General features: G+C 70.9%; 60 protein-coding genes (1 of these 60 running past the window's edge). 21 read left to right on the top strand and 39 right to left on the bottom strand.

Annotated features, from left to right (window positions below; translation table 11 throughout):
• Positions 1–13: 13 nt before the first annotated feature.
• Complete coding sequence (locus AB0J06_RS15090) at positions 14–388, bottom strand: hypothetical protein (RefSeq protein WP_357428667.1); 375 nt, start codon at positions 386–388, stop codon at positions 14–16.
• 259 nt (positions 389–647) lie between these two features.
• On the opposite strand from AB0J06_RS15090, the gene AB0J06_RS15085 reads away from it, so the two are divergent.
• Positions 648–1,058, top strand: a complete 411-nt coding sequence (locus AB0J06_RS15085; protein ID WP_357428665.1) for a cytidine deaminase — start codon at positions 648–650, stop codon at positions 1,056–1,058.
• Positions 1,059–1,180: 122 nt separating this feature from the next.
• On the opposite strand, the gene AB0J06_RS15080 is transcribed toward AB0J06_RS15085, so the two are convergent.
• Together AB0J06_RS15080 and AB0J06_RS15075 are read right to left on the bottom strand one after the other, a co-directional pair.
• Positions 1,181–1,888, bottom strand: a complete 708-nt coding sequence (locus AB0J06_RS15080; RefSeq protein WP_357428663.1) for a DUF2786 domain-containing protein — start codon at positions 1,886–1,888, stop codon at positions 1,181–1,183.
• An 87-nt stretch (positions 1,889–1,975) separates the two neighbouring features.
• Positions 1,976–2,365, bottom strand: coding sequence for a hypothetical protein (locus AB0J06_RS15075; protein ID WP_357428661.1), 390 nt, complete (start codon positions 2,363–2,365; stop codon positions 1,976–1,978).
• 199 nt (positions 2,366–2,564) lie between these two features.
• On the opposite strand from AB0J06_RS15075, the gene AB0J06_RS15070 reads away from it, so the two are divergent.
• The gene (locus AB0J06_RS15070) at positions 2,565–3,911 is read left to right on the top strand and encodes an ABC transporter substrate-binding protein (protein WP_357428659.1); all 1,347 of its coding nucleotides are present in this window, start codon (positions 2,565–2,567) and stop codon (positions 3,909–3,911) included.
• Between the two features lie 55 nt (positions 3,912–3,966).
• Here AB0J06_RS15070 and AB0J06_RS15065 read toward each other — a convergent pair whose 3' ends face one another.
• Together AB0J06_RS15065 and AB0J06_RS15060 are read right to left on the bottom strand one after the other, a co-directional pair.
• Positions 3,967–4,725 (bottom strand): enoyl-CoA hydratase/isomerase family protein, encoded by a 759-nt coding sequence (locus AB0J06_RS15065; protein WP_357428705.1) that lies wholly within the window; start codon positions 4,723–4,725, stop codon positions 3,967–3,969.
• Positions 4,701–5,558 (bottom strand): 3-hydroxyacyl-CoA dehydrogenase family protein, encoded by an 858-nt coding sequence (locus tag AB0J06_RS15060; RefSeq protein WP_357428657.1) that lies wholly within the window; start codon positions 5,556–5,558, stop codon positions 4,701–4,703. The genes AB0J06_RS15065 and AB0J06_RS15060 overlap by 25 nt, the downstream gene beginning before the upstream one ends.
• An 88-nt stretch (positions 5,559–5,646) precedes the next feature.
• Between AB0J06_RS15060 and AB0J06_RS15055 the strand changes: the two genes are divergently transcribed.
• Positions 5,647–5,892, top strand: a complete 246-nt coding sequence (locus AB0J06_RS15055) for a hypothetical protein (protein WP_357428656.1) — start codon at positions 5,647–5,649, stop codon at positions 5,890–5,892.
• 97 nt (positions 5,893–5,989) lie between these two features.
• Here the strand turns inward: AB0J06_RS15055 and AB0J06_RS15050 are convergent, their stop codons facing one another.
• Complete coding sequence (locus tag AB0J06_RS15050; protein WP_357428654.1) at positions 5,990–6,769, bottom strand: methyltransferase domain-containing protein; 780 nt, start codon at positions 6,767–6,769, stop codon at positions 5,990–5,992.
• Between the two features lie 63 nt (positions 6,770–6,832).
• On the opposite strand from AB0J06_RS15050, the gene AB0J06_RS15045 reads away from it, so the two are divergent.
• On the top strand, positions 6,833–7,213 hold the full coding sequence (locus tag AB0J06_RS15045) for a PPOX class F420-dependent oxidoreductase (RefSeq protein ID WP_357428652.1): 381 nt from the start codon (positions 6,833–6,835) through the stop codon (positions 7,211–7,213).
• A gap of 126 nt (positions 7,214–7,339) precedes the next feature.
• Here AB0J06_RS15045 and AB0J06_RS15040 read toward each other — a convergent pair whose 3' ends face one another.
• Both AB0J06_RS15040 and AB0J06_RS15035 read right to left on the bottom strand, forming a co-directional pair.
• Positions 7,340–7,549: a BldC family transcriptional regulator gene (locus AB0J06_RS15040; RefSeq protein ID WP_007073996.1), complete on the bottom strand. Its 210-nt coding sequence runs from the start codon at positions 7,547–7,549 to the stop codon at positions 7,340–7,342.
• A gap of 264 nt (positions 7,550–7,813) precedes the next feature.
• Positions 7,814–8,653 carry a hypothetical protein gene (locus AB0J06_RS15035; RefSeq protein ID WP_357428650.1) on the bottom strand — a complete coding sequence of 280 codons (840 nt, stop codon included), beginning with the start codon at positions 8,651–8,653 and terminating at the stop codon, positions 7,814–7,816.
• Between the two features lie 183 nt (positions 8,654–8,836).
• On the opposite strand from AB0J06_RS15035, the gene AB0J06_RS15030 reads away from it, so the two are divergent.
• Together AB0J06_RS15030 and AB0J06_RS15025 are read left to right on the top strand one after the other, a co-directional pair.
• Positions 8,837–9,919 (top strand): Glu/Leu/Phe/Val dehydrogenase dimerization domain-containing protein, encoded by a 1,083-nt coding sequence (locus AB0J06_RS15030; RefSeq protein WP_357428648.1) that lies wholly within the window; start codon positions 8,837–8,839, stop codon positions 9,917–9,919.
• A gap of 363 nt (positions 9,920–10,282) precedes the next feature.
• On the top strand, positions 10,283–10,498 hold the full coding sequence (locus tag AB0J06_RS15025) for a DUF3073 domain-containing protein (protein WP_357428646.1): 216 nt from the start codon (positions 10,283–10,285) through the stop codon (positions 10,496–10,498).
• A 166-nt stretch (positions 10,499–10,664) separates the two neighbouring features.
• Here the strand turns inward: AB0J06_RS15025 and amcA are convergent, their stop codons facing one another.
• From amcA to AB0J06_RS15000, 5 genes are all read right to left on the bottom strand, one after another.
• Positions 10,665–10,901, bottom strand: coding sequence for a multiple cyclophane-containing RiPP AmcA (gene amcA / locus AB0J06_RS15020; RefSeq protein ID WP_357428644.1), 237 nt, complete (start codon positions 10,899–10,901; stop codon positions 10,665–10,667).
• Positions 10,870–11,973, bottom strand: a complete 1,104-nt coding sequence (amcB, locus tag AB0J06_RS15015) for a cyclophane-forming radical SAM peptide maturase AmcB (RefSeq protein WP_357428642.1) — start codon at positions 11,971–11,973, stop codon at positions 10,870–10,872. The genes amcA and amcB overlap by 32 nt, the downstream gene beginning before the upstream one ends.
• Before the next feature lie 141 nt (positions 11,974–12,114).
• Positions 12,115–13,287, bottom strand: coding sequence for a phosphoribosylformylglycinamidine cyclo-ligase (purM, locus tag AB0J06_RS15010; protein WP_357428640.1), 1,173 nt, complete (start codon positions 13,285–13,287; stop codon positions 12,115–12,117).
• Positions 13,288–13,393: 106 nt separating this feature from the next.
• Positions 13,394–14,980, bottom strand: coding sequence for an amidophosphoribosyltransferase (gene purF, locus AB0J06_RS15005; protein WP_357428638.1), 1,587 nt, complete (start codon positions 14,978–14,980; stop codon positions 13,394–13,396).
• Positions 14,981–15,125: 145 nt separating this feature from the next.
• Entirely contained in the window at positions 15,126–15,479 is a 354-nt protein-coding gene (locus AB0J06_RS15000) for a sterol carrier family protein (RefSeq protein ID WP_357428636.1), read from the bottom strand.
• 181 nt (positions 15,480–15,660) lie between these two features.
• Here AB0J06_RS15000 and AB0J06_RS14995 point away from each other — a divergent pair, with 181 nt between their 5' ends.
• The gene (locus AB0J06_RS14995; RefSeq protein ID WP_357428634.1) at positions 15,661–17,796 is read left to right on the top strand and encodes a carboxypeptidase regulatory-like domain-containing protein; all 2,136 of its coding nucleotides are present in this window, start codon (positions 15,661–15,663) and stop codon (positions 17,794–17,796) included.
• A 59-nt stretch (positions 17,797–17,855) separates the two neighbouring features.
• Here AB0J06_RS14995 and AB0J06_RS14990 read toward each other — a convergent pair whose 3' ends face one another.
• The 4 genes from AB0J06_RS14990 to purS all read right to left on the bottom strand — a co-directional run bounded on the left by AB0J06_RS14990 (position 17,856) and on the right by purS (position 22,168).
• Positions 17,856–18,611, bottom strand: a complete 756-nt coding sequence (locus AB0J06_RS14990) for a 2-phosphosulfolactate phosphatase (RefSeq protein ID WP_357428632.1) — start codon at positions 18,609–18,611, stop codon at positions 17,856–17,858.
• Between the two features lie 4 nt (positions 18,612–18,615).
• On the bottom strand, positions 18,616–21,120 hold the full coding sequence (gene purL / locus AB0J06_RS14985; protein ID WP_357428703.1) for a phosphoribosylformylglycinamidine synthase subunit PurL: 2,505 nt from the start codon (positions 21,118–21,120) through the stop codon (positions 18,616–18,618).
• A gap of 101 nt (positions 21,121–21,221) precedes the next feature.
• On the bottom strand, positions 21,222–21,905 hold the full coding sequence (purQ, locus tag AB0J06_RS14980; RefSeq protein WP_357428630.1) for a phosphoribosylformylglycinamidine synthase subunit PurQ: 684 nt from the start codon (positions 21,903–21,905) through the stop codon (positions 21,222–21,224).
• Positions 21,902–22,168: a phosphoribosylformylglycinamidine synthase subunit PurS gene (gene purS / locus AB0J06_RS14975; protein WP_357428628.1), complete on the bottom strand. Its 267-nt coding sequence runs from the start codon at positions 22,166–22,168 to the stop codon at positions 21,902–21,904. Before purS ends, purQ begins: the two co-directional genes overlap by 4 nt.
• A gap of 431 nt (positions 22,169–22,599) precedes the next feature.
• On the opposite strand from purS, the gene AB0J06_RS14970 reads away from it, so the two are divergent.
• A complete protein-coding gene (locus AB0J06_RS14970; protein ID WP_357428626.1) occupies positions 22,600–23,274 on the top strand; it encodes a trypsin-like serine protease in 675 nt (224 codons plus the stop codon).
• 140 nt (positions 23,275–23,414) lie between these two features.
• The gene (locus AB0J06_RS14965; protein WP_357428624.1) at positions 23,415–23,831 is read left to right on the top strand and encodes a heavy metal-binding domain-containing protein; all 417 of its coding nucleotides are present in this window, start codon (positions 23,415–23,417) and stop codon (positions 23,829–23,831) included.
• A 4-nt stretch (positions 23,832–23,835) separates the two neighbouring features.
• Here AB0J06_RS14965 and purB read toward each other — a convergent pair whose 3' ends face one another.
• The 3 genes from purB to AB0J06_RS14950 form a co-directional block, all read right to left on the bottom strand.
• Positions 23,836–25,275: an adenylosuccinate lyase gene (purB, locus tag AB0J06_RS14960; protein ID WP_357428622.1), complete on the bottom strand. Its 1,440-nt coding sequence runs from the start codon at positions 25,273–25,275 to the stop codon at positions 23,836–23,838.
• Between the two features lie 51 nt (positions 25,276–25,326).
• Positions 25,327–25,440, bottom strand: a complete 114-nt coding sequence (locus tag AB0J06_RS14955) for a DUF397 domain-containing protein (protein ID WP_357428701.1) — start codon at positions 25,438–25,440, stop codon at positions 25,327–25,329.
• A 96-nt stretch (positions 25,441–25,536) separates the two neighbouring features.
• Entirely contained in the window at positions 25,537–26,829 is a 1,293-nt protein-coding gene (locus AB0J06_RS14950; protein ID WP_357428620.1) for an acetyl-CoA C-acetyltransferase, read from the bottom strand.
• 52 nt (positions 26,830–26,881) lie between these two features.
• Between AB0J06_RS14950 and AB0J06_RS14945 the strand changes: the two genes are divergently transcribed.
• The 3 genes from AB0J06_RS14945 to AB0J06_RS14935 all read left to right on the top strand — a co-directional run bounded on the left by AB0J06_RS14945 (position 26,882) and on the right by AB0J06_RS14935 (position 30,394).
• Positions 26,882–28,237 carry a 3-oxoacyl-ACP reductase gene (locus tag AB0J06_RS14945; protein ID WP_357428618.1) on the top strand — a complete coding sequence of 452 codons (1,356 nt, stop codon included), beginning with the start codon at positions 26,882–26,884 and terminating at the stop codon, positions 28,235–28,237.
• Positions 28,238–28,303: 66 nt separating this feature from the next.
• Positions 28,304–29,200 carry a MaoC/PaaZ C-terminal domain-containing protein gene (locus tag AB0J06_RS14940; protein WP_357428699.1) on the top strand — a complete coding sequence of 299 codons (897 nt, stop codon included), beginning with the start codon at positions 28,304–28,306 and terminating at the stop codon, positions 29,198–29,200.
• A 216-nt stretch (positions 29,201–29,416) separates the two neighbouring features.
• A complete protein-coding gene (locus tag AB0J06_RS14935; RefSeq protein WP_357428616.1) occupies positions 29,417–30,394 on the top strand; it encodes a right-handed parallel beta-helix repeat-containing protein in 978 nt (325 codons plus the stop codon).
• A 45-nt stretch (positions 30,395–30,439) separates the two neighbouring features.
• On the opposite strand, the gene AB0J06_RS14930 is transcribed toward AB0J06_RS14935, so the two are convergent.
• Positions 30,440–31,096: a TetR/AcrR family transcriptional regulator gene (locus AB0J06_RS14930; protein WP_357428614.1), complete on the bottom strand. Its 657-nt coding sequence runs from the start codon at positions 31,094–31,096 to the stop codon at positions 30,440–30,442.
• Between the two features lie 72 nt (positions 31,097–31,168).
• Here AB0J06_RS14930 and AB0J06_RS14925 point away from each other — a divergent pair, with 72 nt between their 5' ends.
• The 3 genes from AB0J06_RS14925 to AB0J06_RS14915 all read left to right on the top strand — a co-directional run bounded on the left by AB0J06_RS14925 (position 31,169) and on the right by AB0J06_RS14915 (position 34,502).
• Positions 31,169–31,621 (top strand): SCP2 sterol-binding domain-containing protein, encoded by a 453-nt coding sequence (locus tag AB0J06_RS14925; RefSeq protein WP_357428612.1) that lies wholly within the window; start codon positions 31,169–31,171, stop codon positions 31,619–31,621.
• Position 31,622: 1 nt separating this feature from the next.
• Complete coding sequence (locus AB0J06_RS14920) at positions 31,623–32,837, top strand: acyl-CoA dehydrogenase family protein (protein WP_357428610.1); 1,215 nt, start codon at positions 31,623–31,625, stop codon at positions 32,835–32,837.
• Between the two features lie 99 nt (positions 32,838–32,936).
• Positions 32,937–34,502: an AMP-binding protein gene (locus AB0J06_RS14915; RefSeq protein WP_357428608.1), complete on the top strand. Its 1,566-nt coding sequence runs from the start codon at positions 32,937–32,939 to the stop codon at positions 34,500–34,502.
• 21 nt (positions 34,503–34,523) lie between these two features.
• Here the strand turns inward: AB0J06_RS14915 and AB0J06_RS14910 are convergent, their stop codons facing one another.
• The gene (locus AB0J06_RS14910) at positions 34,524–34,802 is read right to left on the bottom strand and encodes a DUF2795 domain-containing protein (RefSeq protein ID WP_357428606.1); all 279 of its coding nucleotides are present in this window, start codon (positions 34,800–34,802) and stop codon (positions 34,524–34,526) included.
• A 219-nt stretch (positions 34,803–35,021) separates the two neighbouring features.
• Here AB0J06_RS14910 and AB0J06_RS14905 point away from each other — a divergent pair, with 219 nt between their 5' ends.
• A complete protein-coding gene (locus tag AB0J06_RS14905; protein WP_357428604.1) occupies positions 35,022–35,402 on the top strand; it encodes a DUF2267 domain-containing protein in 381 nt (126 codons plus the stop codon).
• 88 nt (positions 35,403–35,490) lie between these two features.
• On the opposite strand, the gene purD is transcribed toward AB0J06_RS14905, so the two are convergent.
• Together purD and AB0J06_RS14895 are read right to left on the bottom strand one after the other, a co-directional pair.
• Positions 35,491–36,738: a phosphoribosylamine--glycine ligase gene (gene purD / locus AB0J06_RS14900; protein ID WP_357428602.1), complete on the bottom strand. Its 1,248-nt coding sequence runs from the start codon at positions 36,736–36,738 to the stop codon at positions 35,491–35,493.
• A 132-nt stretch (positions 36,739–36,870) separates the two neighbouring features.
• Entirely contained in the window at positions 36,871–38,163 is a 1,293-nt protein-coding gene (locus AB0J06_RS14895; RefSeq protein ID WP_357428600.1) for an adenylosuccinate synthase, read from the bottom strand.
• A 125-nt stretch (positions 38,164–38,288) separates the two neighbouring features.
• Here AB0J06_RS14895 and AB0J06_RS14890 point away from each other — a divergent pair, with 125 nt between their 5' ends.
• Positions 38,289–39,266, top strand: a complete 978-nt coding sequence (locus tag AB0J06_RS14890; protein ID WP_357428598.1) for a hypothetical protein — start codon at positions 38,289–38,291, stop codon at positions 39,264–39,266.
• Positions 39,267–39,329: 63 nt separating this feature from the next.
• Entirely contained in the window at positions 39,330–41,432 is a 2,103-nt protein-coding gene (locus AB0J06_RS14885) for a chromosome partitioning protein (RefSeq protein ID WP_357428596.1), read from the top strand.
• A 57-nt stretch (positions 41,433–41,489) separates the two neighbouring features.
• On the opposite strand, the gene AB0J06_RS14880 is transcribed toward AB0J06_RS14885, so the two are convergent.
• The gene (locus AB0J06_RS14880; protein ID WP_357428594.1) at positions 41,490–41,918 is read right to left on the bottom strand and encodes a DUF3151 domain-containing protein; all 429 of its coding nucleotides are present in this window, start codon (positions 41,916–41,918) and stop codon (positions 41,490–41,492) included.
• A 227-nt stretch (positions 41,919–42,145) separates the two neighbouring features.
• Between AB0J06_RS14880 and AB0J06_RS14875 the strand changes: the two genes are divergently transcribed.
• Positions 42,146–43,432, top strand: coding sequence for a hypothetical protein (locus AB0J06_RS14875; RefSeq protein WP_357428592.1), 1,287 nt, complete (start codon positions 42,146–42,148; stop codon positions 43,430–43,432).
• A gap of 45 nt (positions 43,433–43,477) precedes the next feature.
• On the opposite strand, the gene fbaA is transcribed toward AB0J06_RS14875, so the two are convergent.
• Together fbaA and AB0J06_RS14865 are read right to left on the bottom strand one after the other, a co-directional pair.
• Positions 43,478–44,503: a class II fructose-bisphosphate aldolase gene (gene fbaA, locus AB0J06_RS14870; protein WP_357428590.1), complete on the bottom strand. Its 1,026-nt coding sequence runs from the start codon at positions 44,501–44,503 to the stop codon at positions 43,478–43,480.
• 134 nt (positions 44,504–44,637) lie between these two features.
• A complete protein-coding gene (locus AB0J06_RS14865) occupies positions 44,638–45,021 on the bottom strand; it encodes a phage holin family protein (protein WP_357428588.1) in 384 nt (127 codons plus the stop codon).
• A gap of 128 nt (positions 45,022–45,149) precedes the next feature.
• Between AB0J06_RS14865 and AB0J06_RS14860 the strand changes: the two genes are divergently transcribed.
• Positions 45,150–45,362 (top strand): hypothetical protein, encoded by a 213-nt coding sequence (locus tag AB0J06_RS14860; RefSeq protein ID WP_357428586.1) that lies wholly within the window; start codon positions 45,150–45,152, stop codon positions 45,360–45,362.
• Between the two features lie 309 nt (positions 45,363–45,671).
• The gene (locus tag AB0J06_RS14855; protein ID WP_357428584.1) at positions 45,672–47,219 is read left to right on the top strand and encodes an LPXTG cell wall anchor domain-containing protein; all 1,548 of its coding nucleotides are present in this window, start codon (positions 45,672–45,674) and stop codon (positions 47,217–47,219) included.
• A 363-nt stretch (positions 47,220–47,582) separates the two neighbouring features.
• On the opposite strand, the gene AB0J06_RS14850 is transcribed toward AB0J06_RS14855, so the two are convergent.
• The 12 genes from AB0J06_RS14850 to AB0J06_RS14795 form a co-directional block, all read right to left on the bottom strand.
• Entirely contained in the window at positions 47,583–47,960 is a 378-nt protein-coding gene (locus AB0J06_RS14850) for a metalloregulator ArsR/SmtB family transcription factor (RefSeq protein ID WP_091552084.1), read from the bottom strand.
• A 57-nt stretch (positions 47,961–48,017) separates the two neighbouring features.
• Positions 48,018–48,557 (bottom strand): orotate phosphoribosyltransferase, encoded by a 540-nt coding sequence (pyrE, locus tag AB0J06_RS14845; RefSeq protein ID WP_357428582.1) that lies wholly within the window; start codon positions 48,555–48,557, stop codon positions 48,018–48,020.
• A gap of 17 nt (positions 48,558–48,574) precedes the next feature.
• A complete protein-coding gene (locus tag AB0J06_RS14840) occupies positions 48,575–49,324 on the bottom strand; it encodes a hypothetical protein (protein ID WP_357428580.1) in 750 nt (249 codons plus the stop codon).
• A gap of 2 nt (positions 49,325–49,326) precedes the next feature.
• On the bottom strand, positions 49,327–50,136 hold the full coding sequence (locus AB0J06_RS14835; protein ID WP_357428578.1) for an SDR family oxidoreductase: 810 nt from the start codon (positions 50,134–50,136) through the stop codon (positions 49,327–49,329).
• A 10-nt stretch (positions 50,137–50,146) separates the two neighbouring features.
• Positions 50,147–50,779, bottom strand: coding sequence for a hypothetical protein (locus AB0J06_RS14830; RefSeq protein WP_357428576.1), 633 nt, complete (start codon positions 50,777–50,779; stop codon positions 50,147–50,149).
• 74 nt (positions 50,780–50,853) lie between these two features.
• Positions 50,854–51,630 (bottom strand): hypothetical protein, encoded by a 777-nt coding sequence (locus AB0J06_RS14825; RefSeq protein WP_357428574.1) that lies wholly within the window; start codon positions 51,628–51,630, stop codon positions 50,854–50,856.
• Positions 51,631–51,699: 69 nt separating this feature from the next.
• Positions 51,700–53,274 (bottom strand): polyamine aminopropyltransferase, encoded by a 1,575-nt coding sequence (locus AB0J06_RS14820; RefSeq protein WP_357428572.1) that lies wholly within the window; start codon positions 53,272–53,274, stop codon positions 51,700–51,702.
• On the bottom strand, positions 53,271–54,053 hold the full coding sequence (locus AB0J06_RS14815; protein WP_357428570.1) for a hypothetical protein: 783 nt from the start codon (positions 54,051–54,053) through the stop codon (positions 53,271–53,273). The genes AB0J06_RS14820 and AB0J06_RS14815 overlap by 4 nt, the downstream gene beginning before the upstream one ends.
• The gene (locus AB0J06_RS14810; protein ID WP_357428568.1) at positions 54,053–54,478 is read right to left on the bottom strand and encodes a DUF350 domain-containing protein; all 426 of its coding nucleotides are present in this window, start codon (positions 54,476–54,478) and stop codon (positions 54,053–54,055) included. Before AB0J06_RS14810 ends, AB0J06_RS14815 begins: the two co-directional genes overlap by 1 nt.
• A 25-nt stretch (positions 54,479–54,503) precedes the next feature.
• Complete coding sequence (locus AB0J06_RS14805; RefSeq protein WP_357428566.1) at positions 54,504–54,929, bottom strand: DUF4247 domain-containing protein; 426 nt, start codon at positions 54,927–54,929, stop codon at positions 54,504–54,506.
• Positions 54,926–55,447 carry a DUF2617 family protein gene (locus AB0J06_RS14800; protein WP_357428697.1) on the bottom strand — a complete coding sequence of 174 codons (522 nt, stop codon included), beginning with the start codon at positions 55,445–55,447 and terminating at the stop codon, positions 54,926–54,928. The genes AB0J06_RS14805 and AB0J06_RS14800 overlap by 4 nt, the downstream gene beginning before the upstream one ends.
• A 4-nt stretch (positions 55,448–55,451) precedes the next feature.
• A protein-coding gene (locus AB0J06_RS14795) for a DUF4178 domain-containing protein (RefSeq protein WP_357428564.1) crosses the window boundary here: on the bottom strand, positions 55,452–55,513 show its end. The gene runs 595 nt beyond the window's last position; 62 of the gene's 657 nt are visible here — the last part of the coding sequence; its start codon lies off the right edge, out of view — the gene reads right to left on this strand; it ends in the stop codon at positions 55,452–55,454.

Here is a 55,513-nt window from a genome sequence, read left to right as displayed (position 1 = left end):
GTGACACGTCCGGCTAGCGGTACAGCAGTATGGGCAGACCGCAGGCCAGCAGTGCGCAGCCGAGCCAACCGCTGAACGCCGCCAGTGTGCCCGTGACCACCGCCGACTCGGACCGGTGGACGAGGAACCGTCGCACCAGCAGCGAGATCGCCAGGCTGACCAGAAGGAGCGGCACGCAGCCCTGAAGCAGGTCCCACACGTCCCGACCCGGTCTCAAGCACGCCTGCGTCTTCGCCGTACACAGCTTGTCGGGACCGGGCCTTTCCGGGCCCAGGCCCAGAAACTCAGGGCCAAGGGTGAAGGCCACCGCCGCGACCGGCGCGAGCACGACGAACGCGTACCAGCCCGCCAGCACGGCGAAACTCCGTCGCGCTACGGTCTCGTCCACGGGTGGGATCGTAGCAACGGTGATCAATTCCTCAAGGACTTGCAGGGTAAGGGGCAAGATTCGTAGCGCGCCAAGGGCTCGGCTTTCTCTAGCTCCGCGGGGTGTCGCCGATCATGTGAAGCCGCCTGTAACGCCTCACCGGAGTCGGACAGCCGACTGCGGCCGTGCCTTGACTCGGGACCTGGTTGACACTCGCGTCCCACCAGACGCTTGACATGATCAATACCTCGATCATGCTCGGCGTGGGTAGCCTAATCCGATGCGGATCTCCCCGCGCGACCTGACCGACGACGACCGTGAACTGATCGAATACGCCCGTCAGATCGTGGATGCAAACACCGACGGCGTGGACGGCATCCATACCGTCGGGGCAGCAGTGCGTGGAGTCGATGGGTCCATGTACGGCGGTATCAACCTTTACCACTTCACCGGTGGCCCCTGCGCCGAACTCGTCGCACTCGCTCACGCCCGTGCTTCTGGGGCTCGCGAGCTGACGACAATCGTGGCGGTGGGCAATTTCGGCCGCGGGCCGGTCAGTCCGTGCGGGCGCGACCGTCAGGTGCTGTTCGACTACCACCCAGATATCAGCGTCATCTTGCCGACCCTTGGTGGCGCGAAAAGCGTGGGGATCCGGGACCTCATGCCATTGGTCACCGTGTGGACGCCGTAGACGTCCAGGTCAACCGTCAAGCATGTGGTGGGACCAGACAGCGGGGCCGGTACAGAACTTGGGCTTGACCGGTGAGTGCAGCATGTCGGCCCACTTGCGTAGCACGTTGAGGCCAGGGAGAACTAGGCACCGAGCGGAGCCGTACGCCCGGGTCGCAGGCCGGTCCCCCCGAGGTCCGCGCGGCGGCCGGCGGCCGCGCCCTGGCTCATGCCGCTGCCGGCGAGCCGACGCGGTCCGGCGGTGCGCAGCCGGGGATAGACCTCCGCGATCCGCCGTTCGACGTGCCCCGACCGGTCGGCGAGCACCAGCGCCACGGAGTGTCCGGCGGCGGCCGATTCAGTGGCGGCGGCCGACTCGGCCTGGCGGAGCCGCACCGCCACCGCCGCGGCGAACCCCGCGAGCCAGGAGCGGCGGAACGCCGCCGGATGCTGGTGTGGTGGGACCGGCGTGGCGGCCAGCCCGTAGGCGGCCTGTACGAGCAGCGAGGTGAAGAGCAGCTCGACCCGCTCCAGGTCGCTCGCGAACCCGAAGAGGTGCATGGTGAAGCCCCGGGTGTCGCGACGCCGTACCGAACGGCAGCGCAGCGCATCCGCGACGGCGGCGAGCAGACCGGCCTTGTCGAGGGCGTACGGCGGCAGGAGCTCGATCACCCGGTCGCCGACCGGATCGGTGGCCGGATCCCGGGCCGCGAGCAGGGCGCGGTCCACGCCGTACTTGGCGATCAACTCGGCGGCCTTGGCGGTGAAGGCCTCCGCCTCGGCCACCGTGCAGGCCGGGTCTTCGGCCTTGGCCAGCAGCTTGCGCACCTTGGCCAGGATCACGTCGGACATTCCACCAGGGGTATCACACAGCGGGGCCCCGCTGCCCGCGACACGGATCGGCGCGTGACGGCCGGCGCGGACGGATCACGGGTGGGGTCAGGCGGCGCGGCGCCGCAGGGTAGCCACCGCCGACCCGGCCAGGGTGAGCAGGCAATCGGGAAGCTGGCCGTCGGCCAGGGCCGCGCCGAAGAGCGCTTCGCCGGTCGGAATGTCGCAGTTGGCGTACGCGCTGATGAAGCGCGCGACCCACCGGGCGTCGTAGCGGGCGTCGTCGATGCCGGGGAAGTCGAGTGTCCACGTCCCGCTGGGTACGCCGTCACCGACCATGGCGGCGGCCAGGCACCAGGCCACGTCGTAGGCTCCGGCTACCCCGGAACGGTCGACGACGGCGTCGAAGGTGCCGACCACGGCGTCACTGTCACCGGCGAGAGCGCAATGCAGCACCTGCGCGGCGTCGTCACGTGCCTCGGGCGGAACGTCGGTCACGTCGTCACCTCGCTACGGTCCGCTTCGGCTCGGTCATGAGCGGAAGGGTATGCCGGTCGGTCAAGGTAAGACCGGCGAACGGCGGAACCCTCTCGTCCCGTGACCGGTCAACTACCCACTGACAAGCTGTTGACCTGCGGTGTCCTTTGAGGGATACGCGCGCTAATGTGCGCCACGGAACCTTCGGGAGGACTACCTCATGTTCGTGTCACGCGGCTCGCGCGGCGGCGCTGCTCTGGCAGCCTGCGCAGCGCTTCTGTTCACCGTCGCGGGTTGCGGGACGGACGACGCGGAGCAGGCGGGAAAGCCTTCGCCCGTGCGCCTGTACGGCACCGACGGCAACATGGGCAACTCGTTCGGCGGGGAGTTCAAGGACCAGAGCGGGGTGCTCGCCGGCATGAAGGGGACGACGCCGCTGACGCCCCTCTCCGAGAGCTTCAAGACCCGGCTCCGCAGCGTCTACCCGAAGCTCGATGACGTCGTCTACGCGGGTGAGACGTACGACGCGGTGGTCATCAGCGCGCTGGCCGCGCAACTCGCCGGGGCCAGCACGCCCGCTCAGATCGCCGCGCAGATCAATGGCGTCACCACCATGGGCACCCCGTGCGATGTGGTCAGTGACTGCTTCAGGTTGGCCCGGGCCGGCACGGACATCGAATACCGGGGTGTGTCGCTGAAGCGGGGTGGCTTCACCGACGCGGGCGAGCCCTCCACGGCGACCTTCGCCACCCTGCATTTCGACGCGAACAACCAGATCAACGACGGCAAGACCGAATTCGTCGGCGCCGGGGACGAGACGGCCACTACGACGAAGCTGCCGCCGGCCGGCAGGAAGCAGCGCAGCGGCGCACGGAGCACGCGGCCGCTGAAGATCGGCGGGCTGCTGCCGATGAGCGGCGACCTGGCGCTGCTGTACCCGCCGATGGCGGCCGGTGCCCTACTGGGGATCCGGGAGGTCAACGCCGCGGGTGGTGTGCTGGGACAGCCGGTGCAGTGGATCGAGGGCGACGACGGGACCAACGCGGAGGTCGCGAAGGCGACCGTGCGCAAGCACATCGAGGCGGGCGTCCACGTCATGATCGGCGCCGGCGCCTCCGACATCTCGCGCGCCGTGCTTCCGGAGGTGGTGGAGGCCGGGGTGATCCTCTTCTCCCCGTGCAACACCGACGCCGGTCTGAGCACCATCCAGGACGACGGGCTGTTCTTCCGCACCGCCCCGTCCGACCTGCTGCAGGGACGGGCACTGGCCGACGTGATCCTCCGCGACGGGTCGCAGAAGATCGCCATCGTGGCGCGCAAGGACTCGTACGGCGAGGGCCTGCAGAGCAACGTCCGCGCCGAGCTGGAGAAGGCCGGGATCGGCGGTGACCAGCTCAAGCTGCTGAGCTACGAACCGCCGGCGGACGCCTCGACGCCGCTGGAGTTCTCCGCGGGGGCAGCCGAGATCAAGGCGTTCCGCGCCGACGCGGTCCTGCTCATCGGTTTCGGCGAGTCGGCACAGGTCATCAAGGCGCTGATCTCGGCCGGCGTCGCGCTGCGCCACTGACCGTGGCCCGGTCGCCCGCGGGCGACCGGCCCGACACCGGTGGCCCGGACCCGGCTCAGCGGCCCTTCCGGTCGAGGAAATCGGTCACCCGCCGGCGCTTCTCCTCATCCTCGAAGAGGACGGCCTGGCTGACCAGGTCGAGCTGCGGATGCGCGCCGGGCGGGGCGTCAACGGCCAGCTTGGTCAGCCGCAACGCCAGCCCGGACGCCTTGGCGATCTCGTCCAGCAGCCCGTGTGCCGTCCCGAGCAGGTCAGCGGGGTCCGCGACCGTCCGGTTGACCAGGCCGATCCGCAGCGCCTCCTCGGCGTTGACCCGTCGGCCCGTGAAGAGCAGTTCCTTGGCCCGCGCTTCCCCGACCAGCGCGGGCAGCCGGTGCGTCGCGCCGGCGCCGGCGAGGATGCCGAGCCGCACCTCGGGCTGGCCGAACACCGCACGCTCGGTGCAGACCCGCAGATCACAGGCGTAGGTGAGCTCGGCGCCGCCGCCCAGCGCGGGACCGTCGATCGCGGCGACGGTGGGCAGCGGAAGGGCCCGGATGCGGGCGAAGATCGCCGAGTTGATCGCGGCTAGCGCGTCCAGCCGCCCGCGCTCGCGCAGTTGGGCGATGTCCGCGCCGGCGGCGAAGATCCCCTCGCTGCCGCCGGTGAGCAGCAGCAGTCGCGGTTCGCGCTCCAGCCGCGCGCACACGTCGTGCAGCGCGGAGACCATCTCGGCGTCGATGGCGTTGCGCTTCTCGGGCCGATTCAGCGTGACGACGAGCCGGTCGCCGCGTTCCTCGATGTCAAGACTCACTGCTTGGCCCCACCCTCCCAGCGGTAGAAGCCCTGCCCGGACTTCTTGCCGAGCCGCCCCGCCGCGACCATCTCCTCGAGCAGCGGCGGCGGCGCGAAGCGGTCCCCGTAGGCCGCCTGCAACGTACGGGCGATGTCCAGCCGCACGTCCAGACCGACGATGTCGGTCAACTCCAGCGGACCGACCGGGTGCCGGTAGCCGAGCACCATCGCCTTGTCGATATCGGCCGGGCTGGCCACTCCGTCGGCGACCATGCGGATCGCTTCCAGGCCGAGCGTGACGCCGAGCCGGGAGGTGGCGAAGCCGGGCATGTCCCGTACGACGACGGGGTCCTTGCCCAGCCGGCCGGCGAGCGCGACGCCGGCCGCCGTGGTCTCGGCGGCGGTGGCCGCCCCGACCACCACCTCGAGCAGCGCCATCGCCCAGACCGGATTGAAGAAGTGGAGTCCGAGAAAGCGTTCCGGGTGGTCCAGCCCGCTGGCGAGTTCCGCGATCGGGATGCTCGAGGTGTTGGAGGCGAGCAGCGCCGGGCGCCGCTTCTCGGCCGCGGCGAGCACCGCGCGCTTGAGGTCGAGACGTTCGGGCACGGCCTCGACGATCACGGCGGGGCCGTCGACCACGTCGGCCAGATCGGTCTTCACGACCAGCCGGGCACGGCTCGCATCAGCGTCCTCTGTGGAGAGCTTGCCGCGGTCCACAGCCCGGTCCCAGAGCCCGTGCAGCGTGTCGAACGCGGCATTGGCGCGGTCCCGGTCGATCTCGACCAGCTCGACGGTGTAGCCGGCACCGGCGGCCACATAGGCGATCCCGAGGCCCATCGTGCCGGCCCCGACCACGACGAAACGATCGTTCATGGACCCGACCCTATGCAGCCCGGGTCGCGGCGGAACCGAGGGGGCCCTAGTGTCGACCTTCAAATCATCCGCGATGAAGGGACACCCCATGAGCGAGCCGCAGGAGATCGTGGAGACGCGCGGAGACGAGCGCGTCGACCTGTTGAAGATGGATACCAACAACGACGGCAGGACCGACGTCTGGGTGGTTGACACCGATGGCGACGGGAGGCCGGACGTCTTCCAGTTCGACACGACCGGCGACGGCACGGTCGACATCACGATGGTGGACCGCGACGAGGACGGGACTCCCGAAGAGGTCGTCGACGGCGACGGGGGTCTCCCACCCGCCTGACCCGTTCCCTCGACACCTTCGCCGCCCTCAGCGCCGGCATCCCGTCCACACCGGACCCGCGCGCGCCTGGCGGGCAGCGCCAAGCGCCGCTTGCGCGCTACCCGGCCAGGTGCAGCGTCGCGAGGTAGTAGGGCGCGTCGGTGAGGTCGACGTCGACGAGTCGCCACGGGCCGTCCTCGACCAACCCGGCCAGCTCCTGCGGCGTGCAGACCAGGTAGTCGAACCAGTCGGTGCCCAGCTCGCGGTAGCGCAGGCGCAGCCGCAACTGCCCACCCAACCGCCCCCGCTCGCGGTTGCGGCGGTGGTAGGAGGTGTGCACCGGATCGTTCGTGCCGTACGGGTCGGTGCCGTGCGCGATGATCTGGGCGCCGGGACGGGCCATCGCGGCCAACGCGGCGAGGAACGACGGCGCGCGTTCCCGCCCTTCGATCAGCCCGAGGTTGTTGCCGAGCAGCAGGAACGTGTCGTAGCGCCGCCCCTCGCGAGCGTGCTCATCGACCGTGGCGCAGACCAGATCGCGTACGCCGCGCTTACGCGCGACGGCGAGCGCCCCCGGGGAAACGTCCAGCCCGGTGACCGGGACGCCCCGCTCCTGCAGCAGCAGCGCGATCCGTCCCGCTCCGACGCCGATGTCGAGCACCTCGCCTCGCACCCGGCCGACGGCCCGATGGTCGTACGGCTGCCATTGCTCGGGTCCGTCCAGGTAGTGCGCGGCGGGCGCTCCGTTGATCAGTCCGTCGTCCCGTTCGATGATCTCGATGACCGGCCTCGGTAATCGGCCACCGACCAGGGGCCGCGGCCCGACACCGGTCGCCACCGCGAGCGCGTCGCGCAGCAGTTCGCCGAAGACATCACCAATGCGCGGTTCACCCAGCATTACGCCGACGCTACCGGGGCACACGGCCTTCGGCACCGCGGCCGAGCCCGTACCCTGACTGGTGTGACCGCCCTGGACCGACTCGGTGCCGAGAAATACGTCCTGCTGACGACGTTCCGCAAGGACGGCCGAGCGGTGGCCACCCCGGTCTGGGTGGTGCGCGACGGCGACGCGCTCGCCGTCTGGAGCGCCGCCGACGCCGGCAAGGTCAAACGGATCCGCAACATCGACGCCGTGACGCTCGCTCCCTGCGACTTCCGCGGCAACCAGCACGCCGATCCCGTGCCGGCGCACGCCTCGATCAGCGATGCGGCGGGGAGCGCGCACGTGCGGGATCTGCTGAAGCAGAAGTACGGCGTGGCCGGGCGGCTGACGCTGTTGGGCAGCCGGCTGCGTCGCGGCGACGACGGAACGGTCGGCATCCGCATCGTCCTCGACGACTAGCCGCCTGCCTCGGGATGGACAGGAGCGGGGTGGATGGCCGCAGAACGGAGCAGGGGCGAAGGTCGCGCGGTCACCCGCACGTCCCTCGCCCCTGCCCGACGCTCAGCCGGTTGGAACGGCTCCTCTTCAGTCGCCTTGGCGCTGCTGAGGAATCTGGCCCTGCAGCAGGGCCCGAACCTCCGACTCGCGGTAACGACGGTGTCCGCCCAAAGTGCGAATTGCGCTTAGCTTGCCCGCCTTAGCCCACCGTGTCACGGTCTTCGGGTCGACTCGGAACATCGACGCGACCTCGGCCGGCGTGAGTAGCGGCTCGGGTTCATGCGTTCGCGATGCCATCGGTACTCCTCCACAGGGTGTAAACATCGGCCGGGGTCCCGCCGGTCGACGCGTATCCCATGGTCCGGCTAGTCCCCGATGTCCGACATGGGCCGAACGGCCGGACGTCCCTGGATAGAAGGATGAGCAATGACTGATTTATGACGCTTTTATATGCCAGAAACCGCCTTATTTGGACTCTTGATCACGCTTCGTGACCCGGCGATTACGAATCATCCTCGCCTTAGCGCCGTTCCCGGCTCGTCCAGTTCGTACCGTTCGTCGTTAATTGCATCGTTCGAGCAACTGCACCGCGCGCCAGCGCGCCACCAGCTTCTCGTACGCCTCCGTCGCCGCGTCCGCGTCACCGCTGGAGAGCCCCGCGAGCCCGGCGGCCACGAGCGCCGGGGAGTCATCGGCCCCCAGCGCGTCATCGGGCAGCAGGTCGACCAGGCCGCCGTAGTCGAGTTCGACGACCGATCGGGGATGAAACTCCTCCAGCCACCGCGCCCCCTCCTCCACCGCCTGCGTGATCGGTGCGTCCCCGACCGACTTGCGCAGCACGGCGAGGCCACGGGACGCGCGCCGACGGGCCTTGGAGATTTCGGTGCGGTAGCGCAGCGCCCGGCTCCCGGTCCGCGTGACGAACTCGCGCTCGCCCTCCTCGATGAAGACGAACCAGCGCAGCGGAACGCCCCACGTGGCGATCTGCTCATGCACCCGCGGGACCCCCTGCTCCAGCACCCGGGCCCCGCTGCGCCAGTCCTCCACGACCGCCTTCGCCTGCCCGGCCAGCACCGGCGGGACGAACGCGTCGGCGAGCACCGAAGGGACCCCGTCGCGCGCGCTGAGCGCCGCTTCGGCCACCCGTACCCGCAGATTCCACGGGCAGATCAGCAGCGTGTCATCCGTCTCCAGGACGTACGCCTCGTCAGGCGGATCCGGCAGCCGCGTCCACCCCGCGCCGAGCGCCTCGATCACCGCGGTGCGCTGGCGGACCGGACCGTCGAGCGGCGCCACCGCCCGACCCTCCTTCACGTAGCGCCGCCAGTACACCTGACGGTCGCGGTCGAAGGCGGTCAACGGTTCGTACACGCGCAGGTATGAAGCGAAGAGCGACGGCACGGCGCGATCCTCCCATGAAAACGACCATCGCTGCCGTCACCTGCTGGGAGCGGGTCGAGCGGCGTGGGAACGCGAAGCGAGCACATGGACAGGGCGATATTAGGCTCGACATGACCGGCGCCACCCCGCCGGCCATCACAGGGACCGCACCCCACAAGGGCGCCACCGACATCAGGAGCAGTCATGGGCGTATTCGCCAGCACCGACGGCCAGGAATCGGCCGGGCACGAGCAGATCGTCTTCTGCCAGGACAAGCAGACCGGGCTGAAGGCGATCATCGGTATCTACTCGACCGCCCTCGGCCCCGCGTTGGGCGGCACGCGCTTCTACCCGTACGCCACCGAGGCGGACGCCCTGCACGACGTGCTCGAGCTCTCGCGCGGGATGGCGTACAAGAACGCGCTCGCCGGGCTCGATCTGGGCGGCGGCAAGGCCGTCATCTGGGGCGACCCGGAGCAGGTCAAGAGCGAGGCGCTGCTGCGGGCGTACGGCCGGTTCGTCGAGTCGCTGGCCGGCCGCTACTACACCGCCTGCGACGTCGGCACCTACGTTGCGGACATGGACATCATCGCCCGCGAGACCCGCTACGTGACGGGCCGCAGCGTCGAGCACGGCGGGGCGGGGGACTCGTCGATCCTCACCGCCTGGGGCGTCTTCCAGGGGATGCGCGCTGCGGCCGAGCACGTCTGGGGCTCACCCACCCTCGCCGGTCGTCGGGTCGGCGTCGCCGGCCTGGGCAAGGTCGGCAAGTACCTGGTGGGCCACCTGATCGACGACGGCGCGTCGGTCGTGGCGACCGACGTGAACGAGCGGGCCCTGGACTGGGCGCGTCAGACGTACCCGCAGGTCGACCTGGTCGCGGACGCCGGCGCGCTCATCTCCTCCGACATCGACGTGTACGCCCCCTGCGCGCTCGGCGGGGCGCTGAACGACGAGACGGTGCCCGCGCTTCGCGCCAAGATTGTTACGGGGGCGGCCAACAATCAGCTCGCACACCCGGGCATCGACAAGGTGCTGGCCGACCGGGGTGTGCTCTACACGCCGGACTACGTGGTCAACGCCGGCGGCGTGATCCAGGTGGCCGACGAGATCGAGGGGTTCAACTTCGAGCGGGCCAAGCTGCGGGCGACCCGGATCTTCGACACGACCCGCCAGATCCTGCGGCTCGCGGACGCGGAGGGCGTGCCGCCGGCGGCGGCGGCCGACCGGTTGGCCGAGCGTCGGATGGCGGAGGTCGGCCGGCTGCGCACGATCCACCTGGCCTGACCGTTCCCGGCCGCACCTCATGCTTTCCGCCGATCAAGGAATCCGGCGTCGGTCAGGGACTGGTTCACGCGGAGCGACACCAAATCGTGTGAAGAGTTCGTGACCGGTGGACAACTCCGTGATCGGCGGGAAGGATGAGGCCCAAAGGGCGTCGGTGGCCGTCATGACCGAATTCGGGATGCACTCCTTACGGTCCCGGAAAACGCAGTACGCCACGCCCGGCGGCGACGCGCCGGAGCGACGCGGGTAACCCGAGGTGCCGAACCGGGTCCTCCCCATGTACCGTAAGAGCCACGAGAGATGCCTGACGTCATCGGGGCCCGCCTTCGGGCTGCCCCGAATTCTGTGCGAGGGGGTCGAGCCATGGGGCGCGGCCGTGCTAAGGCCAAGCAGACAAAGGTGGCCCGGGAGTTGAAGTACCACTCCCCGAACACCGACCTCACTGCACTGCAGCGAGAACTGGCTGGCAGTGGGAAGTCTGACCGCAACTTCGACGACGACTACAAAGAGTTGGTCGACGACGATGACGAGGACGACGCGGACGACGACCCGGGTAACTGGGTGCCTCCGACCCGCTGACGTTCAGCCATATCAGAGCACGCGGTAACGCCCGCGTGCTCATGCGTGTCCGTCTGGTGCCGGTCACCGTCCACCAGGACTGTTTATGCGATCAAGGACTTGTCGGGGCCAATCGTCCGATTGACCCCGACAAGTCCTTCGTCGACGAGAACTCCGCTTGGTGCCGTCAGCGCGGCCGATTGTTCCAGTTGTAGAACGTCGGGATGTTCTCGAAGTGGTTCCAGGCGCAGACCGCGGATCCGCCATCTCCGGCAGCCACCTCGGCGCGCTGACGACGTGCCTCCTCCGCCTCCGAGAGCAGCGCGGTAAGCCCCGCCCGGGCCCCCCGCACTCGCGCGGCAACCGGGTCGAGGGAATCCTCCTCGACGTGGTCAGGATGCCGGCGGCTGGTGGTCTCGGGCATGGTTCAACACTCCCTCCAATAAGCGGATCTTGCTGTTCCGGCAGTGGTTGGTCTCCGTACCGTCGAAACGCCCGTGCTCGAAGTAACGGTTGGCGGCGTGCGCGCCTCCGCAGAACCCGAAGTACGGGCAACTCGACCGGCACGCCTCCACCCCGGTCAGGAACTCCGCGATCCAGGGCGTCCGTTCCGGCATCCCCAGGATCGTCGGCAGCGGCGTGGCGAGCACGTTTCCGCTGGTGAAATCCGCGTAGCGGGGGTCGGAGAAGCCCGCGAGCTCCGGTGAGAGCAGCACCACGGAGCCGTCGTACGCGATGGTGGGGATGGGATCGAGCTGCGCCGGCAGCACCCGGTCCGCGGTGCCGTCGAGCACCGCGGCCGCGTAGCGCAGCGACCACTCCACCTCACGCACATGGATCCGGGGATCGCGACGCCAGGCAGCGACCAACTCGCTCCAGAACCCCGACACCGCAGCGGCCGGATGGTCGTTGCCGCGCCGGTTGACCCCCTCCATCTCCTCGATGTTGATGCCCAGGACATCGCAGCCGAGCTCCAGGAAGTAGTCGTAGAGCTCGGTCGCGAGCCCCGGCGTCGGCTCGCTCACGACACAGAGCGCCGAGAAACCGATGCCATGCCGGCGCAGCGCTTCGACACCGCGCATGACGCGGTCGTACGACGGCTGTCCGCCCCGACCCACCCGCTCGCTGTTGCGCTCGCGTGGGCCGTCGACGCTGACGCTGACCCGCACCTGGTGCGCGGTCAGAAACTCGCACCACGCATCGTCAATCAGGGTCGCGTTGGTCTGCACGTGGTGCTCGACGCCGGGGTCGAAGGGAGCGAGCAGCTCCGCGAAGTACTCCCGCCCGGTGGCGAGCGGTTCGCTCCCGTGCCAGACCACCGAGAAGCGGCCGTCCCGGGCCCAGTCGTTGACCGCGGCGGCCACCGCCGCCGCGACCTCCGTCGGCATCTTGCGGTCCTGGGACCGGAACGGCAGATAGCAGTACGCGCAGTCGAGGTTGCACAACGTCGTGGGCTGCATGACGACATACGTCGGCACGGAAGCGATGCCACGCATGCCCGAAAACCTCACCCGCTCGCGCGTCACCGCCCCTCCTCTACCTGTGGATGCCGCTTCAGGCTAGGCGGAGGTGTCCACTCGGGTGAAGTGCCAATCACGTATGCGCATGATCAGCAAATAGTGATCACCGGTGGAAAGTCAGCCGCGGGTGTGCTGGCCGATCATCTGCACGGCGCCGGAACCCTCGATGATCTCGCCCGCCTGCCACGCGTCCAGTCCACGCCCGGCGAGGAAGGCGAGCGCCCGGTCGGCGTCCTCGGCCGACACGATCGCGAACATCCCGATCCCCATGTTGAAGGTCGACTCCATCTCCGGGTCCTCGATCCGCCCCTTCGCCTGAACCAGGTCGAAGATCGACTGCGGCTTCCAGGTGGACCGGTTGACCACGGCGTCGACGTGCTCGGGCAGGATCCGCACGAGGTTGCCGGGAATGCCGCCACCGGTCACGTGGGCCAGCGCGCGCACCTCGCACTCCTCGATCAGCTTCAGGCAGTCCTGCGCGTAGATCTTGGTGGGCGTCAGCAGCTCCTCGCCCAGCGTGCGCTGCCGGCCGAAGTCGTCGACCACCGTGTCCAGGCGCATCCGCCCCGCGCCGAGCAGCACGTGCCGTACGAGCGAATAACCGTTGGAGTGCAGACCCGAGGAGCGCATCGCGATGACCACGTCACCGACCTCGACCCGGTCACGGCCGAGGATCTCGCTCTCCTCCACCACGCCCACGCCGGTCGCCGAGACGTCGTACTCGTCCGGACGCAGCACACCCGGGTGCTCCGCGGTCTCGCCGCCGAGCAACGCGCAGCCCGCGTAACGGCAGCCGTCGGCGATGCCGGCGCCGATCTCGGCGATCTTGTCCGGCACCACCTCGCCGCAGGCGATGTAGTCGAGCAGGAAGAGCGGCTCCGCGCCGCAGGCCACCAGGTCGTCGACGACCATCGCCACCAGGTCGATGCCGACCGTGTCGTGGATGTCGAGCTGCTGGGCGATCACCAGCTTCGTGCCGACGCCGTCCGTCGAGGCGGAGAGGATCGGGTTGCGATACTTCTTCGTGTCCAGCCGGAAGAGGCCGGCGAACCCGCCGATGTCGCCCATCACCTCGGGCCGCGTCGTCAGCCTCACCTTCGACTTGAGCAGCTCGACCGCCCGATCGCCGGCATCGATCGACACGCCCGCGTCCGCGTACGTCGAAGCGCGCTTCCGGCCGGTGCGGCTCGCCCCCGCAACCCACGGCTGACGGTTACCGGGCTCCGCTCGGGAGGCCGCGCCTCCATCGGGTCCGACGTCCGCGTTGCCGCGTTCGGTCACGTGCGTCACGGTTCTCCCCTTTGTGTTTCCCGCGGTAAACCGCGTCGGGTAGCGGTCGAGGATCACTCGACGGGTGTGCTCACTGGCCGGACAGCGTGAGCCGGACCGGCCAGTGCTATGGGCGGTGCAGCGCCTCACCGCCGCCGGCTACGGCGACGAGTGGTGAGACGCCCGGCGCCGGAACATCCGTCCCGGCCTGGTCGTCCTGCTCCCCGGTGCGCGGGCCTTGGCCCACGACGCCGGAGGCCCGGCGACCCACACCTTCGAGCAGGTGCTTACCGATCAGGTTCCCGGCCGGCAACTCGATCGGGTATTCACCATCGAAACACGCGCGGCAGAGGCGCGTCTTCGGCTGCTCGGTCGCCGCGATCAGCCCGGCGAGGGAGACGTACCCCAGCGTGTCGGCGCCGATGGATCGCCGGATGCCGTCGGTGTCGAGACCGTTGGCGAGCAACTCGGCGCGGGTCGCGAAGTCGATGCCGTAGAAACACGGCCAATTGACCGGCGGTGACGAGATCCGGACATGCACCTCCAGCGCACCCGCCTCGCGCAGCATCCGCACGATCGCGCGCTGGGTGTTGCCCCGCACGATCGAGTCGTCGACCACCACGATCCGCTTGCCCCGCACGTTTTCCCGGAGCGGGTTGAGCTTCAGGCGGATGCCGAGCTGACGCAGCGTCTGCGAGGGCTGGATGAACGTCCGCCCCACGTACGGGTTCTTCATCAGGCCGGCGCCGTAGGTGATGCCGGACGCCTCCGCGTAGCCGATCGCGGCGGGGGTGCCCGACTCCGGCACGGGAATCACCAGATCGGCCTCGACCGGGTGTTCCGCCGCGAGCTTGCGGCCGATCTGCACCCGCGCGGCGTGCACGTTGCGCCCGGCGATCGTGGTGTCGGGGCGGGCGATGTAGACGTATTCGAAGAGACAGCCCTTCGGCTCCGGGGCGGCGAACCGCGCCGACCGGAGGCCGTGCTCGTCGATGGCGATCAACTCGCCGGGCTCGACCTCGCGCACCACGCTCGCCCCGACGATGTCGAGGGCGGCCGTCTCGCTCGCCACCACCCACCCCCGCTCCAGGCGTCCGAGCACCAGCGGCCGCACCCCGTGGGGGTCGCGCGCGGCGTAGAGCGTGGTCTCGTCCATGAACACGAAACTGAACGCGCCGCGCAGCGTCGGCAGCACCTCCAGCGCGGCCGCTTCGACCGAGAGGTCCGGGCGGCCCGCCAGCAGCGTGGTCACGAGCGCCGTGTCGGACGTCGAACCGTCGGCCGCCATGCCCCGCTCGCTCACCTCACGGGAAAGCTCCGCGGTGTTGACCAGGTTGCCGTTGTGCGCGAGCGCGATGGTGGTGCCGGCCGCCGTGGCGCGGATGGTCGGCTGGGCGTTTTCCCAGGTCGACCCGCCGGTGGTGGAGTAGCGCGTGTGCCCGATCGCCAGATGCCCTCGCAGGCTCGCCAACGTGGGCTCGTCGAAGACCTGGGCGACCAGCCCGAGGTCCTTGTAGACCACAACTCCGGAGCCGTCGCTGACCGCGATGCCCGCGGCCTCCTGGCCGCGGTGCTGTAGCGCGTAGAGACCGAAGTAGCTGAGCTTGGCAACTTCTTCCCCCGGCGCCCAGACTCCGAAGACGCCGCAGGCGTCCTGCGGACCGGGTCGTTGGGGGTCGAGGTCATGGCTTAACCGGCCGTCGCCTCGGGGCACCTGTCGCTCCCTCGTACTGCTGCTGTGACTCAGTGCTGCGCAGTCACCGGAATACCGTCGCGGAACAGTGTACGCGAGCTTCGGCCGATAACAGAGAGCGACTTTTTGAGCGCTTTCAGTGACCGTCGCCGATATCATCGCCGAGTTACAGCGGGATGTAAGCCGAAATGTCGGCACGGTGTCCGCTCGCCCGGACGCGCCCCTCAGCGACCGCGTCCGCCCACGCAAGCCGCCCTGTAGCGAGCCTCACCCACGTCTGCGGATCGGTCTCGACCACGTTCGGCGGGGTGCCCCGGGTGTGCCGCGGACCCTCTCCGCACTGAACTGCACCGTAAGGTGGGACCCGCACCTCCACCGATCGGCCGGGAGCTCGGCTGACCAGGTCGGACAGGAGGGCACGGACAGCGTCACGCAGCTCGTTGCGGTCCGGCACGAGGCCGGCATCGAGCGCCGCTTCGACGGCCGCGACCGCCGAGGACTTATTGTGCGGAGAGGACACGACGGGACGATACGACCCGCCGTCGCGCTAGTTGCTGTCGCCCCTGGGTCGCGCTGATCCGGTCAGACAAGGCATAGTGGCCGACGGTGTACTCGTCACGGGTGACCCCTGCCCGAAGACATCGGCCGGGGAAGATTCAGACCGGAAGGCGGTGGACGTGACAACACACCGACGAGCCTGGATGACGCGGGCCGGTGTGGTCGTGGCGCTGGCAGCCAGTGCCCTGGTCGCAGCCCCCGCCGCTCCCGCTCTCGCCGACGCGCCAGCGGTGCAGATAACCAGTCTCTCTACGACGTTATCGCCCGGCCAGACCGTCACGCTCAAGTTCCGGGTAACGAACAAGAACCAGAGCGGGCTCGGCCAACCTGCCGACGATTCGTTCACGATCAACGTGAGCTCGTCCTTCTCCGAACTCAGCTGCCAATCCGGCTGCTCCGGTACGGAGACAATCGAACGCGGCAAGGCCGGAGACTTCACGGCCACGCTGCGCGCGGGGAACGTCGCAGCCGGGCAGAGCAAGTCCGGCGAGGTACAGATCCGGGCGCAGGCGGGGAACGAGACCGGCACCGCCAGGCAAACCGTCACCGTCAAGTCGCAACAGGCCGCGACGGTCAAGTCGATCTCGGGCAAGGTCACCGACATCGACACCGGCAAGGGGCTCTCCGGCGCCCTCGTCGCGATGAGCGACTCGCAGGGCCACCGCTACACCGTCACCGCCAACGGCAGCGGCAACTACCGGTTCACCTCGACGGAGAGTGAGCCGATCGCCCCCGGTGAGATCCTCATCGGCGCGCAGGCGGAGAACTACAAGGCGCAGACCGACTTCAAGCGGATCAACGGCGTCGCCGGCCAGGCGATCGCCGGACCGACGCTGGCGCTGAAGTCGGCGACGGCTCCCACGCCGTCCGCGACGCCTTCGGCCAGCGAGGAGCCGGCCGAGGAGACCCCCGGCGCGGAGGAGACCACGGCCCCGGCCGCAGCGGCACCGGCGACCAAGAACGCCTCCAACAGCGGCGGCACGTCGTGGCTGCTCATCATCGTCGGCGGGCTCCTGGTCGCCCTCGGCGTCGGCGCCATCGTGCTTCTGCTCGTCCGCCGCAAGGAGAACGAGGCCGACGAGGACGAAGCGGACGAGGCGATCAGCGGTCGCGGCGCGGCGGGCGGCTACGGGGGCGGCAACGACGCGACCCGGATCACCAACCGGGCAGGCGTCGGCACGGACGCGACGATGGTCGCGGGCGGTTCGCTGGCCGACGCACCGACGATGCTCCACAACATCCCGCCGATCGACGACGAGTTCCCCGACCCGTACGGCGCCCCGTTGCCCCCCGTCCAGCAGGCCGGGCCGCAGCCTCCGTCGTACGGCGCCGGCTACGGCGGCGGCGCACCGACCCAGGCCGGATACGGCCCGGCCGACGCCACGGGTGGCTACGGTGGCGGGCCCGCCGCCGGTGGCTATCCGAACGCGCCGTCATCGGGTGGCGGTTACGGCGTACCGTCCGGTGCACCGTCCGGCGGTCCAGGCAACTACGGCCCGCCCGCCCCGGCGGGCGGGTACCCCAACGCTCCGTCGTCCGGTGGCGGCTACGGCGGTCCCAACGGTCCGGGCGGCCCCTACGGCAACGCGCCATCCACGGGCAACGCCTACGGCGCACCGGCCGGCCCCGCGGGTCGCGCGCCGGGCGGCGAGGGCTACGGCGGCGGTGACTACGCTCCGCCGGCCGGTCCGACCGGCCCCGGCTACGGCGCACCGCAGGGCGGCTACGGCGAACGCTACGACGAGCCGACCGGCCGCTACGACGGCGGCGCCAACGGATACGGCCGACCGGCCGCACCGTACGAGCCGGCTCCGTACGGCCAGAATGCCGAGCAGGGCCGTGGCGGCTACAACCAGGAGCAGGGCTACAACGCTCCCGGCGCCGGCTACGACGGGCCGGGCGACTACGCCCAGGGCGCCGGCGGTTACGAAGCCCCGACCGCGGGCAGCGGCTATGACGCCGGTGCCGGCTACGGCGCCGCGCCCGGCGGCTACGGCCAGGGTTACGGCGGCGGACCGGGTGGCTACGAGCAGGGCGGCGGGGGCTACGACCAACGCGGCGGCTATGAGGCGCCCGGCGGTCAGGACCGGGTGCCCGACCAGCGCGGCGGCTACGGCGAGCGCGGTTACGAGCAGGGCGGCTACTACGACGACCAGGCGCCCTCGGCCGGCCAGTCACGGCACGGCGGTCCCCAAGGTCCTCAAGGCCCGCAAGGTCCGCAAGGTCCGCAGCAGCCGGGTCGTTCGGAGCGGCGCTCGCTGGACTGGCTCGACGACTGACAACGACGGTCCTGTCAGGGGCCTCGGCCGCGGGAGTTCACCCGCGCCGAGGCCCCTGATCAGTTTTCGGAGAAGATCCCGTTGCGCAGGACCGGGACCACGTCCGACACCCCCGGTTCGGCGGCGATCACGACATCCTCGGCATAGCCACGCGTGATGAGTTCCCGGCCGGAGACACAGCCCCGGACCGCAGCGGGGACGTCGGGCAGGCTCGCCAGCGCCGCCAGCGCGACGGCCGCCTCCACGGAGAGCCCGCCGGAAACCATCGCGAGCCCATCGAGAACCGCGGCGGCGCCGAGCAGATCCTCGACGGAGGGGCGCAGCGTGCCGTCCGGCCACCGCTCCCCCGCCGCGATGACGCCCACGGGCGTGTCCGCGGAGCCGTACCCGTGAGCGACCAGCCAACGTGCGACGGCGGGTGCGTTACGCAGGCAACCGGCCACCACCGGCAGCCCGGTCGCGCTCGCCGCCGCGCAGATCGCCGACCCGTTCGGGGAGGGCAGCACCAGATCCGGCACCGCCGGAGCGGTCCGCAGCGCGGCGGGCGACAGCGACCACGGGCGGTGCGGGGTGACGTCGCTGCGTCCCACGGCGGCGACCGCGCCGACCCGGCGCGCGTACTCGGCGGCCTGATCACCCCATGGGAATGGGTGCACCCGCATCCCCCGGCTCACCGCCACCTCAACGGAGGTGGTGAATGAGAGCACGTCCACGACCACCAGGGCGGCGCAGACGCGGCCGAGTTCGGCCGCGCCCGCGAGACCCCACTCGAACCGCGCGCCTGCCCCGGGCTGGGCGTAGACGGGCTCGGGCAACGCCTCAGCCGTTGTCGTTCGCCACGGAGTCGGCACCGTCACTCGGCTCCGCCGCGCCGGCGGGCTCGGCCTGGCTGCTCACTGCGGCGGCCGCCGGAACGCCGGCCTGCGCCGGCGCGTGGGCATCGGCAGCGGGATCGGTCGCCGTACCACCGAAGAGCCGCGGCAAGGTCGAGGTGAACGCCGTCCGCAGTTCGTCGAGGCCGAGCGTGAACTGGTCGACCACCTCGAGCGTCGCGTTCGTCGCGTCCGTGACGCCGATCAGCGTGGCCGGCAGCTCGTACTGGCCGCAGAGCGCCGCGAACGCGTCCTCGTGGGCGCGCGGCACGACCACGATGGCCCGCCCCGCCGACTCGCTGAAGAGGTAGACGAACGGCATCGAGCCGTTGGTGAACTCCTCCGGCACCGTGATCTGCGCCCCGACGCCGCGGCGCAGGCACGACTCCACAAGGGTCTGGGCGAGCCCGCCGTCGGAGAGGTCGTGCGCGGCCGTGACGTGCCCGGCCCCGGCCGCGTCGGCGATCACCCGGGCCAGCACCTGCTCGCGGACGAGATCGACGCGGGGCGGCACGCCGCCGAGGTGATCGTGCGTCACTGACGCCCACTCCGAGCCCGACAGCTCCAGGCGGGTCTCCCCGAGCAGGAAGATCAGGTCACCGTCCGGGGTGGCGGGGGGCGCGAAGCCCATCGGCACCCGCTGCGCGACGTCGTCGAGGAGCCCGAGCACGCCGACCACCGGCGTCGGGTGGATCGCGGCGGCACCGGTCTGGTTGTAGAAGCTGACATTGCCACCGCTCACCGGGATGCCCAACTCGGCGCAGCCGTCGGCGAGACCGCGTACCGCCTCCGCGAACTGCCACATCACGGCCGGATCCTCGGGGGACCCGAAGTTGAGGCAGTTGGTCACGGCGACCGGCTGCGCACCCGTGACGGCGACGTTGCGGTAGGACTCGGCGAGCGCCAGCTTCGCCCCGTTGTACGGGTCGAGCCGCGCGTACCGGCCGTTGCCGTCGACGGAGAGCGCGACCCCGAGGCCGCTCTCCTCGTCGATCCGGATGATCCCGGCGTCTTCCGGCTGGGCCAGGACGGTGTTGCCGAGCACGTACCGGTCGTACTGCTCGGTCACCCACGTCTTGTCACACAGGTTCGGCGACGCGATCATGCGCAGCACGGTCTCCCGCAGCGCCTCGGGGGTGGACGGCCGTGGGAGCGTCTCGGCCCGGTCCGCCTGCAGCAGGATCAGGTCGGCGGGCTCCCGCATCGGGCGGGCGTAGACGGGACCGTCATCGGCGAGCGAGGCGGGAGGCACGTCCACCACGGTCTGGTCCCGCCACGTGATGAGCAGTCGCCCCGGCTCGCCGTCGGCCTGCGCGGCGGTCACCTCGCCGATCGCGGTGGCGATCACGCCCCACTTGTCCGCCGTCTTCAGCACCGCGTCGAGCTTGTCGGGCGCGACGATCAGCAGCATCCGCTCCTGGGACTCGCTCGCCAGGATCTCGTGCGGCTCCATCGACGGCTCGCGGAGTGGCACCCGCTCCAGCCAGACCCGCATGCCGGTGCCGGCCGCCGCGGCGGTCTCGGTCAGCGCACAGGTCAGCCCGGCGCCGCCGAGGTCCTGGATGCCGACGACAAGACCTGCGTCGTAGAGCTCCAGGCACGCCTCGATCAGCAGTTTCTCGGTGAACGGGTCACCGACCTGCACCGCCGGACGGCGCTGCTCGCTGGCGTCGTCGAACGTGGCGCTGGCGAGGACGGAGACTCCGCCGATGCCGTCCCGACCGGTCTTGGCGCCCATCAGCACCACGACGTTGCCGGCCCCGGCGGCGGCCTTGTTCTGCAGGCGGTCGACCGGCAGCACGCCGACGCAGAGCGCGTTGACCAACGGGTTTCCCTGGCAGCAGGGGTCGAAGACGAGCTCGCCACCGATGTTGGGCAGCCCCAGCGAATTGCCGTAACCGCCGACGCCGGCCACCACGCCGGGCAGTACCCGCGCGGTGTCCTCGTGATCGGCGGCGCCGAACCGCAGCGCGTCCATGACGGCGACCGGACGGGCGCCCATCGCGAGGATGTCCCGGACGATGCCGCCGACGCCGGTGGCCGCGCCCTGGTAGGGCTCGACGAAGCTCGGATGGTTGTGGGACTCGATCTTGAAGGTGACGGCGAGGGTGTCGGAAACCTGGATCACGCCGGCGTTCTCACCGATGCCCGCGAGCAGGCGGTCGCTGGCGGGCGCCTTTTCACCGAACTGGCGCAGGTGCACCTTGCTCGACTTGTAGGAGCAGTGCTCGCTCCACATGATCGAGTACATGGCGAGCTCGGACTGGGTGGGGCGGCGGCCGAGGAGCTGCCGGATCCGCTCGTATTCGTCGTCGCGCAGCCCCAGCTCCGGATAGGGCTGCAGCTCGCCGGGGGTGGCGGAGGCGCGCTCGACGGTGTCCGGGCCGGTGGCGTAGTCGTCGACGGCGAAGTCGTCGCGCGGGTCGGCCGCGGAGTCCGCGACGGCGGACATCCCGTCGACCGACGCGGGGCCGAGGCCGCCGTTGGCTGCCTCGCCGGCTTCCGGGTTGGTCATGTCGGTCGACTCGCTCGACGCGGTGTCGGGCTGAGTGGTCATGCCGGCGCTCCCGCCAGATGTTTGAGGATCGAGGTGAAGAAGCCGAGTCCGTCGAGGGAGGGGCCGGTGAGCGCCTCCACGGCGTGCTCGGGGTGCGGCATGATGCCGACGACGTTGCCGGCTTCGTTGGTGATCGCGGCGATGTCGCGCTGCGAGCCGTTGGGGTTGCCGCCGAGGTAGCGGGCGACGACCCGCCCGGTCGCTTCCAGTTCGTCGAGGGTGCGCTCGTCGGCGACGTAGCAGCCCTCACCGTTCTTGACCGGGATGAGTACCTCCTGCCCGGCGCTGAAGCTGTTGGTGAAGGCGGTGTCGATCGACTCCACCCGCAGCAGCTGGTCCCGGTTGCGGAAGTGCAGGTGCTGGTTGCGGGTCAGCGCGCCGGGCAGCAGGTGCGCCTCGCAGAGGATCTGGAAGCCGTTGCAGATGCCGAGCACCGGCAGCCCGTCCCGGGCCGCGGCGACGATCGACTCCATCATGGGGGCGAACCGGGCGATCGCGCCGCAGCGCAGGTAGTCGCCGTAGGAGAAGCCGCCGGGCAGCACCACGGCGTCCACACCCTGCAGGTCGGAGTCGTTGTGCCAGAGCCGGACCGCGTCGCCGCCGGCGAGGCGGACCGCCCGGGCGGCGTCCCCGTCGTCGAGGGACCCGGGGAAGGTCACCACACCTACCCGCGCGGTCACGGCCGGCTGTCCACGGCGTCGGACTCCGCGTCGACCACCCGGAGCGAGAACTCCTCGATCACCGGGTTGGCGAGCAGTTTGTCGGCGATCTCGCGGGCGCGGTCGAGGTCGGCCTCACCAACGAAGTCGATCTCTATCCGTCGGCCGATGCGCACCGACGAGACGTCGTCAACTCCGAGCCTCGGCAGCGCATTGGCCACCGCCTGGCCCTGAGGATCGAGGATCTCCGGCTTGAGCATGACGTCGACGACGACGCGAGCCACGGGGCACTCCTGACTGTGTACGCAGTTGGGTGCCGACCCAAAGGGGCGAGCGCAGTCAGCCTACCTGGTAGATACACCGGTCGCCGCAGGGGTCGCCTGCGGCGCAGGCATGTCGACGGCAGCGGAACGGGCACAGCCCCGACCCGGGAACCGCTCGTGGATCACGGACTTTTGCAAACGATTAGAGATCAATCTACGTGAGTGAGTCCTTGATCGACAGGAAGAGAGGGGGCGGCGGCGCCGCAAGTATCAGCCCATCGTATGACCTCGATTTGATCCTTGTAGATGACCGCCGAAAGGCCTAGCGTCTGTCGTCAAACAGCCGGCGTTCATCTCCGAACATCGGATGTAACACTCCGCGAACGAACCCCCCGTCCGCGGTGGCTCACCGGACCCGGACCCCCGGGCAACCCCCTCGGAAGGAGCCCAACATGCGTCTACGCCTGACCCTTGCGGTCGCCACCACGGCGCTCGTCGGCGCGCTCGTCGCACCGGGCGCGGCCGTCGCCGCGCCGCAGCCCATCATCGGCGGCGGCACCGTCTCCTCGGCGCCGTGGGCGGCAGCCATCCTCAGCAACGGCTCGTTCACCTGCTCCGGCACGATCATCGCGTCGCGCTGGGTGCTCACCGCCCGGCACTGCCTCGGCGGGACCATGTCGGTGCGGGTCGGCAGCGTCAACCGGACCTCCGGCGGCGTGACCAGCGGCGTCAGCGCCACCTACAGCCAGTACGACCTCGCGCTGCTCCAGCTCAGCACCGCGGTCAACACGTCGTACGTATCGCTGTCCAGCAGCTACCCGCCGGTCAACTCGAACAACACGATCTACGGCTGGGGCATGACCTGCTACAGCGGCTGCTCGGCGTCCACCGTGCTGAAGACGGCGACGGTGCAAGTGACCAGCACCAACGTCACGGACGCGTACGGCGGCCGGGCGATCCGCAGCACGCGGGTCAACGGCAACGCCTGGAAGGGCGACTCGGGCGGGCCGCAGTTCTACAACGGCGCCCAGGTCGGCGTCGCGTCGACCGCCGACGGTCAGAGCATCCAGAACTACGGCAGCGTTGCCTACAACCGCTCCTGGATCCGCTCCGTCTCGGGCGTCTGACGCCCAACGTCCCGACTCTGCGCAGGTGCGGCGCGGACTCCGCGATTGGCCAGGGAGTCCGCGCCGCGTCGTTTTGCATATCGCGGCCAGCCGGTAACTCTCCGCAACTGTGGTGATCAGCTCCCACCTAGCATCGGGCCGTGCTGGTTGTGACGACGAATGATCTACCTGGATTCGAGATACGCGCCGTCCTCGGCGAGGTGGTCGTGTCGGCCGCCCGCTCCATGAACCCCTTCAAGGAAGGCGTGAAGAGCCTGCGCGGCGGCAAGTCGGATCCCGAAGGCGCCGATCACCTCACGAAGTACCGGATGGACGCGATCTCCAAGCTGGGCCAGGCCGCCACCAAGAAGGGCGCGAACGCCGTCATCGGGATGCGGTTCGACTGTCGCCAGGTCGGACCCACGCACATCGAACTCTGCGCGTACGGGACCGCCGCCGTCGTGGTGCAGATACGGCCGGACGCGGACAAGCCGGAGAACCAGCAGCAACAGCCGAAGCAGGGGGACCAGAAGGCCGGCAGTGGCTCGAGCGGCCAATCCGGTTCGTCCTCGGGCTGATCGCTCAGAGGATGGGCGCTGGCGCGTACGCCGCGGCCCCGGGGTGCGCCGCGACCACCGCGGCGATCCGGTCCGCGACGGCCTGGACCTGGGCCGGAGCCGCGCCGACGAAGGCGGCGCGGTCCACGACCAGCGCGTCGATCTCCGCCCGGGTCAGGCCGAGCCGGCCGTCGGCAGCGAGCCGGTCGAAGAGATCGTTCTCCGCGGCGCCCTTCTCCCGCATCGCGAGTGCCACCGCCACCGCGTGCTCCTTAATCACCTCGTGGGCGACCTCCCGCCCGACCCCGCGCCGCACTGCCGCCACGAGAATCTTCGTGGTGGCCAGGAACGGCAGGTAGCGGTCGAGCTCGCGGGCGATCACCGCCGGGTAGGCGCCGAACTCGTCGAGCACCGTGAGGAAGGTCTGGAAGAGCCCGTCGGCGGCGAAGAAGGCATCCGGCAGGGCGACCCGACGCACGACCGAGCAGGAGACGTCCCCCTCGTTCCACTGGTCGCCGGCGAGCTCGCCCATCATCGACAGATACCCCCGGATGATGACCGCGAGCCCGTTGACGCGCTCGCTGGAGCGCGTGTTCATCTTGTGCGGCATCGCGCTCGACCCGACCTGGCCCGGCTTGAAGCCCTCGGTCGCCAACTCCTGGCCGACCATGAGCCGGATGGTGGTGGCCAGCGACGAGGGAGCCGCTGCCGTCTGGACGAGCGCGGCGACCACGTCGAAGTCGAGCGAGCGCGGGTAGACCTGGCCGACGCTGTCGAGCACGCGACGGAAGCCCAGGTGCTCGGCGACCCGCCGCTCCAGCTCCGCGGCCCGGTCGGCGTCGCCGTCGAAGAGGTCCAGCTGGTCGGCCGCGGTGCCGACCGGACCCTTGATGCCGCGCAACGGGTAGCGGCCGATCAGCTCGTCGAGCCGCTCATACGCGATCAGCAGCTCCTCGGCGGCGGACGCGAACCGCTTGCCCAGCGTGGTCGCCTGCGCGGGGACGTTGTGCGACCGCCCCGTCATGACCAGCTCGGCGTGCTCGACGGCGAGCCGACCCAGGCGGGCCAGCGTGGCCACCACGCGGTCGCGGATCAGCTCCAGCGATGCCCGGATCTGCAACTGCTCGACGTTTTCCGTAAGGTCGCGCGACGTCATGCCCTTGTGCACGTGCTCGTGCCCGGCGAGGGCGCTGAACTCCTCGATCCGCGCCTTCACGTCGTGGCGGGTGACCCGCTCGCGCGCCGCGATCGAGGCGAGGTCCACCCGGTCCAGTACCGCCTCGTACGCCTCGACGACCCCTTCGGGGAGCGGGACGCCGAGGTCGCGCTGCGCCCGCAGCACCGCCAGCCACAGCCGCCGCTCCATCCGGATCTTCTCCTCCGGCGACCAGAGGGCGACCAGCTCCGCGGAGGCGTAGCGGCCAGCGAGCACGTTCGGGACCTGCGGGCGTTGCGTCTGCGTCACAGCGTCATTCTTCCCGACCGGCCCGCACGTCCTCGCGGCAGCCCGCGCTCGTCAGCGCGGGCGGAACCCACCGTCCCTGGCGCCGTCGATGAACGCTCGCCACCCAGTCGAGGTGAACGTCAGGATCGCCCCGTCCGGCTGCGTCGAGTCGCGTACGGCGATCACGTCGTGGACCGACTCTGGGCTGAGGCCCGAATAGCCGACGCCCGCCACGCACAGCGTGGCGGGCGTCGGCGCGTCCAGGCCCGGCGAGCGCCGGAGTCAGCGTTCCAGGATCGCCACGACGCCCTGGCCGCCGGCGGCGCAGATCGAGATCAGGCCGCGGCCGGAGCCCTTCTCGGCGAGCAACTTGGCCAGGGTCGCCACGATCCGGCCGCCGGTCGCGGCGAACGGGTGCCCGGCCGCCAGGGACGAGCCGTTCACGTTGAGCTTGGCCCGGTCGATCGCGCCCAGCGGGGCGTCGAGTCCGAGCTTCTCCTTGCAGAACTCCGGCGACTCCCACGCGGCGAGCGTGGCGAGCACCTGCGAGGCGAACGCCTCGTGGATCTCGTAGTAGTCGAAGTCCTGCAACGTCAGGCCGGCGCGGGCCAGCATCCGGGGCACGGCGTACGCGGGGGCCATCAGCAGTCCCTCCTCGCCGTGCACGAAGTCGACGGCGGCGACCTCGGAGAACGACAGGTAGGCCTGCACCGGCAGCTTGTGGGCCGTCGCCCATTCCTCGGAGGCCAGCAGCACGGTCGACGCGCCGTCGGTGAGCGGCGAAGAGTTGCCCGCCGTCATGGTCGCCTTGTCGGCGTCGGGGCCGCGGGTGCCGAAAACCGGGCGCAGCTTGCCCAGCTTCTCCAGCGTGGTCTCCGCGCGCAGGTTCTGGTCCCGGCTGAGCCCAAGGTAGGGCGTGACCAGATCGTCGAAGAAACCGCGCTCGTACGCCGCGGCGAGCCGCTGGTGCGACGTCAGGGCGAGTTCGTCCTGCGACTCCCGGTCGACGCCCCACCGGGCTGCCGTGACGGCCGCGTGGTCCCCCATGGAGAGCCCGGTCCGCGGTTCGGCGTTGCGCGGGATCTCCGGCTTGAACGGCTGGAGCGGTCGGAGCGCCGTGGCGGCGCGCAGCCGCTCGCCGAGACTGCGGGCGGAGTTGATTTTCAGCAGCGTGCGCCGCATGTCCTCGTTGAGCGCCAGCGGCGCGTCGGAGGTGGTGTCGACGCCGCCGGCGATGCCCACGTCGATCTGACCGAGGGCGATCTTGTTGGCGACCAGGATCGCGGCCTCCAGGCCCGTGCCGCAGGCCTGCTGGATGTCGTACGCGGGGGTGCGCGGGTCCAGCTTGGAGCCGAGCACCACCTCGCGGGTCAGGTTGAAGTCACGGGCGTGCTTGAGCACCGCGCCGGCCACCACCTCACCGACCCGCTCGCCGGCGAGCCCGAACCGGGCGATCAGCCCGTCGAGCGCCGCGGTGAGCATGTCCTGGTTGGACGCGGCGGCGTAGCGGCTGTTCGACCGGGCGAACGGGATCCGGTTGCCTCCGAGGATCGCGACGCGACGTACGGTCTCCACGACTTCGCCTCCAATGGGTTGCCTCTAACCTACTCGCGAGTAGGCTACGCCCATGAGTGACAGGTACGCGAGCTTCGCGCACTCCGGACCCGGCAAGGCACTCGTCAAGCGGCTCGGTCTGCCCGATCCGCCACGGCTGCGCCGCCATCGACCGGGCGACCCGCTGGTGCCGGCCCCGGTGCTGCTCGGCGCCGCGCCCAACGGGCGTCTGCTCGAACCCGTGCGCAAGATGCTGACGTCGGCCGGCGTCGAGGTACGCGACCCGGTCCCCGCCGACGACAGCGCACGGCCCCCGCTCAACGCGGCCCTGGTCTTCGACGCGACCGGCATCACGGACTCGACCGGGCTGCGCGCCCTCTATGACTTCTTCCATCCGCTGGCCCGGGCGCTCCACCCGTCCGGCCGGGTGATCGTGCTGGGCACGCCGCCCGAGGCGTGCGCGTCCCCGCGGGAGGCGACGGCGCAGCGCGCGCTGGAGGGTCTGACCCGCAGCCTCGGCAAGGAGTTCGGCCGGGGCACCACCGCCCAGCTCGTCTACGTCGCCCCGGGCGCCGAGTCCGCTGTGGAGAGCACGCTGCGCTTCCTGCTCTCCGGGCGGTCGGCCTACGTGTCGGGCCAGGTCATCCGGGTCGCTCCGGCGACCGCGGTGAACCCGCCGCAGGACTGGGACCGCCCCCTGGACGGCAGGGTCGCGCTGGTCACCGGCGCGGCGCGTGGGATCGGTGCGGCGATCGCGCGGGTGCTGGCCCGCGACGGCGCGCACGTGATCGCACTCGACGTGCCCGCCGCCGGCGACGCGCTCGCCGCGGTCGCCAACGAGATCGGGGGTACGGCGGTGCAGCTCGACCTGACTGCCGCCGACGCCCCCGCCCGGCTCGCCGACCACCTCGCCGACCGACACGGGCGCGTCGACATCGTCGTGCACAACGCCGGCATCACCCGGGACAAGACGCTCGGGAAGATGGACAGCGGCCGGTGGGATTCGGTGCTCGACGTGAACCTGTCGAGCCAGGAGCGGATCAACGATGTGCTCCTGGAACGCGATCTGATCGCCGACGGCGGGAGGCTGGTGGGCGTCGCCTCCATCGCCGGTATCGCCGGCAACCGCGGTCAGACCAACTACGCGACCTCGAAGGCCGGCGTGATCGGCCTGGTGCAGTCGATGGCGCCGGTGCTCGCCGAACGGGGCGTGACGATCAACGCAGTCGCGCCCGGCTTCATCGAGACGAAGATGACCGCCAAGATCCCGATGATGATCCGCGAGGCCGGACGCCGGATGAACAGCATGTCCCAGGGGGGCCTGCCGGTCGACGTGGCCGAGACGATCGCCTGGTTCGCCTCCCCGGCCTCCGGTGGAATCACCGGCAACGTGGTGCGGGTCTGCGGCCAGAGTCTGCTGGGGGCCTAGATGGAGATCACCGGCGGAAGCGAGGAGAGAGCGCAGCGAGCCCCTCAGTCGCGAGCGAACGGGGTCATAGGCGAGTGCGAGGAGAGAGCGCAGCGAGCCCCGCAGTCGCGAGCGAACGGCGTCATCGAGCTGTCCGAGCCGCCGGCGACGGGGGCGCTCTACCGGCGGGCGGCGATGGGGATGCTGCCGCGCTTGCGCGGTCGGGGCGGCGACACGCTCCCGGAGGTGGAGCTGATGCTCCGCGGGGTCACCGTCGACCGGGCGCACCTGGCCGCCTACGACCGGGTCTGCGGTTTCCGGCTCGCCGACACGCTCCCGGCCACCTATCCCCACATTCTGGCCTTCCCGCTGTCGATGCGGCTGATGTCCGCGTCGGAGTTCCCGTTCCCGGTCGTGGGGATGGTGCACATCGCGAACCGGATCACCGTGGAGCGTCCGATCGACGCCGGCGAGACGCTCGATCTCTCGGTGCGGGCCGTCGACCTGCGTCCGCACGAGCGGGGACGGCAACTCGACGTGGTGGCGACGGCGTGGGCGAGCGGGGAGCTGGTGTGGCGGGGCGTCTCGACGTACCTGCGCAGGGAACGCACCGCCGACGGGGGCGGGCGGCGCGAGCCGGGTGACCGGCCGAGGCCGCCGGCCGCTTCCGGGCAGTGGCGGGTGGAGCCCCGGGTGGGTACGGACTACGCCGCGGTCTCCGGCGACCACAACCCGATCCATACCTCGCGGGTGGGCGCCCGGCTCTTCGGCTTTCCCCGGCCGATCGCGCACGGCATGTGGAGCAAGGCGCGTTGCCTGGCGGGGCTGGAGGGGCGGCTGCCGGAGGCGTACACGGTGGACGTCGCCTTCAAGCTGCCGATTCTGCTCCCCGCGACGGTGGCGTTCAGCGCCTCCCCGGAGTGGGATTTCGCCTTGCACGACGCCCGCTCCGGCCGACCGCACCTCACCGGCTCCGTGCGCTGACTCCTCTCGCCGATCTTGTAGTTGTGGCCCCGGTTATGCGCTGATTCGCGTACTTCGCCCGGGCCACAACTACAAGATCGCGGCGCTGTGGACCGCGCAACGCATCGAGACGTTTCGAAACGTGCTGTTGACAGTCCTGTCGTACATCGATAGTCTTCGCTGGCATAGGAAAGCGCTTTCCGAGCTGGTTCCGCTCCCCCACTCGGAGGTTCCACCATGACTATCGAGCACTCCCCGCAGCCCCGTCGCAGACTCCTCGCCCGGGTGCCGGCCCTCGCCGTCGCGACCGTCGCGCTGATGGCCGCCACCTCGTTGACCGGGATCCCCAGCGCCTCCGCCGCGACCTTCAACCTGGAGGGCTGGGGCACCCAGGGTGGCGGCACGAGCGGTGGCGGCAGCGCCTCCCCGGTCACCGTCACCACCGCATCCGATCTGATCAGCAACATGCAGGCCAGCGGTGCCCGGGTGATCCGGTTCTCCGGCACGATCTCCATCAGCGGCATGCAGAAGGTGGCCGCCAACAAGACCATCATCGGTGTCGGCAGCGGCGCGACCATCACCGGCGGCGGCCTCAACGTCGCGAACGTCAGCAACGTCATCATCCGCAACATCAACTTCCGCAGCTGGAGCGACGACGCGATCAACGTCCAGTACTCCACACGGGTCTGGATCGACCACAACAGCTTCAGCAACGGCTACGACGGCGCTGTGGACATCAAACGGGGCTCGGACTACGTGACCGTGTCGTGGAACCGGGTGTTCAGCCACGACAAGTCGATGCTGCTCGGCCACTCCGACGGCAACGCCAGCGAGGACGTGGGCCACCTGCGCGTCAGCTACCACCACAACTGGTTCGACGGTTCCAACCAGCGCCACCCGCGGGTGCGATTCGGCAACCCCGTGCACGTCTACAACAACTACTACCGCGCCAACGGCGGCTACGGCGTCGCCTCCACCTGCAACGCGGGCGTCCTCGTCGAGGGCAACTACTTCGAGAACGTCGAGGACCCCTACCACCGCGGCGAGGGCAGCTCCCCCGTCGGCGGCCTGGTGGCCCGCAACAACCACTTCGTCAACTCGGGTAGCGGCCAGACCGGCGGCAGCGTCGCCAGCATCCCCTACTCGTACAGCCTCGACGCGGCCAGCGGTGTCAAGTCGATCGTGACCGGCGGCGCCGGCACCGGCAGGATCTGATGCGGGGAAGGCCCCTTCCTGCCGCTCGCCGCGGCGGAGGGGGCCTTACTCACGCGCGATCGGGCGCCAGGTTTCGCCGGCGAGGAGTTGGCCGGCGCCGAGCCAGGCCACGTTCATCATGCGGGTGGCGGTCTTCTCCGGGTCGGCCTCCGGGTGATCGGCGAGCCAGTCGGCGAGCGACTCGGTGGCGCCGACGAGGGCGTACGCCATGACCGAGAGATCCGTCTCGCGGACCTCGCGGCCGTCCGCCCGCGCCGGCTGCCCGATGAGCGCGCGACCCAGCATGCCGGCGACCACCTCGATCATCCGGGTACGCATCGCGGCCAACTCCCCCGCGAAGCGCTGCTCACCGCGGGCCTGCCGGTAGAGCACCGCCCACCCGTCGCGATGCGCGCCGACGAAGCCGAAGAACGCCCGCAGCCCGCGCCAGAGCTGTTCATCGGGGGGCAGGTCGTCGCCGACCACGCCCGCGATGGCCTCCATCAACCGGGTGCCCTCGCGGTGCAGGCAGGCGATGAAGAGCTCCTCCTTGGTGCCCAGATAGGCGTAGACCATGGGCTTGGAGATGCCGGCGTCCTCGGCGATCTCGTCCATGCTCGCGGTGTGGAAGCCGCGGCGGGAGAAGACCCTGACGGCCGCGTCGAGCATCTGTTGCTCGCGTACGGCCCTGGGTAGGCGCTTGAAGGTAGGGGCGGTCGACACCCTTGCGAGCATACCTACTCGTGCGTAAGGTTACGCATGAGTAGGTTACGACCCGTCCGGAAGGTTTTTGCGATGACTGAGTTCGACCCGGCCACCTTCGCCTCGGTGGACCCCAAGCAGTTCGCCCAGCTCGTCAAGTCCACCCCGGACGCCCAGATCGCCGAGGTCATGAGCGGTGACCTGCGCGGCAAGGTCCTCGACGAGGTCTTTGGCCGGATGCCGTCGATGTTCCGCGCCGACCGCGCCGGCTCGACCAACGCCGTCATCCACTGGAACGTCACCGGCCGTCCCGACGGCGGCGTCGACACCTACGAGGTCGTCATCGACAACGGCACCTGCACGACCTCGGCCACCCCGCAGCACGACCCGAAGCTCGCGCTGACCCTCGGCCCGGTCGAGTTCCTCAAGGTCGTCTCCGGCGGCGCCAACCCGGTCATGATGTTCATGACCGGCAAGCTGAAGGCCAAGGGCGACCTGGGCCTCGCCGCCAACATCTCGAACCTCTTCGACATCCCCAAGGCCTGACATGGTCGAGTTCTCGCTTGACCTGAACGAGGACCAGCGGGACGTGCGGGACTGGGTGCACGGATTCGCCAAGGATGTCGTGCGCCCGGCCGCCGCCGAGTGGGACGCCCGCGAAGAGACCCCCTGGCCGATCATCCAGGAGGCTGCGAAGATCGGCCTCTACGGCTTCGAGTTCATCGCCAACTGCTGGGCCGACCCGACCGGCCTGTCGCTCCCGATCGCCAACGAGGAGCTCTTCTGGGGCGACGCCGGCATCGGTCTCGGCATCTTCGGCACCACCCTCGCGGTCGCCGCGATCTACGGCTCGGGCACGCCCGAGCAGATGGTCGAATGGGTGCCGCAATGCTTCGGCACCGTTGACGAACCCGCCGTCGCCGCGTTCTGCACCACCGAGCCCGAAGCCGGCTCCGACGTCGGCTCGATGCGCACCCGCGCGGTCTACGACGAAGCCAAGGACGAGTGGGTGCTCAACGGGCAGAAGGCGTACGCGACCAACGGTGGCATCGCCGCCGTGCACGTCGTCACCGCCTCGGTGGACCCGTCGCTCGGCTCGCGGGGACAGGCCGCCTTCGTGGTTCCACCCGGCACGCCCGGGCTGGCAGCCACGAAGAAGCTCAAGAAGCTCGGGCTGCGCGCGTCGCACACCGCCGACATCTTCCTCGACAACGTACGGGTGCCCGGAAGCTGCCTCCTCGGCGGCAAGGAGGCGCTCGACGAGCGGCTGGCCCGCGCGCGTTCCGGCCAGCGGGCCGCATCGCAGGCCGCGATGCGCACCTTCGAGCTGTCCCGGCCGACCGTGGGCTCCCAGGCCCTCGGCGTGGCGCGGGCGGCGTACGAGTACGCGCTCGACTACGCCAAGGACCGGGTGCAGTTCGGTCGGCCGATCATCGAGAACCAGGCGATCGCGTTCACGCTCGCTGACATGAAGATGGAGATCGACGCGGCACGGCTGCTGGTGTGGCGCGCCTCGTGGATGGGGCGGAACAACCGCCCGTTCGAGGCCGGCGAGGGCTCGATGTCCAAGCTCAAGGCCAGCGAGGTGGCCGTCTCGGTGACGGACAAGGCGGTGCAGATTCTCGGCGGCGCCGGGTTCCTGCGCGAGCACCCGGTGGAGCGGTGGTACCGCGACGCCAAGATCTACACGATCTTCGAGGGAACCTCGGAAATCCAGCGTCTGGTCATTTCCCGGGCGATCTCCGGGATGCAGATCCGCTGATCTGTGCAATAGGCTCCCCGCTACCCGCATGTCGGGTCGGCGGGGAGCCTTCCTCGAATCAGTGCCAATGCAAGGCCGGCCAGAACGGAGGCGCCTTCGATGGACTTGCCGTTTGTGATCGCCACGCTGACCCGCCGGGGACTGCTCACGCCGGGTTCACCGGTGCGGGTCGCCGCCCAGCTCAACTCGCTGCGTAAATGGAGCTTCACCCTCGCCGGCGAGCTGCGTCAGGCCGCCGCGCGCGACCCGGAGCGGATCGCGCTCATCGACGAGCAGCGCGGCGAGATGACGTACGCGACGCTCCTGCAGCGCGCCGAGCAGCTGACCCGGTCCCTGCGCACAGCGCTCGGGGTCCGCCCCGGAGACCGCGTCGGTCTGCTCTGCCGCAACCACCATGGACTGGTCGAGTCCATCGTCGCGGTGACCCTGCTCGGCGCCGACAGCGTGCTGGTCAACACCGGCCTCTCCGGGCCGCAGCTCGCGCTCATCGCGGAGGAGCAGGAGCTGCGGGCCCTCATCTACGACACGGAGTTCGCCGAGCGGGTGGTGGGCGTCCCGGCGTCCGTCGAACGGGTGGACGAGTCGCGGTTGGAGGAGCTGGTCCAGAACGCGCCCCCCGGCACCGTGGCGCCGCCGGGACGCGACGGTCGCACGATCGTGCTCACCTCCGGCACCACCGGCACCCCCAAGGGCGCCCGCCGGCGCACACCGAGCGGCTTCAAGCCACTCGCCTCGATCATCGACCGGATCCCGCTGCACGCGCGGGAACAGATAATGATCGCCGCCCCGATCTTCCACACCTGGGGATACGCCGCGCTGCAGGTCGCGTTCGCGCTGCGGGCGACGGTCGTGCTGCAACGACGGTTCGAACCCGCCGCTACGTTGCGGGCGCTCGGCGAGCACCGGTGCACGGCGCTCTTCGCCGTACCGGTGATGCTGCAACGCCTCCTGGAGGTCGCGCCCCCGGCCGACCGGCCGCCGCTGAATGTGGTCGCGGTGAGCGGTTCCGCGCTTCCCGGCGGGCTCGCTCCACGCTTCATGGACGTCTACGGCGACGTGATCTACAACCTGTACGGCTCGACGGAGGTCTCCTGGGCCTCCATCGCGACCCCGGCCGACCTACGCCGTGCCCCGAACAGCGCCGGGAAGCCACCGCACGGCACCCGCCTCGCGATCCTGGACAAGGACGGGGAGCCGGTGCCGCAGGGACAGGTCGGGCGGATCTTCGTCGGCAACGAGATGCTCTTCGAGGGCTACACCTCGGGGCACGACAAGGAGAGCCGGGACGGGTTGATGGCCACCGGCGACCTCGGGCACCTCGACCCGGACGGCCTGCTCTTCGTGGACGGACGCGAAGACGACATGATCATTTCCGGCGGCGAGAACGTCTTCCCGTCCGAGGTGGAGAATCTCCTCGCCGAACTGCCGCAGGTGCGCGAGGTCGCCGTCATCGGGGTGCCCGACCCGGAGTACGGCCAACGGCTCGCCGCCTATCTGGCGCTCCACCCGCAGGAAACGCTCGACCCGGAGGCGGTGCGCGAGTACGTGCGCCACTATCGCGCCCGCTTCTCCGTGCCGCGGGACGTCATTTTCGTGCCCGCCCTGCCCCGCAACGCGACCGGCAAAGTCCTCACCCGCGAGCTGCCCCGGATGCACCAGCGCTAGCCGGGCCGTCGGGGCAGCCGGTCACGGCTCGCGCAGATGCTGCGCGACCTGCTGGTGGTGGCGGTAGCGCGCCCGCTCCGCGCGCTCCGGGGGACTCACCTCCGGCGCGAGCGCGATGGCCGCCGAGCGGACCACCTCGTTCTTGTTGCTGTAGTCCAGCGGCGGCAACGCCCGCAGCGCCTTGAGCACATTCTGCGGAGCCCCCTGCCGCTCGACCTGACGCACGAGCTCCTCCTTGTCGATCGGAAAGTCCAGCGCGTTGAGGTACCGCAGCACCTCCTCGTTGGTCACCATCACCATGGCGTCGCGTCCTCGCCTCGTCGTCTGGCCCGGCGGGGCCTGGTCGGCCGGTCCGGCGACTGGCCGGGCCGTCGACACCCTGCTTACCCCAACATGTCGGCTCTATCCGACCGCCGTCTCCGGCCGTGCCGGCCGCGTTCCGCGTCGCCCCGGAACCGTTTTGCCGGAGAGCCCACGGGTAGCCCACGGAACGATGGCTGATCCGAAGGAGGCTCCGACGTGAACTACGACAGGTTCATCGACACCGTCTCAGGGCGGATGAAGCTCCCCTATGACCAGGCGGAAAGCATCACGTACGCGACGTTGCAGACCCTTGCCGAACGGATCTCGGGTGGCGAGGCCCGCGACCTCGCGTCGCAACTGCCCAAACCCCTGCACGAGCCGCTCGCCAAACGGCAGGAGTTCGCCGAGCCGTTCGACATCGACGAGTTCCTGAACCGGGTATGGCAACGCAGCGGACTCGACGCCGAGACGGTGACGGACGGGGTGCGTGCCGTGTTCACGACGGTGCGGCAGGCGGTCACCGCCGGTGAGTTCGAGGACGTCATGACGCAACTGCCACGGGAGTTCGCGGAGCTCGCCCCCGTGCCGGTCCGGTAGCGGCGCCTCGTCGGGCCGCGGGCACGGTCACGTTCCACCGCCCGCGCCCCGGCGGCCCGGCCACGGGTCGGGCGGGGTCTGGCGCCGCCTACTGCGGCAGGCCGACGCGTCCCTCGAGCGCCGCGAGCGCGATGTCCCGCCGGTGGTGTGATCCTTCCAGGCGCACGCCCTCCACCAGGGCGTACGCCGCAGCCCGCGCGGCAGCGAGCTCCGGCGCCACGGCGGTCGCGCAGAGCACCCGCCCGCCGGCCGAGAGCAGCGCGCCGTCCGGCGCCCGCGTGGTGCCGGCGTGGATGATGCCGTCCCGGTCGGCGCCGGTGATGACGTCGCCCGTGCGCGGAGCCGCCGGATAGCCCGCTGACGCGACCACCACGGTCACGCCGGCCCCGGACCGCCAGCGGAGCGGCGGATGCGCGGCGAGCGTCCCGGTCGCGGCCGCGTGCAGCAGCCCGCCGAGCGGCGTCTCCAGCAGAGCGAGCACGACCTGCGTCTCCGGATCGCCGAACCGGGCGTTGAACTCGATCACCTTGGGGCCGGCGGCGGTGATCGCCAGGCCGACGTAGAGCAGACCGGCGAAGGGTGTGCCGCGGTGGCGCATCTCCGCCAGGGTCGGGTGCACCACCGTGGCCATCACGTCGTCGACGAGGCCGGCGGGCGTCCAGGGCAGCGGCGCGTACGCCCCCATTCCCCCCGTGTTCGGACCCGTGTCCCCCTCGCCGACCCGCTTGAAGTCCTGCGCCGGCAGCAGCGGCACCGCGGCCTCTCCGTCGGTGACGACGAAGAGCGACACCTCGGGACCGTGCAGGTACTCCTCCACCACGACCTGCCCGCACCGCTCCGCGTGCGCGAGCGCGACGGCCCAGTCCTCGGTCACGACGACGCCCTTGCCGGCGGCGAGCCCATCGTTCTTCACCACGTACGGCGGGCCGAAGTCGTCCAGCGCGCTGGCCGTCTCGTCGGCGTTGTGGCAGGTGTGGGCACGCGCGGTCGGCACCTTGGCGGCGGTCATGATCTCCTTGGCGAACGCCTTGGAGCCCTCCAGCCGGGCCGCGTCGGCGCCGGGGCCGAAGCAGGCGATGCCGGCGGCGCGGACCGCGTCGGCGACCCCGGCGACCAGCGGCGCCTCGGGACCGATAACGACCAGGTCGGCCCCGGTCCGCACGGCGAGCGCGGCGACGGCCTCGGGGTCGTTCTGGTCGACGGGCCGCAGCTCGGCGACCGCGGCGATGCCCGGGTTACCCGGGGCGGCGATCAGATGGTCGACGGCGGGGTCGGCGGCGAGGCCGAGGGCGAGCGCATGCTCCCGCCCGCCGCCCCCGATCAGAAGTACGCGCACGAGGCCCGATCCTACCGACCGCCCCGACCGCCCCCGTTGATCATGAAGTTATCCCGCATTCCCGCAGGGTTTTCCGGGACAACTTCATGATCGACGCGCAAGGGCGGGCGGGGAGGGACGCGTGGGGGGGGGCTAGTCGCCGAGGAGGTTGTGGCGGACCACGTTCTCGTCGCGGCCGGGCCCGACACCGACGACGCTGACCCGCGTGCCGCACAACTCCTCGATGCGCGCGATGTAGCGCCGGGCGTTCTCCGGCAACTCAGCCTCCGAACGCGCCTTGGAGATGTCCTCCCACCAACCGTCGTGCTCCTCGTAGATCGGCACGGCGTGGTGATAGGCGGTCTGCGTCATCGGCATGTCGTCGACCCGCTCGCCGTCGATCTCGTAACCCACGCAGATCGGCACCTTCTCCAAGCCGGTCAGCACGTCGAGCTTGGTGACCACGAGATCGGTGATGCCGTTCAGCCGCACCGCGTACCGGGCGACCACCGCGTCGAACCAGCCACAGCGACGCTCCCGTCCGGTCGTCGTGCCGTACTCCGCGCCGATCTTGCGCAGGTGCGCGCCGTTGGAGTCGAAGAGCTCGGTCGGGAACGGGCCCGAGCCCACCCGCGTGGTGTACGCCTTGCTGACACCGATCACGCGGGTGATCGCGGTCGGCGGGATGCCGGCGCCGACGCAGGCGCCGCCCGACGTCGGGTTGGACGACGTCACGAACGGATAGGTGCCGTGGTCCATGTCGAGCATGGTCGCCTGGGCACCCTCCAGCAGCACCGTCTCGCCGCGGTCCAGCGCGTCCCAGAGGATCGTGCGGGTCTCCGCGATGTACGGGCGCAGCCGCTCCGCGTACGCGAGGTATTCCTCGGTCACCGCGTCGACGTCGAGCGCCTTGCGGTTGTAGACCTTGAAGAGCATCTGGTTCTTCTCGCGGAGCGCGAGCTCCAGCTTCTTGCGCAGGATGCCCGGGTCGAGCAGGTCCTGCAGCCGGATGCCCATCCGGGCGACCTTGTCGCCGTAGGCCGGACCGATGCCCCGACCGGTGGTGCCGATCCGGGCCGAACCGAGGTAGCGCTCGACCACCCGGTCGAGCGCCCGGTGGTGCGGCATGATCAGGTGCGCGTCGCCGGAGATCCGCAGCCGGGACACGTCGACGCCGCGCTCGGCGAGGCCGTCGATCTCGGCGAGCAGCACCTTCGGGTCGACGACGACCCCGTTGCCGATGATGATGACCGCGTTGGGCGACAGTGCGCCCGACGGCATGAGGTGCAAGGCGTACTTCTGACCGTCCGGGGTGATCACGGTGTGGCCGGCGTTGTTGCCGCCCGAGTAACGGACCACGTAGTGGACCCGCTCACCCAGCAGGTCGGTAACCTTGCCTTTGCCCTCGTCGCCCCACTGCGCGCCGATGAGCACGATCGCTGGCATCTCTTACCCGCCTCCAGGGGGCTCGGGTGCCAGGTGGCGACCGGTCGGCGAGCCCGAGGTGTCAGGCTAACAAGAGGTCACGGCCACCGGTGGAGGGCCGTGCGGATCGGCGGGAGGCACAAACGGTGTACGACGTGGTGCTGCTGACCCTCGGCACCGGCACGACGCCGGACGGGAGCGGCGACGCGTGCTGCGGGTCCTGCACGGAGAGTCAGCGCGACGGCTGCGCCGAGACACCGCGCGTTCCCGTGCTGGCCTGCGCCGATGCGCTCACCGCCGCCGGCGCACGGGTCGAGACGATCACCGCGCAGTCGAACGCCGAGATCGACGCCGTGCTCGCGCGGCTCGACGGCCCGCCCCGCCCCGACGGACTCAGCTGGCCCGACGAGGACAGCAAGACGCGGCTCGTCGTCGCCACCGCCACCGACGGGCAGTTGCGCGCCGTGCTGCGCCGGCTGGTCCGGCGGTACGCGCCACCGCCGAGCCGCCGCCCCGCCGACCTCGCCGGCAACCGCACCGTGCCCGATCTGCCCGCGGTCGGCGTACTCCCGCTCGACCCGGCGCGCAGCGGCACCCCGCGCGATCTGGCCGCGCAGCTCGGCCTGCCGCGCGAGCCGGCCGCGGTCGCCGCGGCCGTGCTCGACGGCCGGGTACGCCGGCTCGACCTGCTCCGCACCGACGGCGGCTCGGTCACGTTGGACGGGGCGCTGCTCGGTGGCGCCGACGACGCGGGGCGGCCGCTGCCCTGGCGCGGCCGGGTGGAGGTCGACGACGCGGTGCTCAGCACCGGCGAGGACCCGCTGCTGGCCTGTGCGATCGGCAACGGCGACGGCTACGCGACCATCGAGGGACTGCCGCTGCTCTCGACGGTGGATCCCGCCGACGGGGTGATCGAGGTGGCGGTGGCCGTCCCGGTGGTGGTCAAATCGGCGTTCCGAAAGCCGCGGTCGCGGATCGAGGTGCGTCGTGCCCGCGGCCGCGCGGTCGCGGTGACGCCGCGCGACGGCGAAGTGCCGTTCCTCGATGACGGCGTCGCCGGCACGCTCGGCCGGAAGAGATCGTGGTGGATCGAGCCGGGCGCCTGGGCGGTGTACGGCGGCTGACCGCTCCGCCAGCGTGGCGGGACCGAGGTGCATATCCTCGGGGCGGGACGACGGGAGGTAGCCGTGGCAAACGACTACGGGGATCAGGTCTACGTGCCGGGTCAGGGCAGACCGGAGCCGACGCGGGACGTGGAGCCGTTCTGGCCGCCGGACGAGATTGTCGCCGACCGGCGCGACGAGACCGGGCTGGCGCAGGGCGGGTCCGCCCAGCCGACGCGCCCGGACGCGGCGCCGCGGGTGGCGCCGCCGCCCCGGTTCGACGGCCCGCCGGCTGTGCCGGGTCCCGTTGCGCCGGTCGCGGCCCAGCCCGTCGCCGGGCGACCCGACGGCACCGTGCCGGTTCCGGGTCCCGCGTACACCGGGGCTTCGGCTGCGCGACCCGCGGCCGACGCGACCCCGCCGGTCGCCCTCGACCAGCCGTTCGCCCTGGATGTGCCGTTCCAGGTGGGGCCCGAGCCCACGCCGCCCGCCCCGACGCGGGCCGCACCCGTCCATGGTGGGCCGGCCCGGTCGGTTCACGGCGGACCGGTCGAGAGTGAACCGGTCGCGCCGCGACCGCCGGCGCAGCCCTGGGCGGAGCCCACCGCCGGACCGGCGGCCCAGCCGCCCGCTCCGCACCCGGCGCCCACGACGCCCGGGCCGCAGTCGCCCGCGCCGCATTCCACACCCCCGGCGCCGCAGGCGCGCTCCGCGCACGACCCGGCGGAACCCGCCCCGCACGCGCCCACCTCGCCGTGGGCGCAGCCCCCGCAGCGCCCCGTCGCGCCCCAACAGACATCCGCCGGGCCACCGGCGCACGGACAGGCGCATCCCCCGACTCCACCCGCCGTGCAGCCCTACCCGCCTCAGCAGCCCGGTCCGCAGGCCGAGCCGCACCCCGGCCCGTCCCGTCCCACGTCGCCGCAACCGGGACCCGGGTATCCCGTGTCGCCGACGCCGGGGCCGACACATCCCGCACCGCCGCCCCCGGGCCCGACGCGTCCCGGGCCGCAGCATCCCGGACCGACGCACCCCCCATCGCCCCATCCTCCGGGCCCGGCCCACCCCGCGCAGGCGTCGTACGCGGCGCCGCCGCAGGCCGGCGCAGCCCAGCAGCCGCAGCCGGCCGCCCAACCGCCGGCCGAGCCGCATCCCGGGGTGACCGGACTCCCCGGCGACGAGGCCGCCGGGGTCTACCCCGTGCCGACCCACGTGCCGCCGCCGCACAGCGAGCCGATCTGGACCCCGGACTCCTTCGTGCCGACGGCGGAGGAGTTCGCCCGACGCCGGGCGGCCCGCCCGGCCGATCCGATCGCCACGATGGGCGTACGCGCCGCCCTCAACAAGACCACCCTCGGGCTGGTCAGGCTGGCGCCGGGACGGCACGAGCAGGAGATCAAGCAGGACATCGAGATGGTCCGCCGCAACTTCGGCGGACTGCGCCAGGTGACCGTCGTCAACCCCAAGGGCGGGGCCGGCAAGACGGTCGCGATCCTGCTGCTCGCGATGACGTTCGGGCAGAAACGCGGCGGCTACGTGCTCGCGTGGGACAACAACGAGACGCAGGGCACGCTGGGGATGCGCGCCCAGCAGGACTTCCACTCACGGACCGTCCGCGACATGCTCCGCGATCTGGGCCAGTTCCAAGGCTCGCAGGGGCGCGTCGGTGACCTGTCGCAGTACGTCCGCTCGCAGAGCGAGGGGATGTTCGACGTGCTCGCCTCGGACGAGTCGGCGACGGCGGGCGAGATGCTGACCGCGACCGCGTTCGCGGAGATCCGCGAGGTGGTGAGCCGGTTCTACAAGCTGATCTTCGTGGACACCGGCAACAACGTCCGGGCTCAGAACTGGCAGGCCGCCATCGACGCCACGGACCAGCTCGTGGTCACCATGTCGGCCCGAAACGACTCGGCCGAGACGGCGGCCCGCATGCTCGACCACCTGGAGCAGAGCGGCCGTCAGCGGCTGGTGCGGCAGGCGGTCACCGTCGTGTCGATGCCGCCGTCCCGCCGGGAGATCGACCTGCCCCCGATCGAGCGGCACTTCGCGGCCCGGACCAGGACCGTGCTGCTCGCGCCGTACGAGCGGCTCATCGACACCGGGGAACCGATCCGGTACGGCCAGCTCTCGTCGGGCACCCGCGACGCGTGGCTGAAGATCGCGGCGGCGGTGGCCGAAGGCCTGTGACGGAGCGGGGTGGGCGGCGGCACCGCCGCTACCCACCCCGACCGGTCATTCCGGGCGTCAGCTGCCGCCCAGCGCATCGCCGGCCGCCGGGTCGCAGTCGCGGAGGAACTCGGCGCACCGGGCCGCCTCGTCCGACTCACCGATCTCGCCGGCCGCCCGCGACAGCAGGTGCAGGCAGCGCAGGAAACCCTGATTGGGCTGGTGCGCCCACGGGATCGGTCCGTGCCCTTTCCAACCGCTGCGGCGTAGTTGGTCCAGGCCCCGGTGGTATCCGGTACGCGCGTAGGCGTAGGCGGCGACGATCTGGCCGTCGGCGAAGGCCCGCTGGGCGAGCGCGGCCCATCCGGCGCTGAAGGTCGGGAACCGACCCGCGACGGCCGCGTACGCGTCATCGGTGTCGGCCTGCGCGGCGGCGGACAGAGCCGCTTCCGCCTCGTCGTTGGCGGGCAGCAGAGTGGCAGGCGGTTCGGGCAAGAGGTTCTGCATTGGGCCCATTCAACCCGGATCGCCCGCCAGACGGTGACTGAACGGCTGAGGGATTCGTCACGCGAGCGGCCGGTGTGCTGCTCTCTTGACTGGACTACAAATAGAGGTCCGGAGCCTCCCCAGGACCCGGTGATGGGAGCCCGGTGGCGAGCGCCACCGGGCTCTCGCGCTCCCGACCGTTCGAGCCCTGTACGTGGTCCCTGGCGGGGCGGGAGGAGAATGACCATGTGCCCACCCCACCCCCCGCCGACGTTCTGGAGCCGCACGACGCCACCCCCTTCGAGGTGGAGTCCCGCGCCGAGCTCGAACGGCACCTGCGCGCCGGCAGTCTCGCCGGCCTGACCGTGCAGGGGCTGCGACTCGACACGGATCCGGCTCCGGACCTCTCCGCCGTCGATCTCACCGGCACCCTCTTCATCGGCTGCCGGTTCACCTCGATCGAGGTGGAGGCCGAGCTCGTGCGCCGGGGCGCGCACGTCGTGCCAGCGTTCACCGCGCTGCCGTACCCGACGCATCCGCCGCGGCTCTACACGGCAGAGGAGCTGACGGCCGGGTTCGGGACGGCGGGCTTCGCCGGCATGTACGACGCCGTGGTGTACGAGCATTTCCGGGCGCACGGCGGTGGTCTGCCGGAGGTGCGCGAGGCGCTCGCGCAGCGAATGCACGACCACGCCATCGACAACGCGCTGGCCGACGTGACGAACGCCTGGCTGACGGCGCACGGGCCGGCCTCGGTGGTCGGCGTGATGGGTGGGCACGCGGTCCCCCGTGGCACCGCGGCGTACCGGCTCGCTGCCACGCTCGGCTGGGAGCTGGCGCGGGCCGGGCGGCTCGTCGTCACCGGCGGCGGGCCGGGGGTGATGGAGGCGGCCAACCTGGGGGCGTATCTGTCGACGCGCTCGGCGACGGACCTGACGTTCGCCATCGATCTGCTCGCCGCCGCGCCCGACTTCGCCGACCACGACCCCTACACGGCGGCGGCGCTGGAGGTCCGGGCCCGATTCGCGCCCGCGGCGACCGCGAGCGGCCCGGACGGCTGGGCGCGGCGCGGCGGGCTCGCGATCCCCACCTGGCTCTACGGGCACGAGCCGGCGAACCTCTTCGCCGGCCAGATCGCGAAGTACTTCTCGAACGCGATCCGGGAGGACACCATCCTGCGGCTGGCCCGGGGCGGCATCGTCTTCGCCCCCGGCCGCGCCGGGACGGTACAGGAGATTTTCCAGGCGGCGACGAAGACCTTCTACGGTACGGACGGGGAGAGTGGCCCGTACGTCTTCCTCGACCGCGCCTTCTGGACCCAGACGTTGCCGATCGAGGCGCTGCTCGGCCCGCTGATGGCGCTCTCGCCTTTCGGGGATCTGTCCCGCTCGGTCCACATCACCGACGATGTGCGCGAGGCGGTACGGCTGCTCACCGCCGCAGATCCGGTCCCGGCCGCGCCCGCTCCATGGTCGATCGAGGAGTGCCCCGCCGATCAAGGAGATATTCACATGGTTGGGGATCAAACCGTGTGAATACGCCCTTGATCGACGGGGCGAAGTGAACGGACGTCCGTGGTGTTACCGGGCCAGCGACGTGCCGGTGGAGCGCAGGTGCTCGCAGGCCTCGACGACCCGGTTGGCCAGGCCCTCCTCGGCCAGCTTGCCCCACGCGCGCGGGTCGTACGCCTTCTTGTTGCCGACCTCGCCGTCCACCTTGAGCACACCGTCGTAGTTGGTGAACATGTGCGCCGCGACCGGTCGCGTGAACGCGTACTGGGTGTCCGTGTCGATGTTCATCTTGACCACGCCGTAGTCCAGCGCCTCACGGATCTCCGACAGCAGCGAGCCGGAGCCGCCGTGGAAGACGAGGCTGAGCGGCTTCTCCTTGCCGTACTTGGCGCCGACCGCGTCCTGGATCTCCTTGAGGATCTCCGGACGGAGCTTGACGTTGCCCGGCTTGTAGACGCCGTGCACGTTGCCGAAGGTCAGGGCCGCCATGTAGCGCCCCTTCTCCCCCAGGCCCAGCGCCTCCACCATGGCAAGACCGTCCTCGACCGTGGTGTAGAGCTTGTCGTCGATCGCGCCGACGACCCCGTCCTCCTCGCCGCCGACCACGCCGACCTCGATCTCCAGCACGATGTGCGCCGCCGCGGCCTCGGCCAGCAACTCGGAGGCGATCTCGAGGTTTTCCCCCAGCGGCACGGCCGAGCCGTCCCACATGTGCGACTGGAACAGCGGGGCCTCGCCGCGCGCGACCCGCTCCTTGGAGATGGCGATCAGCGGCCGGACGAAGCCGTCCAGCTTGTTCTTGGGGCAGTGGTCGGTGTGGAGCGCGATGTTGACGTCGTACTTCTTGGCCACCTCGTGCGCGAACGCCGCGAGCGCCACGGAGCCGGTCACCATGTCCTTGACCGTCGGGCCGGAGGCGTACTCGGCGCCGCCGGTGGAGATCTGGACGATGCCGTCGCTCCCCGCCTCGGCGAAGCCGCGGATCGCGGCGTTGAGCGTCTGCGAGGAGGTCACGTTGATCGCGGGGTACGCGAACGCGCCGGCCTTGGCGCGGTCAAGCATCTCGGCGTAGACCTCGGGGGAGGCGATAGGCATATCGAACGCTCCTTCAGTAGCGGACTCGGCCACCGGGGGCCCTGGTGTGCTCAATGGATATGCGCCGGACCGCGCTGTCCTCCATGGGGAGTATCCCGCAGGTCACCGTGGTCGCGGAAATCACCCCTCCGCGCTCAGCGCCGCTCCGAGGGATCGGGAACGACCAGACTGATCAGCCAACCGACGACCGCCACGACGATCGCCCCCCAGAACGCGGCCCAGAAGCCGTCGACCCGGAACGGCAGGTCGAAGAGGCCGGCGAACCAGTCGGTGACCAGGAAGAGCAGCGCGTTGACGACCAGCGCGAAGAGCCCGAGGGTCAGGATGTAGAAGAGACAACCCACCGTCTTGATGATCGGCTTGAGTACCGCGTTGACGGCCCCGAAGATGAACGCGACGACCACCAGCGTCAGGGCGTTGCGGGCGGTCGAGCCGCCGGTCACCGAGATGCCGGGCACAACCAGAGTGGTGATCCACAGGGCGACGGCGGTGACCAGGAGTCGGATCAGGAAGCCCACGGCGACATGGTGCCATCCCGGCACAACCGAACGCTGTTGAAGCGGACAACTCCGGCAACACCGGGCGGCCGATCGCGGCAGGCCGTACGGTGGGGTGACGCAGTACGCCCGGCTGGAAGGAGGCGACGATGACGCGGCCCGACGAGGAAGATCGCACTCCCGACGACCACCTCACCCCCGACGAGCGTGATCCGGAGGCGTCGCCGCCCGACGCCGTCGAGCAGGCGACCGTGGCCAACCCGGCGGACCGGGATGCCGACGTGCAGCGCGGCATGGAGGTCAACGACTGGGACGCGGTGGAGCAGGCCCGCGTGGTCGACCTCGATGAGGACTACCGGTGAACGCCGGACGGGGCTGAACCACGACGTTCAGCTCCACATAGCCGTCGCGGGCCGGTTGCCCCCCAGCGTGATGCCGGTGATCCCGTCGCCCCCGATGGCCCGCGTCGCGGTGGTCATCTCCGCGAACTGCGGCGACCGATCTCCGATGGGCTCCCGACCCTCATGACGGAGCTGGACATCCAAAACATAGCGGGCATTCAAGATCAGCCGTTCGGTCAGATCTCCTTCGCGGGGTCGCCCGATTCTTAAGAAAACTTTTAGGCTCCGCGGGCTCCATCCTGTAACCCCTCACGGGAGGACACCCCCTCAATGCACAAGAGCTCTGCCCGGCGATGGCTCGCCGGGCTCGGCGTGGTGGGCGCAGTCGTCGCCGCCACCGCCTCCCCCGCTTTCGCAGCACAGCCGGACGGCACCCTCGGCGTCTACCTGCCGAACACCTCGGTCGCCGCCGGAAGCGCGGGATTCCTCGAGTCCCCGATCCTCTACAGCTCCAAGCCGGTCGTTCTGCTCGACGCGACCGTGACCTTCGATGCCACCGGGCTCGCCGGCGTCGCTGAGATCTCGGAGGACCCCGAGGGCATCGGACGCTGCGAGTCGCCCACCCCGCAACGCCTCGTCTGCCAGGCACCCTACGAAATCGGCATCGACGAGTGGGGCGGCTCCGGCTACTTCACCGTCCTGGTCAAGCCGGTCGACGGAGCGGGCGACGGTGACAAGGGAGTCCTGAAGGTCTCCTTCGGCGCGGCCGGCTACGAGACGGTGACGCACCAGGCCCAGGTGCGGGTGGGCGAGGGCGTCGATCTCGCCAACGGCACAGAGGCAAAGGTCAGCGCGGGTCCCGGAGAGCGATTCTCCACACCGCTCGCCATCCGCAACGCCGGCGAGACCACGGCCAACGGCGCGTCCGTCCTCTTCTTCAACGACGCCGCCATCCGCGCCACGAAGAAGTTCAGCAACTGCACGTACGTCGACGACCGCCTGCGCACCTGCCAGTTCGACACGGACCTGCGGCCGGGCGCCAGCTACACGACCACCGTTCCGTACGCGGTCGGTGCCGACGCGTACGCGCCCGACCGCGCGTACGGCGAGAACACGGTGCTGACTCCGGCCGAGTTCGAGGACTTCACCGCCTACCTGGGCAGTAGCGGTGAGTCGATCGGCGAGCCCGGCACGGAGGGCAAGCTGACGCTCTCGGAGGTGCGGACCGTCGCGGCGCGGAAGGTGCAGGTCGACACGGACCCCAGCAACAACTGGGGCATCCTCGAGCTCACCGTCACCGGCAGGAACGGGGCGGACCTCGCCGCCGTCGGCGACACGCTGACCGGCGCGGCCGGTGACGTGGTCACCGCGACGGTCGGCCTCGTCAACAAGGGCCCGGCCACGCTCGACGCCACGCGTGGCGGCGGCCCGGTCACCCGGGTCGATGTGGTGATTCCTGACGGGACCACCGCGACGGACGTACCGGAGTCGTGTGCCCCGATGAAGGGCGACGAGATCGACTGGGAGCACGGCGGCCGGGCCGGGGCAGCGAAGTACCGCTGCTTCACCGGCTCGTTCATCGCGGCAGGCGCGACCGAGACGCTCGACCTCAAGCTCCGGATCGACAAGGTCGTCCCGAACGCGTCCGGCACCGTGACCATCAACGGCAAGTGCGAGTGCGAGGGCATCTCGGGTGACCTCAACCCGGCCAACGACGTCGCGTACCTCGTGGTGAACGAGACGGGTGGCACCGGCGGCGGGCTGCCGGTGACCGGCGCCTCGACCGGGCTGATCGTGGCGGCCGGCGGCGTGCTGCTCGCGGCCGGTGCTGTCGGGTTCGTGCTGACCCGGCGCCGCCGGGTGCGGTTCGTGGCCTGACCGTCATAGCGTCAGACGCCCCGCCGGCCCATCGGGTCGGCGGGGCGTCTCCGTTCCGGTCCGGTGAAATCCGCTCGCCCACATCCGGCGTTCCACCCGGCGGTCCGGCGCCAGGTCGTCGACCTGACGAGGCGCCGGTGGGCGGGGCGACACAGTGGTGGGTCACCCGACGGAGGCTGGCGGTACGGGGTTGGTGGTCAGCCCTACGCCGGTCTGGCGGCAGGGACGGGAAGCAGCCCGCGGCAGCGGTCGCCGGGGCGGGCGGTGCGACCCGGAGGCTCCGCCGGCACGGGCGCGGCGGAGATTCCCGATCCGCCTGGCGTCACCTCGATGAGGAGGGACGCCAGGCGATCCGGGGCTTATTCAGCGAGCCTTCTTGGTGGCCCGCTTACGCGGCGGAGTCAGCAGATCCGCGATCGTCGCGATCGCGGCAGGCACCAGCCGGTAGTAGGCCCACACACCGCGCTTCTCCCGCTCCAGCAAGCCGGCCTCGGTGAGGATACGCAGGTGGTGACTTACAGTCGGCTGCGAGAGGCCGAGCGGTGCGGTGAGGTCGCAAACGCAGGCCTCGCCTTCCGGCGCCGACTGGATGAGGCTGAGCAGCCGCAGTCGGGCGGGGTCGGCGAGCGCCTTGAGGACCCCCGCGAGTCGCTCGGCGTCGGCACGTTCGATCGGCTCGCCGGCAAGCGGCGAGATCTGAGGCATTGTCATTTCGGCCAACGCAGTTCCCACGAAATCCATCCTTCCACCAACAGCATCGACGCGCCTGCATATCAGCAGGTCCGAATCGGCAAACTTTTAGGCCACTAGGCCGAGGTCAGCCAACGTGTAGGCCGCCCGATAGGGCAGACCGGCGGCCCGCACCGCGTCACCCGCCCCTCGATCGACAATAACCGCAACGCCCACGACCTCGGCTCCTGCTTCTTGTAAAGCCTCCACTGCGGTCAGCACACTGCTTCCCGTCGTGGACGTGTCTTCCACCGCGAGTACCCGGCGGCCCACCACGTCCGGACCTTCGATCCGTCGCTGCAGTCCATGGGTCTTCTCGGCCTTACGGACCACGAAAGCGTCCAACCGGCGCTGCTTGGCCGCGCCGGCGTGCAACATCGACACGGCCACCGGGTCTGCACCCAACGTCAGGCCGCCGACCGCGTCAAACTGCCAGTCCGCCGTAAGGTCGAGCAGCACTCGACCGACCAGCGGCGCCGCCGCGTGGTGCAACGTCACGCGCCGCAGATCCACGTACCAGTCCGCTTCGCGTCCCGAGGACAACACCACCTTGCCATGCACGACAGCGAGTTCAGTGATGAATTTACGCAGGTCGCCGTGGTCGTCCATGGCGGCAAGGGTACTTGTCATCCCTGGGAGGCGAACTGTCGCCCCGGCCCGGGGCGGAAATAGCGGTTGGTGGCCGGCACCAGCAGGAACACGCAGGTCACCAGGGCTAACAACCCGAGGACGGCGTCGAGACCCAAAGAGACATATTCCCAGGTACGAAAGGCCGAAACGTCCATCGTGCCAACGCCGGGCTGTCGCAGACTCTGGGCGAGAACCCCGGTTCCCGCGCCGGCGGCCGAACCGCAGAGTTGAGCGAGAGCGATGGCCCCGGCGACGGCCGCGAGCACGATCCGCGCCGACTCTCGGCCCCGGCGGGCCAGCACCGCGCAGGTGGCGAGGCCAGCCGCTACCGCCAGGGAGAACGCCAGGCTGAGCAGGGCGCCGACGACCGGCGCGGCGGAGATGAAGTCGGCGACGGCCGTCGGCGGCGAGGCGCCGGTGTCGGGGGCCAACCGCGCGGACAGGTCGTTGGCATACCGGGCGGCCATCACCACGGACGTCACCGCGGCCAGCAGCGAGATCGCGATCCCCACCCAGGTCAGCAGGACCGCCGTGTCCAGCGTCCGTGGTCGCGGTGGCCGCGGCACCAGCACAGCCGTCGGGTACGGATAACCGCCGAAGTTTCCCGGTGCGTAGCCCGGCGGGTAGCCGGGCCAGGTGACGTTACCGACCCAGCCGCCGTAGCCGTCGGTTGAATTTTCACCCGATCGGGGGTCATCACTTCGACCGGTGTCGTCGGGCGGGACGACCGGCGGCTGCTCCGGCATGCTCACCGCTCGTCCCGGCCGATCCGACCTCGGGTGTCCCGGCCCACCGCCTGCAGCAGCCCGCGCGGGGCGTGCCGCAGGCCGAACACGGCGAGCTTGTACTTCCAGTCCGGGACGCTCACCTGCCTGCCCCGACCGAGGTCACGCAACGCGTCGGAGACGACGTCATCGGCGCGCAGCCACATCCACTCCGGCGTCTTCGACATGTTGATGCCGGCCCGGTCGTGGAACTCGGTGCGCGTGTAGCCGGGGCAGAGCGCCATCACCCGCACGTTGAACGGCCGGACCGAGAGCGCGACGGACTCGCTGAAGTTGGTCACCCATGCCTTGCTCGCGGAGTAGGTCGAACCGGGCATGACGGCGCCGAACCCGGCGACCGAGGAAACGTTGACCACCGCCCCGTGGCGGCGTTCGGTCATGCCGGGCAGCACCGCCAGGGTCAGCCGCATCACGGCGTGCACGTTGAGCCGCAGGAGCCGCGCCTCGTCGGCCGCGGTGGACCGCAGGAACGGCTGGTTGAGACTGATGCCGGCATTGTTGACCAGGAGGTCGACCGGGGCGGCCGGGTCACGGAGCCGCTCCTCCACGACCGCGCAACCCGCATCGGTGGACAGATCGGCGGACACGGTCGCCGCCTCGATCCCGTACGCCGCGGTGAGTTCCGTGGCCAACTCGGTCAGCCGGTTCCCGTCGCGGGCCACCAGCACCAGGTCGTAACCGTCTCCGGCCAGGCGGCGGGCGAAGGCGGCCCCGATGCCGGCGGTGGCGCCGGTGACCACGGCGGTACGGCGTGAAGCGGGTGATGCTGCCACGGGGGTTACCTCACATCGGCGGCGTGGTGGGAGCGGGGGGCGCCGGCGGCGGCCCGCCCACGGACGGCTCCCGCCGGAAAAAAGCGGTCGCCGCGGGGAGCGCCAGCAGCAGGGCTACCACAAGGTAGCCGAGCGTCTGGGCGGCGGAAAGACCTCCGGTCAGCCAGATCCACCAGGACGGGTAGGCGTCGCCGAGCGCGTGGAGGAGCTCCGCCCGGACCTGGTCGTCCGGCAGCTTCAGCGGCAGGCTGCGCTGGGTCACGGTGGCGATCACGCCGGCGCATCCGCAGAGCAGGCCGAGGCCACAGACGACCCAGGTGCCCACGCGGGCCGGGTTGCGGCCGCGCAGGTTGCCGAGCGCGAGCGCGACCAGCAGGAGGGCGAAGAACACCCCGACTACGGCCGCGACGACCGCGCCGGCGCGGGCGAGCAGGACCACGGCGTCGACCTCGGACGGGGGCGCCGCGATCTCCCGGCCGACCGACCGCACGTGGCGCACGGCGCGGTTCATCATGGCCAGCCCAACGAGCGCGTGGAGGAGCCCGACGAGCCCCATCCCGATCATGACGGCGGCCGCCACGGTCACCGGGGACGGGCGGCGGACCGGGTTGGGACGACCGGCGGCGGGATCACCTGGGTGCATGAAAATCCCCCCGAGTAGTCGTATCGCTACGAACCTACTCGGGGGGATATCCGCTCCGGTCTACTTTTCCGCGATCAGCTGGACGGCGGAACCGGCGGGTCGGCCGGAGCCGACGGCGGCGACGGCGGCGACGGCGGGGTCGTCGGGGTCGTCGGGTTGGCCGGGGCCGACGGCGGCGACGGCGGGGTCGTCGGGTTGGCCGGGGCCGAGGGGTAGGACGGGTACGTCGATCCGGGCGGCGGCGGATAGGCCGAGCCCGGCACCGGCGGCTCCCACATCTGCTGCGGCTTGCGGAAGAACTCGTTCGACGCCGGCAGCGCCAGCAGGATCAGCGCGACGAGCAGGGCGATCACCGAGATGACCCCGAGGATCGTGCTGACCGGCGTGTACCAGGACGGCAGTGCTTCCTCGAGACGCCGCTGGACTTCCGCCTGGTCCGGGCCGTTGCCCGTGCTGCCCGATGTGCCACTCATGGCACTGCCCGCGGCGTTCAGGGCGAGGCCCGCACCGGAGCAGCAGACGAAGAGACCGCCCACCACCCACGTCGCGATGCGGGACGCGTTCTTGCCCCGGTTGTTGAAGATCGCGAGTACCACCAGGGCGATCGCGACGATCAGCCCGAACACGGCGGTGCCGACGATCGTCGCGGTGGCGAATCCCTCGCCGCCCGCCATGTCGGTGCCGGCGAAGGCCTCCTTGTAGACCTTCTGGAACGTGCCCAGCACGGACAACGCGACGGCCACGCCGATCACCTGGAGCGCGGCCACCAGGTACAACAAATAGCTCGATACGGTGACGCTGCTCGGCCGCGCCCTGGCCGGCGACGCGGCCGGACTTGTCTGCTCCGACACGGCTCTCCTTCCCTAGATCCAGAAGACACGGTATCGGTACCCGTCCAGTGATGCACGTCAAACCCGCTGTCAGTAGCTACGCCATTCCGCGCGGGCGTACTCCAGCACGCGGGGGTGCAGCAGCGTCGATGCCTCGACCCGGACCCGCCGCCGGTCCGGCGGGAAACTCCCGGCCGCCCGCAACGTGTCGGCATCCAGCGACCGCAGCGGCGGGGCATCGGCGGGCACGGCGAGCACGGGCGCGACCGCGTCCGGCGCCGCGAGCACGAAACCCCAGTCCCCGAAGGACGGCACGTCCACGTGATACGGACGGGTGGCGAAGCCGGCGGCGCGGATCGACTCCTCGATGCACCAGTAGGAGCGGGGCGCGAAGTACGGCGACCCGGACTGGACCACCATCCGCGCGCCGTCGGCCAGCACGTTGCGCAACAGCGCGTAGAACTCCACCGAGTAGAGCTTCGCCGTCGCCGTTTCGTCGGGGTCGGGAAGGTCGACCACGACGGCGTCGAACCGGTCCCCGGCCGTACGGAGCCAGCCGAACGCGTCGGTGTGCACGATCCGCACCCGCGGGTCGTCGAACGCGCCCCGGTTGAGCTCGCGCAGTTGCGGCTCGGTACGGGCCAGCGCGACGACCGCCGGATCCAGCTCGATCACGGTCACCGACGCCACGTCCGGATAGCGCAGCACCTCGCGTACGGCGAGCCCGTCGCCCGCGCCGAGCACCAGCACGTTCCGGTGTGGACCGCCGAGCACCGGGTGCACCAACGCCTCGTGGTAGCGGTATTCGTCGACGGAGCTGAACTGCAGGTCGCCGTTGAGGTAGAGGCGAAGGTCGGTGACGCCCTGGCTGGCGACCGGCACCGACCGGGTCAGCACGATCTCCTGGTAGCGGCTCCGTTCCGCGTGCACCACCGGGTCCCGGTAGAGCTGCTGCCGCGCGGTCACCTCGAAATCGTGCGCCACCGCGTAGGCGTACCCGAGGCAGAGCGCCACCACCACGGAGCCGGCCGCGAGCGCCACCCGCGACCGCCGGCCCAGATCCCGCCGGAACACGGTGAGGACCAGCGCGAGGCCGGCCACCGCGTTGACCGCGCCCACCACCAGCGCGCCGCGCAGCTGACCGAAGACGGGCATCAGCAGGAACGGGAAGGCGAGGCCGCCCAGGAGCGCGCCCACGTAGTCGGCGGCGAACAGGTCGGCGACGGCGCTCCCCGGCGTCTGCGCGCGGATGCGCTGCAGCATCACCATCAGCAGCGGGATCTCCGCCCCGATCAGCAGCCCCAGCACGAACGCGGTCGCCACCAGTGCCGGCGCGTAGAGGTCGAGCCAGGCGAAGGCGGCGTAGAGGCCGAGCACCGACAGCCCGCCGAGCAGCGCGAGCAACAGTTCGACCGCGGCGAACGCCGCGGCCGCCCGCCCCTGCAACGGCTTCGCGGCGAGCGCGCCGATCCCCATCGCGAAGACCATCACGCCGAGCACGATCGACGCCTGCCCCACCGTGTCGCCGATCAGATAGCTGCCGAGCGCGACCAGGGCGAGTTCGTAGACCAGACCGCAGGCGGCGCAGACGAAGACCGCGACGAGCACCGCGGCGCGCGCGGGCCGCCATCGCGGCCGGGCTTCCGTTCCGGGTACGTCCGTCACCGCCGCGCGCCCTTGCGCTTGGCGCTCGTCGACGCCGTGGCAGGCCGCGTGGCAGGCGGTGTGCGCAGTTGCCGCCGCCGTTGGACCACGCCGATCGTCACGAGCAGCGCGGTGACCGACAGCAGGCCGGCGCCGCCGGCGAGATAGGGCCAGCGGTCGCGCCAGAAGTCGCTGCCGGCGGCGGGCAGTGCGGCCGGCGGCGGTCCCGGCGCGGCGGTCGGGAGCGGCGCGGGCTCCACCTCCCCCCGCTGCGCGAGCAGCAATGGCAGCGCGGCGGCCGCCTGGGTGACCATCCAGCCGGGGTCGTCGATGAACGCGTCCGGGTCGTAGCCGAGCCGGACCAGGTCATCGGCGCTTCCCGAGATCGAGAGATCCCTCGAGGCCCGCACCTCGAACCTCGCCGAGTCCTCGCTCGCGCTGCTCTCGTCGGTGTAGTCGACCGTCGCGGTGATCTCCATCCAGCGCGGGCAGCGGGGGTCGTCGCTCACGGAGACGTTGTCGCCGAGGTTGGAGCCCACACTCACCGGCGGCCCGTAACCGTCCACCAGCTGCCAGCCGTAACAGACGCCCTGCGCCGCGTACGCCTTCCGCAGTGCGGTCACGGTGTCGGCGCGATCCGCCGCTTCCGGGGGCGGTACGGCGGTGCTGTCGTCGCTGTCGCCGAGAAGCCCGATTCCACAGAGGGCGAGGGTGATCCCGCCGACCCAGATCGCCACGTGCCCGAGCCAGCGGCCCTTCCGGCTGCCCTGGGCGGCGGGCTTCCGCTTCGGACCGGCCATCAGCTGATCGCGGCGGCGATGACCGCCCCGGTGGCGAGGTGGACGACCGCCGATACCCAGACCGCCGGGTGCGGTTCCGGGTCGACCAGGATCTCGCCGAGCCGCCCCGGCGTCGCCAGATCGAGCAGCAGGAACGACCCGGCCATCACGACCAGGCCGACGACGCCGTACGCGGTGGCGCCGATGAGGCCGGCGACGAAGTCGTCGTCGCTCGCGGTGATCGCGGTGACCACGATGATGCCGACGCTGGCGAGGTTGGAGGCGAGCAGCAGCGCCGCGTTGCGGTTGCGCTCGGTCCAGATCAGCTCCCGCAGCTGCCCCGGCGTGGCGACGTCGACCAGGACGTAGCCGAGGGCCATCAGCAGCACGCCGACCGCGCCGTACGCGAGGGTGGCGAGCAGATCGGTGGTGAGGGTGGTGAACATGGGGCTCCCGTCGGAGAAGGTCGGGCTACTTGCCGGCACCGGGGCCGCCACCCCGGATGGTGCTGCCGCGCCCGCCACCCCAGCTGCCGCCGACGATGCCGTGATAGCGCGGGTAGGCGGTGGCGGTCCGCTCCAGCAGGATCAGCGAACCGGCGGCCAGCGGGAGGATCACCACCGAGTCGTCGTCGTAGCGCAGGTAGACGCCGCTGCCGTCGACGTACCGCTCGGCGGGCTGCCATGCCTCCGTCAGCTCGGCGGCCACCTCGGTCGGACGCTTCGACGAGGTGTACGCGATGCCGTCCCGTCCGATGTCGTGCGAAGCCGAGCGGACGAACCGGCTCTCGACGTAGCCGCGCGGGGAGAAGTTGCCGTAGAAGATGCCGAAGCCGGCGACCAGGGCGCCGATCAGCGCGAACGCCGCACCCACCACGAACCATCTGCGGTACGTCATGCCAGCTCCACCGCCGTCTCCGTCTCGACCATCTCCCCCGTCTGGGGATAGGCGTGCCAGGTCCGCCATCCGATCACCGTTCCGCCGGTGGATCCGCTCTCCATGCGCACGTGCAGCGCGGTGAGGGCGTCGGAATCGCCGGGGAAGACCCCGACCAGGGCGTACGGGTCATGGCGGAGGGCCCGGCGCAGCACGGCCGCGCGGGCCGACATCTCCTCCGGGTCGAGCCGCAGCACGGTCGCGGTGAAGTGGTAACCACTGCCCCGTTCGTCCACGACGGGCGGGAGGGCCGGCGGCCGTCCGGGCAGGCAGGCGACCGTCTCGACGAGTTCGCTGTCGGCGTGGCGGAGGACGACCTGATGGGAGGCGCCGAGCAGCCGCAACCGCAGCGCCGCGCCGGGAATCGCGGGCACGGACAGATCGAGCACGTGCAGGGCCGGTTGCTCGGGCATCCCGAGCGCGAAGCTCAGATCGGCGGCGGTGGTGTCGGCGTACGGCGCGTCGAGCGTGATGAGCACGAGGTCACCGGCCCCGTTCCTGCTGGTCACCGGCGGACTGCGGGTAGATCAGCACCTCGGCGCGGT

It is taken from the genome of Micromonospora sp. NPDC049679 (assembly GCF_040659735.1).
Classification (GTDB): domain Bacteria; phylum Actinomycetota; class Actinomycetes; order Mycobacteriales; family Micromonosporaceae; genus Micromonospora_I.
The sequence above is the reverse complement of the archived record's forward strand: the minus strand, read 5'-3'. Positions and strand labels throughout refer to the sequence as shown.

Coding starts and splice junctions, on each gene's coding strand:
- AB0J06_RS15085 (WP_357428665.1), top strand. CDS start 648: ATGCGGATCTCCCCGCGCGACCTGACCGACGACGACCGTGAACTGATC.
- AB0J06_RS15080 (WP_357428663.1), bottom strand. CDS start 1,888: ATGTCCGACGTGATCCTGGCCAAGGTGCGCAAGCTGCTGGCCAAGGCC.
- AB0J06_RS15070 (WP_357428659.1), top strand. CDS start 2,565: ATGTTCGTGTCACGCGGCTCGCGCGGCGGCGCTGCTCTGGCAGCCTGC.
- AB0J06_RS15060 (WP_357428657.1), bottom strand. CDS start 5,558: ATGAACGATCGTTTCGTCGTGGTCGGGGCCGGCACGATGGGCCTCGGG.
- AB0J06_RS15055 (WP_357428656.1), top strand. CDS start 5,647: ATGAGCGAGCCGCAGGAGATCGTGGAGACGCGCGGAGACGAGCGCGTC.
- AB0J06_RS15050 (WP_357428654.1), bottom strand. CDS start 6,769: ATGCTGGGTGAACCGCGCATTGGTGATGTCTTCGGCGAACTGCTGCGC.
- AB0J06_RS15040 (WP_007073996.1), bottom strand. CDS start 7,549: ATGGCATCGCGAACGCATGAACCCGAGCCGCTACTCACGCCGGCCGAG.
- AB0J06_RS15030 (WP_357428648.1), top strand. CDS start 8,837: ATGGGCGTATTCGCCAGCACCGACGGCCAGGAATCGGCCGGGCACGAG.
- AB0J06_RS15025 (WP_357428646.1), top strand. CDS start 10,283: ATGGGGCGCGGCCGTGCTAAGGCCAAGCAGACAAAGGTGGCCCGGGAG.
- amcA (WP_357428644.1), bottom strand. CDS start 10,901: ATGCCCGAGACCACCAGCCGCCGGCATCCTGACCACGTCGAGGAGGAT.
- amcB (WP_357428642.1), bottom strand. CDS start 11,973: ATGCGTGGCATCGCTTCCGTGCCGACGTATGTCGTCATGCAGCCCACG.
- AB0J06_RS14995 (WP_357428634.1), top strand. CDS start 15,661: ATGACGCGGGCCGGTGTGGTCGTGGCGCTGGCAGCCAGTGCCCTGGTC.
- purL (WP_357428703.1), bottom strand. CDS start 21,120: ATGTCCGCCGTCGCGGACTCCGCGGCCGACCCGCGCGACGACTTCGCC.
- AB0J06_RS14970 (WP_357428626.1), top strand. CDS start 22,600: ATGCGTCTACGCCTGACCCTTGCGGTCGCCACCACGGCGCTCGTCGGC.
- AB0J06_RS14945 (WP_357428618.1), top strand. CDS start 26,882: ATGAGTGACAGGTACGCGAGCTTCGCGCACTCCGGACCCGGCAAGGCA.
- AB0J06_RS14935 (WP_357428616.1), top strand. CDS start 29,417: ATGACTATCGAGCACTCCCCGCAGCCCCGTCGCAGACTCCTCGCCCGG.
- AB0J06_RS14925 (WP_357428612.1), top strand. CDS start 31,169: ATGACTGAGTTCGACCCGGCCACCTTCGCCTCGGTGGACCCCAAGCAG.
- AB0J06_RS14920 (WP_357428610.1), top strand. CDS start 31,623: ATGGTCGAGTTCTCGCTTGACCTGAACGAGGACCAGCGGGACGTGCGG.
- AB0J06_RS14915 (WP_357428608.1), top strand. CDS start 32,937: ATGGACTTGCCGTTTGTGATCGCCACGCTGACCCGCCGGGGACTGCTC.
- AB0J06_RS14910 (WP_357428606.1), bottom strand. CDS start 34,802: ATGGTGATGGTGACCAACGAGGAGGTGCTGCGGTACCTCAACGCGCTG.
- AB0J06_RS14895 (WP_357428600.1), bottom strand. CDS start 38,163: ATGCCAGCGATCGTGCTCATCGGCGCGCAGTGGGGCGACGAGGGCAAA.
- AB0J06_RS14880 (WP_357428594.1), bottom strand. CDS start 41,918: ATGCAGAACCTCTTGCCCGAACCGCCTGCCACTCTGCTGCCCGCCAAC.
- fbaA (WP_357428590.1), bottom strand. CDS start 44,503: ATGCCTATCGCCTCCCCCGAGGTCTACGCCGAGATGCTTGACCGCGCC.
- AB0J06_RS14860 (WP_357428586.1), top strand. CDS start 45,150: ATGACGCGGCCCGACGAGGAAGATCGCACTCCCGACGACCACCTCACC.
- AB0J06_RS14855 (WP_357428584.1), top strand. CDS start 45,672: ATGCACAAGAGCTCTGCCCGGCGATGGCTCGCCGGGCTCGGCGTGGTG.
- AB0J06_RS14850 (WP_091552084.1), bottom strand. CDS start 47,960: ATGGATTTCGTGGGAACTGCGTTGGCCGAAATGACAATGCCTCAGATC.
- pyrE (WP_357428582.1), bottom strand. CDS start 48,557: ATGGACGACCACGGCGACCTGCGTAAATTCATCACTGAACTCGCTGTC.
- AB0J06_RS14840 (WP_357428580.1), bottom strand. CDS start 49,324: ATGCCGGAGCAGCCGCCGGTCGTCCCGCCCGACGACACCGGTCGAAGT.
- AB0J06_RS14830 (WP_357428576.1), bottom strand. CDS start 50,779: ATGCACCCAGGTGATCCCGCCGCCGGTCGTCCCAACCCGGTCCGCCGC.
- AB0J06_RS14815 (WP_357428570.1), bottom strand. CDS start 54,053: ATGGCCGGTCCGAAGCGGAAGCCCGCCGCCCAGGGCAGCCGGAAGGGC.
- AB0J06_RS14810 (WP_357428568.1), bottom strand. CDS start 54,478: ATGTTCACCACCCTCACCACCGATCTGCTCGCCACCCTCGCGTACGGC.
- AB0J06_RS14805 (WP_357428566.1), bottom strand. CDS start 54,929: ATGACGTACCGCAGATGGTTCGTGGTGGGTGCGGCGTTCGCGCTGATC.